The sequence below is a fragment of the Streptomyces sp. NPDC056296 genome (genome assembly GCF_042268605.1).
In the GTDB taxonomy this organism is placed as follows: Bacteria; Actinomycetota; Actinomycetes; order Streptomycetales; family Streptomycetaceae; genus Streptomyces.
In genome coordinates, this window is sequence record NZ_JBHJRX010000063.1 from 1 (window position 1) to 48,756 (window position 48,756).

General features: G+C 71.7%; 44 protein-coding genes and 1 pseudogene. 21 read left to right on the forward strand and 24 right to left on the reverse strand.

The annotated features are described in order from the left end of the window. The coding region (locus ACFCZF_RS34025; protein WP_280842533.1) for a biotin carboxylase N-terminal domain-containing protein at window positions 1-93 on the reverse strand (93 nt) is incomplete at its 3' end. 183 nt (window positions 94-276) lie between these two features. Next, window positions 277-1,026 (reverse strand): response regulator transcription factor, encoded by a 750-nt coding sequence (locus ACFCZF_RS34030; protein ID WP_376674919.1) that lies wholly within the window; start codon window positions 1,024-1,026, stop codon window positions 277-279. Between the two features lie 380 nt (window positions 1,027-1,406). Here ACFCZF_RS34030 and ACFCZF_RS34035 point away from each other — a divergent pair, with 380 nt between their 5' ends. Beyond that, on the forward strand, window positions 1,407-2,051 hold the full coding sequence (locus tag ACFCZF_RS34035) for a ScbR family autoregulator-binding transcription factor (RefSeq protein ID WP_376674920.1): 645 nt from the start codon (window positions 1,407-1,409) through the stop codon (window positions 2,049-2,051). Window positions 2,052-2,154: 103 nt separating this feature from the next. Here the strand turns inward: ACFCZF_RS34035 and ACFCZF_RS34040 are convergent, their stop codons facing one another. Then, entirely contained in the window at window positions 2,155-3,384 is a 1,230-nt protein-coding gene (locus ACFCZF_RS34040) for a cytochrome P450 (protein WP_376674921.1), read from the reverse strand. Between the two features lie 107 nt (window positions 3,385-3,491). After that, window positions 3,492-4,172, reverse strand: coding sequence for a ScbR family autoregulator-binding transcription factor (locus ACFCZF_RS34045; protein ID WP_376674922.1), 681 nt, complete (start codon window positions 4,170-4,172; stop codon window positions 3,492-3,494). A 408-nt stretch (window positions 4,173-4,580) separates the two neighbouring features. Between ACFCZF_RS34045 and ACFCZF_RS34050 the strand changes: the two genes are divergently transcribed. The 3 genes from ACFCZF_RS34050 (at window position 4,581) to ACFCZF_RS34060 (ending at window position 9,218) form a co-directional block, all read left to right on the forward strand. Then, window positions 4,581-6,524 carry an acyl-CoA dehydrogenase gene (locus ACFCZF_RS34050; RefSeq protein ID WP_376674923.1) on the forward strand — a complete coding sequence of 648 codons (1,944 nt, stop codon included), beginning with the start codon at window positions 4,581-4,583 and terminating at the stop codon, window positions 6,522-6,524. 122 nt (window positions 6,525-6,646) lie between these two features. Further along, window positions 6,647-7,876 (forward strand): trypsin-like serine peptidase, encoded by a 1,230-nt coding sequence (locus ACFCZF_RS34055; RefSeq protein ID WP_376674924.1) that lies wholly within the window; start codon window positions 6,647-6,649, stop codon window positions 7,874-7,876. Window positions 7,877-8,006: 130 nt separating this feature from the next. Further along, a complete protein-coding gene (locus ACFCZF_RS34060) occupies window positions 8,007-9,218 on the forward strand; it encodes a trypsin-like serine peptidase (protein ID WP_376674925.1) in 1,212 nt (403 codons plus the stop codon). Between the two features lie 82 nt (window positions 9,219-9,300). On the opposite strand, the gene hflX is transcribed toward ACFCZF_RS34060, so the two are convergent. From hflX to miaA, 6 genes are all read right to left on the reverse strand, one after another. After that, window positions 9,301-10,794 carry a GTPase HflX gene (gene hflX, locus ACFCZF_RS34065; protein WP_376674926.1) on the reverse strand — a complete coding sequence of 498 codons (1,494 nt, stop codon included), beginning with the start codon at window positions 10,792-10,794 and terminating at the stop codon, window positions 9,301-9,303. 146 nt (window positions 10,795-10,940) lie between these two features. Continuing rightward, window positions 10,941-12,467, reverse strand: a complete 1,527-nt coding sequence (locus ACFCZF_RS34070; RefSeq protein ID WP_376674927.1) for a M1 family metallopeptidase — start codon at window positions 12,465-12,467, stop codon at window positions 10,941-10,943. 440 nt (window positions 12,468-12,907) lie between these two features. Further along, the gene (locus ACFCZF_RS34075) at window positions 12,908-15,076 is read right to left on the reverse strand and encodes a RelA/SpoT family protein (RefSeq protein ID WP_376674928.1); all 2,169 of its coding nucleotides are present in this window, start codon (window positions 15,074-15,076) and stop codon (window positions 12,908-12,910) included. Window positions 15,077-15,307: 231 nt separating this feature from the next. Continuing rightward, the gene (gene dapF, locus ACFCZF_RS34080) at window positions 15,308-16,177 is read right to left on the reverse strand and encodes a diaminopimelate epimerase (RefSeq protein ID WP_376674929.1); all 870 of its coding nucleotides are present in this window, start codon (window positions 16,175-16,177) and stop codon (window positions 15,308-15,310) included. 120 nt (window positions 16,178-16,297) lie between these two features. Next, window positions 16,298-16,798, reverse strand: a complete 501-nt coding sequence (locus ACFCZF_RS34085; protein WP_376674953.1) for a hypothetical protein — start codon at window positions 16,796-16,798, stop codon at window positions 16,298-16,300. Between the two features lie 107 nt (window positions 16,799-16,905). Continuing rightward, a complete protein-coding gene (miaA, locus tag ACFCZF_RS34090) occupies window positions 16,906-17,844 on the reverse strand; it encodes a tRNA (adenosine(37)-N6)-dimethylallyltransferase MiaA (protein ID WP_376674930.1) in 939 nt (312 codons plus the stop codon). Window positions 17,845-18,147: 303 nt separating this feature from the next. On the opposite strand from miaA, the gene ACFCZF_RS34095 reads away from it, so the two are divergent. After that, complete coding sequence (locus ACFCZF_RS34095; RefSeq protein ID WP_376674931.1) at window positions 18,148-18,321, forward strand: hypothetical protein; 174 nt, start codon at window positions 18,148-18,150, stop codon at window positions 18,319-18,321. Window positions 18,322-18,345: 24 nt separating this feature from the next. After that, window positions 18,346-18,654, forward strand: coding sequence for an antitoxin (locus ACFCZF_RS34100; protein WP_376674932.1), 309 nt, complete (start codon window positions 18,346-18,348; stop codon window positions 18,652-18,654). Window positions 18,655-18,816: 162 nt separating this feature from the next. Here the strand turns inward: ACFCZF_RS34100 and ACFCZF_RS34105 are convergent, their stop codons facing one another. From ACFCZF_RS34105 to ACFCZF_RS34120, 4 genes are all read right to left on the reverse strand, one after another. Continuing rightward, complete coding sequence (locus ACFCZF_RS34105) at window positions 18,817-19,545, reverse strand: class III extradiol dioxygenase subunit B-like domain-containing protein (RefSeq protein WP_376674933.1); 729 nt, start codon at window positions 19,543-19,545, stop codon at window positions 18,817-18,819. Between the two features lie 49 nt (window positions 19,546-19,594). Then, window positions 19,595-21,112, reverse strand: coding sequence for a tRNA (N6-isopentenyl adenosine(37)-C2)-methylthiotransferase MiaB (gene miaB / locus ACFCZF_RS34110; protein ID WP_376674934.1), 1,518 nt, complete (start codon window positions 21,110-21,112; stop codon window positions 19,595-19,597). A 67-nt stretch (window positions 21,113-21,179) separates the two neighbouring features. After that, window positions 21,180-21,839 carry a response regulator gene (locus ACFCZF_RS34115; RefSeq protein WP_376674935.1) on the reverse strand — a complete coding sequence of 220 codons (660 nt, stop codon included), beginning with the start codon at window positions 21,837-21,839 and terminating at the stop codon, window positions 21,180-21,182. Then, a complete protein-coding gene (locus ACFCZF_RS34120) occupies window positions 21,839-22,921 on the reverse strand; it encodes a sensor histidine kinase (RefSeq protein ID WP_376674936.1) in 1,083 nt (360 codons plus the stop codon). Before ACFCZF_RS34120 ends, ACFCZF_RS34115 begins: the two co-directional genes overlap by 1 nt. A gap of 198 nt (window positions 22,922-23,119) precedes the next feature. Between ACFCZF_RS34120 and ACFCZF_RS34125 the strand changes: the two genes are divergently transcribed. Both ACFCZF_RS34125 and ACFCZF_RS34130 read left to right on the forward strand, forming a co-directional pair. Beyond that, a complete protein-coding gene (locus ACFCZF_RS34125) occupies window positions 23,120-23,605 on the forward strand; it encodes a cation:proton antiporter regulatory subunit (RefSeq protein WP_376674937.1) in 486 nt (161 codons plus the stop codon). A gap of 4 nt (window positions 23,606-23,609) precedes the next feature. Beyond that, window positions 23,610-24,842 carry a cation:proton antiporter gene (locus ACFCZF_RS34130; protein ID WP_375915754.1) on the forward strand — a complete coding sequence of 411 codons (1,233 nt, stop codon included), beginning with the start codon at window positions 23,610-23,612 and terminating at the stop codon, window positions 24,840-24,842. Window positions 24,843-25,003: 161 nt separating this feature from the next. Here ACFCZF_RS34130 and ACFCZF_RS34135 read toward each other — a convergent pair whose 3' ends face one another. Then, entirely contained in the window at window positions 25,004-25,432 is a 429-nt protein-coding gene (locus tag ACFCZF_RS34135) for a MazG nucleotide pyrophosphohydrolase domain-containing protein (RefSeq protein WP_376674938.1), read from the reverse strand. A gap of 108 nt (window positions 25,433-25,540) precedes the next feature. Here ACFCZF_RS34135 and ACFCZF_RS34140 point away from each other — a divergent pair, with 108 nt between their 5' ends. Next, entirely contained in the window at window positions 25,541-26,536 is a 996-nt protein-coding gene (locus tag ACFCZF_RS34140) for a TAXI family TRAP transporter solute-binding subunit (RefSeq protein ID WP_376674939.1), read from the forward strand. Here the strand turns inward: ACFCZF_RS34140 and ACFCZF_RS34145 are convergent. Together ACFCZF_RS34145 and ACFCZF_RS34150 are read right to left on the reverse strand one after the other, a co-directional pair. Beyond that, a complete protein-coding gene (locus tag ACFCZF_RS34145) occupies window positions 26,515-27,969 on the reverse strand; it encodes an ATP-binding protein (protein ID WP_376674940.1) in 1,455 nt (484 codons plus the stop codon). The two genes, ACFCZF_RS34140 and ACFCZF_RS34145, sit on opposite strands and share 22 nt — an antisense overlap. A gap of 9 nt (window positions 27,970-27,978) precedes the next feature. Next, complete coding sequence (locus ACFCZF_RS34150) at window positions 27,979-28,665, reverse strand: response regulator transcription factor (RefSeq protein ID WP_376674941.1); 687 nt, start codon at window positions 28,663-28,665, stop codon at window positions 27,979-27,981. A gap of 288 nt (window positions 28,666-28,953) precedes the next feature. Here ACFCZF_RS34150 and ACFCZF_RS34155 point away from each other — a divergent pair, with 288 nt between their 5' ends. The 8 genes from ACFCZF_RS34155 (at window position 28,954) to ACFCZF_RS34190 (ending at window position 35,329) form a co-directional block, all read left to right on the forward strand. Then, window positions 28,954-29,730 (forward strand): amino acid ABC transporter ATP-binding protein, encoded by a 777-nt coding sequence (locus ACFCZF_RS34155; RefSeq protein ID WP_310870878.1) that lies wholly within the window; start codon window positions 28,954-28,956, stop codon window positions 29,728-29,730. Window positions 29,731-29,821: 91 nt separating this feature from the next. Continuing rightward, window positions 29,822-30,658 carry a glutamate ABC transporter substrate-binding protein gene (locus ACFCZF_RS34160; protein WP_375915770.1) on the forward strand — a complete coding sequence of 279 codons (837 nt, stop codon included), beginning with the start codon at window positions 29,822-29,824 and terminating at the stop codon, window positions 30,656-30,658. 84 nt (window positions 30,659-30,742) lie between these two features. Beyond that, window positions 30,743-31,408 carry an amino acid ABC transporter permease gene (locus tag ACFCZF_RS34165; RefSeq protein WP_375915772.1) on the forward strand — a complete coding sequence of 222 codons (666 nt, stop codon included), beginning with the start codon at window positions 30,743-30,745 and terminating at the stop codon, window positions 31,406-31,408. Next, on the forward strand, window positions 31,405-32,301 hold the full coding sequence (locus ACFCZF_RS34170) for an amino acid ABC transporter permease (RefSeq protein WP_376674942.1): 897 nt from the start codon (window positions 31,405-31,407) through the stop codon (window positions 32,299-32,301). The genes ACFCZF_RS34165 and ACFCZF_RS34170 overlap by 4 nt, the downstream gene beginning before the upstream one ends. Before the next feature lie 176 nt (window positions 32,302-32,477). Further along, a complete protein-coding gene (locus ACFCZF_RS34175; protein ID WP_376674943.1) occupies window positions 32,478-34,112 on the forward strand; it encodes an FAD-dependent monooxygenase in 1,635 nt (544 codons plus the stop codon). A gap of 160 nt (window positions 34,113-34,272) precedes the next feature. Further along, window positions 34,273-34,320, forward strand: a complete 48-nt coding sequence (locus ACFCZF_RS34180; protein ID WP_375915856.1) for a hypothetical protein — start codon at window positions 34,273-34,275, stop codon at window positions 34,318-34,320. Between the two features lie 77 nt (window positions 34,321-34,397). Continuing rightward, window positions 34,398-34,940, forward strand: a complete 543-nt coding sequence (locus ACFCZF_RS34185) for a cysteine dioxygenase (RefSeq protein ID WP_376674944.1) — start codon at window positions 34,398-34,400, stop codon at window positions 34,938-34,940. Continuing rightward, on the forward strand, window positions 34,937-35,329 hold the full coding sequence (locus ACFCZF_RS34190) for a rhodanese-like domain-containing protein (RefSeq protein ID WP_376674945.1): 393 nt from the start codon (window positions 34,937-34,939) through the stop codon (window positions 35,327-35,329). The genes ACFCZF_RS34185 and ACFCZF_RS34190 overlap by 4 nt, the downstream gene beginning before the upstream one ends. A 140-nt stretch (window positions 35,330-35,469) precedes the next feature. Here the strand turns inward: ACFCZF_RS34190 and recX are convergent, their stop codons facing one another. Next, window positions 35,470-36,354 (reverse strand): recombination regulator RecX, encoded by an 885-nt coding sequence (recX, locus tag ACFCZF_RS34195; RefSeq protein WP_376674946.1) that lies wholly within the window; start codon window positions 36,352-36,354, stop codon window positions 35,470-35,472. A gap of 2 nt (window positions 36,355-36,356) precedes the next feature. Then, on the reverse strand, window positions 36,357-37,484 hold the full coding sequence (recA, locus tag ACFCZF_RS34200) for a recombinase RecA (protein WP_375915790.1): 1,128 nt from the start codon (window positions 37,482-37,484) through the stop codon (window positions 36,357-36,359). Between the two features lie 279 nt (window positions 37,485-37,763). On the opposite strand from recA, the gene ACFCZF_RS34205 reads away from it, so the two are divergent. Beyond that, window positions 37,764-37,964 (forward strand): type II toxin-antitoxin system VapB family antitoxin, encoded by a 201-nt coding sequence (locus ACFCZF_RS34205; RefSeq protein ID WP_055419896.1) that lies wholly within the window; start codon window positions 37,764-37,766, stop codon window positions 37,962-37,964. Between the two features lie 219 nt (window positions 37,965-38,183). Here ACFCZF_RS34205 and ACFCZF_RS34210 read toward each other — a convergent pair whose 3' ends face one another. Both ACFCZF_RS34210 and ACFCZF_RS34215 read right to left on the reverse strand, forming a co-directional pair. Next, window positions 38,184-39,455 (reverse strand): AI-2E family transporter, encoded by a 1,272-nt coding sequence (locus ACFCZF_RS34210; protein WP_376674947.1) that lies wholly within the window; start codon window positions 39,453-39,455, stop codon window positions 38,184-38,186. Window positions 39,456-39,515: 60 nt separating this feature from the next. Further along, window positions 39,516-39,710, reverse strand: coding sequence for a DUF3046 domain-containing protein (locus ACFCZF_RS34215; RefSeq protein ID WP_007445009.1), 195 nt, complete (start codon window positions 39,708-39,710; stop codon window positions 39,516-39,518). 80 nt (window positions 39,711-39,790) lie between these two features. Here ACFCZF_RS34215 and ACFCZF_RS34220 point away from each other — a divergent pair, with 80 nt between their 5' ends. After that, window positions 39,791-40,744, forward strand: coding sequence for a hypothetical protein (locus ACFCZF_RS34220; protein ID WP_376674948.1), 954 nt, complete (start codon window positions 39,791-39,793; stop codon window positions 40,742-40,744). 42 nt (window positions 40,745-40,786) lie between these two features. On the opposite strand, the gene ACFCZF_RS34225 is transcribed toward ACFCZF_RS34220, so the two are convergent. Genes ACFCZF_RS34225 through ACFCZF_RS34235 form a run of 3 tightly spaced genes read right to left on the reverse strand, consistent with a single transcriptional unit; the run spans window position 40,787 to window position 42,701 of the window. Next, entirely contained in the window at window positions 40,787-41,095 is a 309-nt protein-coding gene (locus tag ACFCZF_RS34225) for an AzlD domain-containing protein (RefSeq protein ID WP_376674949.1), read from the reverse strand. Further along, window positions 41,092-41,838: an AzlC family ABC transporter permease gene (locus ACFCZF_RS34230; RefSeq protein WP_376674950.1), complete on the reverse strand. Its 747-nt coding sequence runs from the start codon at window positions 41,836-41,838 to the stop codon at window positions 41,092-41,094. Before ACFCZF_RS34230 ends, ACFCZF_RS34225 begins: the two co-directional genes overlap by 4 nt. Next, a complete protein-coding gene (locus tag ACFCZF_RS34235; RefSeq protein WP_376674951.1) occupies window positions 41,835-42,701 on the reverse strand; it encodes an AraC family transcriptional regulator in 867 nt (288 codons plus the stop codon). Before ACFCZF_RS34235 ends, ACFCZF_RS34230 begins: the two co-directional genes overlap by 4 nt. Window positions 42,702-42,797: 96 nt before the next feature. Here ACFCZF_RS34235 and ACFCZF_RS34240 point away from each other — a divergent pair, with 96 nt between their 5' ends. Together ACFCZF_RS34240 and ACFCZF_RS34245 are read left to right on the forward strand one after the other, a co-directional pair. Continuing rightward, the gene (locus tag ACFCZF_RS34240) at window positions 42,798-47,774 is read left to right on the forward strand and encodes an ATP-dependent helicase (RefSeq protein ID WP_376674952.1); all 4,977 of its coding nucleotides are present in this window, start codon (window positions 42,798-42,800) and stop codon (window positions 47,772-47,774) included. A gap of 18 nt (window positions 47,775-47,792) precedes the next feature. Beyond that, a pseudogene (locus ACFCZF_RS34245) lies at window positions 47,793-48,614 on the forward strand (Fpg/Nei family DNA glycosylase); the annotation flags it as partial. Window positions 48,615-48,756: the final 142 nt, after the last annotated feature.

Genomic DNA, 48,756 nt, shown 5'->3' on the forward strand with positions numbered 1-48,756 from the left:
GTAGACGGCCACGCTCGCGATCCCCGCGTCCCGGCAGGCCCGGGCCACACGGACAGCGATTTCGCCACGATTGGCGATGAGCACCTTGCGCACGACGGCTCACCTTCCTGAGCGTACGGACAACTCCCGCCAGACTCGCGGGCCTTCGCTTCAGGGATCAAGCCGCTTCGCTACAAACCTTGGTGAGAAGTGCTTCCCCTCGGACGCAGCACGTTCGTCCTCCACCGGGACGCGGCCCGGTGGAGGACGAACGGCCGTAGCGACCCGGCCGGGTGTCTACGGGTGACCGAGGCGGAAACCCACGCCGCGTACCGTGATGATCCAGGTACTCGACCCCAGCTTCCCGCGCAGGCTGCTGACGTGGGTGTCGATGGTGCGGCCCGGACGCGACCAGCTGTCCTCCCAGACCTGTGTCATCAACTGCCGGCGGGAGACGACCTTTCCCGGCTGGGCGGCGAGCAGGTGCAGCAGGTCGAACTCCTTGCGGGTCATGCCCACGCTGCGCCCGTCCAGCCAGACCTCACGGACCCGCGCGTCGATGCGCAGCGGACCGTGCATGAGGACCTGCTCCAGGGGCTGCTGGGGTCGCACCCTGCGCATCACCGCCTCGATCCGGGCCAGCAGTTCACGAAACCCGTAGGGCTTCGCCATGTAGTCGTCCGCACCCGCCTGGAGCCCGAGGACCCGGTCCAGTTCACTGTCGCGTGCGGTGACGGCGATGATCGGCGTCTCGCTCGTGGCCCGCAGGCTGCGGCACACTTCGAGACCGTCCAGGTCGGGCAGATCGAGGTCGAGCAGGATGAGGTCCGAACTCTGGTGCGTCCGCAGCGCTTCGGCGCCGGTGGGCACGCTCTCGGCCGTGTAGCCGTGCCGGCGCAGTCCCTGCACCAGGGAGTCGGCGGCCCGTGCCTCGTTCTCCACGACGAGCAGCCGCAGGGCACCCTGCCGTGGCGGCGCAGACGCGTCGACGAGGGGCGACCCGGATATGGGTGGAGCCGTGTGGGGGGCTCCGTGGCGTCGTGTCATACGTGGTTCCAGGAGGTCTGTGCTCTGGCGGTTCATCTGTAACTCCCCACGTCCGCGCGATAGGCGCGTTACAAGTAGACCGTTCGCCGGGACATTACAAACCGCGAGCCCGGTTTGTCAATCTTTCCTGGCCCGCCGGGCGGCGACCCAGTGGCGCGTCAACCGACCTACCAAACACGGCTAAATCACCCACTACACGCACCAACCCCCGCACGCGATCGGCATCTCTGTCCGAAAATCGGTGACGCTGGACTGCATACAAAACCGCAAGGTTGGTTTTATACTGTGGGAGCGACACTCGCTCACCGGTTCACACCGCGCGCGTGCCGTTTCCCCTGCCGCCCCGCCACACCAGGCACACTCCGCAACGGAGCCAATCGGTGAAGAAACAGGAACGGGCCATCCGCACCCGTCACGCCCTGATCCGTTCCGCGGCCGAGCTGTTCGAGCAACGCGGATACGTGCAGGCACGCCTGGCGGAGATCAGCTCGGGAGCCGGTGTGAGTTCCGGCGCGCTCCACTTCCACTTCCCCAACAAGACCGCCGTGGCCGACGCCGTGGAGAGCGAGGCCGGCCGGATCCTTCGCCGGTCGGCGCGCAAGGCGTACGACGATCAGCCGAACGCGCTGCAGACCCTGGTCGACGTCTCGCACGTCCTGGCGCATCTGTTGCGTCAGGACGTGGTGGTGCGGGCCGGCTTCCGGCTCAACTGCGACAACACACTGCGCACCGGGCTCAGTCTCCGCCAGGAGTGGCAGAGCTGCGTGCAGCAGCTGCTGGCCCAGGCCGCCGACGAGGGCTCGCTCAGGCCCGGCCTGCCCCAGCGCGACCTGGTGATGGCCCTGGTCGCCGCGACCACCGGGTTCGAGATACTGAGCCGGGAGAATCACGAATGGCTGTCCCGCCGCTCACTCAGCCGTTACTGGCGGCTGCTGCTGCCCTCCGTCGCCGAGGCGCACGTGGCGGTCGACCCCGAGGGCACGGACTCCCTGATCGCCGATCCCGCGCCCGTGCTCATACGGTGACGGCCCTCCGGGGCAGGACCCATGGGATGCAACCCGAACACCGGAACTCCGCCGCCCCCGCCGGGCGGCGGAGCGGCGGAGTAGGCCGGCGGAGTACCGAGCGTCAGGCCGAGACGGGGCCGAGCAGGACGGGAAGCGCACCGTACCCATGGAGCATGAAGGTGGGTATGGGCCGGAGTTCGGCCGGCGCGCAGGCCAGTTCCATCTTCGGGTACCGCTCGAAGAGCTGGGCGAAGGCCACCCCCGCCTCGATCTCCGCGAGCGGGGCTCCCAGGCACCGGTGGGTGCCGTGGCCGAAGCCGAGGTGGTCGCGCTTGTCCCGCAGCAGATCGAAGCGGCCGGCGTCCGGCCCGTGCCGCTCCGCCTCGTGTCCGGCCCCGTGGAAGGCGACGATGATCGGGTCACCCCGCTTGATCAGCACACCGTCGAGGTCGATGTCCTCGACGGCGAATCTCATCGGGGCGAACGCCGGAGGCGTGTGCGTCCGCAGGGTCTCGGTGACCACGTCGCTCCAGTCGGCGCGGCCGGCCCGCACGTGTTCCAGCTGCTCGGGATGGGTCAGCAGCTCGGCGACCGCGTTGGTGATCAGCATCGCCGTGGTGTCCTGCCCCGCGGCGATCATCATGAAGAGCGTGCCGAGGAGTTCTTCCTCGGAGAGCCGGTCCTCCTGGTCCCTCGCCTGGATCAGTGACGTGGTCAGGTCGTCGCCCGGCCGCGTCCGCTTGTTCTTCACCAGCTCGGCGAGCAGGCCGTAGGCGCGCAGGCGCGCGGCCCCCATCTCCTCACCGGTGACGGTGCTGCAGAACACCGTGTGGAGTGCGGCGCTGAGCTCGTCCGTGGCCTGGCCTCGGGGCACGCCGTACAGCTCGCAGATGACCCGCAACGGCAGCAGGTCGGCGTATGCGGTCTTCAGGTCGACCGGTGCCCCGGTCGGGAGCTGCCCCATCTCGTCGAGCAGCTCGTCGGCGATCCGCTCCACCTTCGGACGCTGCGACTCGGACCGGCGCGCCGTGAACGCCCCGGCGATCAGCCGGCGCAGCCTGGTGTGGTCCTCCCCGTAGGAGAAGAGCATGTTCTCGTTGGCCACCCACGGATACAGCGGCCACTGCTCCGTAATCTCCCCGGAGATGAAGGCGGGCCAGTGCCGTCGGGCGTCTCTGGACACCCGGCGGTCCGTCAGCAGCCGTTCCACGTACTCCTGCCCGACGACCGCCCAGGCGATCACCCCTCCAGGCAGCTCCACCTGGACGGCGGGCCCCTGGGCCCGCAGCCGCGCCGCCTCCCCGACGAGGTCTTGCCCCGTCACGTCCAGCGCGTAAGGACAGGCTGTCATTCCCATTGGCACTCCCTGAGTTGGTCTTGCCCAACGCATTGACACTTGCCATGCGGAACGCCCCCCGCACCGGAGCGCCCGTCACCGCGCCCCGGGACATGCACCGGTCAGCCGACCGCCTCCGACCGCGCCTGCCGGCGCAGTCCCATCGCGTGCTCGTAGACACGGGCTCCGCGGTCCGCTCCCATGTCCAGTCGTACGAGCACGGCCGGGACCGCGACGCTCGACATCAGATGCCGTTCGATGTCGGCGACCCGGTCCATGAGATCGGCGTAGCCGGTCATGATCTTCGACAGGATCTGGGCCCCGGTGAATGCCGCGACGAACATCCGCGCGGTGTCCTCGACGTCGACCTGGGGCAGCAGTTCCCCGTTCGCCTTGGCCCGGGCCAGAACCGCCGCGTTGTACTCGATCCAGCCGGCCATCGGCGTCTGCCGGTTCAATCCGTCCCGCGGGACGCCCTGCTCCACGGTGAGCCGGATGCTGCCGCGGACCATCGCGTCACCGGTGCTCAGCATGTGGGCGAGGAGGAAGGTCGAGTCCAGACCCTGCTGGAGGACGAGTTCCTGCGGGGCCGGCTCGGGCACGGCGCCGACCTGGTCGGACAGCACCGCCTGCGCCAGTTCCTCCTTGGAGGAGAAGTGGAAGTACAGCGCGCCCTTGGTCACGTCGGCCCGGTGAAGGATCTCGGAGATCGTCGCCGCCTCGTAGCCGACGTCCGCGAACACCGAGGCGGCCGCCACCAGGATGGAGTGGCGCGTCCTGATCGCGCGTTCCTGCAGTGCCACGCTCCACACCTCCGCGTCAGCCCGGTACCTGCTCGAGCAAAAGAAACCGACAGGTTCGTATTCTGTCACTCGGCCGAGCCCAGGATCAAGTGCCGCACACTCACGGAGCACCGAAACCAGCTCAAGAGCGGCATAAAGGCCATACCTCCGAGTGACCAACCCGTTAACAAACCATAGCGCCGGTTTTTCGACGAGGAGGCCACCGTCGCTCAGCGGCTGGGCATATGCCCAGAACACCGAGCTGAAGCCCGCATTCCGTTAGTGCCGGCTCGACGGATCACACCCGCCGAAGCCCCTGAGAGAACGTCAATTTGCCAACTCTTGACTTGATAACAAAACCGGTAGGTCCGTATCTTCTGGCACTGCACGTCCAACCATCCGGATCTGCAACTCACGGGGGAGAGGGTCATGGCCCTTCTGACATCGAGGACCGAGCAGCACCCCGCCACGCAGGACCGCGCGACCACTCATCCGGATCAGTCCCTCGCGGACGATCTGCGCGCGTTCGAGAGCCTCGCGTTCGGCGACTTCGGGACGACCGGCACCACACCCACCAGCGAACTCACCCGTCTGCTCTTCGACCGCGAGGGCGAGCGGGAGCGGATACACCGCCCATGGCAGCGGCTGATGGCCGACAGCGCGTTCAGACACCGCCCGGGCCTGTCACCCGCCGAGCAGGCCGCCCGGTCCTACGACTGGCTGCGCATGGTCAACGACGCTGTTCCGACGCCCGAGGACCTCGCCGAGGACGCCGGTCGGCTGGCGAGTCTGCACGAGTGGGCGGCGATCGTGGACGGCGGCGGGGGCCTGTGCACGGTGGCGAGCATCCACTACAACCTGTTCCTCGGCAGCCTCCTGGACCACGAGGTCGACTCGCGTCGCGACCTGACCGAGTTCACGTCCATGCGGCGCATCGGTACGTTCCTGTGCACCGAAGTCGAGCACGGCAACGACAGTGCCGCGCTGGAGACCACCGCCGAACTCGATCCCGAGACGGGCGGTTTCATTCTGAACACGCCGCATCCCGGCGCCCAGAAGTTCATGCCCAACACCAGCACGACCGGTGGTCCCAAGACGGCGGTGGTCGCCGCCCGGCTCCTCGTCGGCGGACAGGACCAGGGCGTCTTCCTCTTCCTCACCCCGCTCAGCGACGACGAAGGCCTGCTGCCCGGCATACGGGTACGTCGGCTGCCCTTCCGTTCCGGCGCGCCCGTCGACCACTGCCTCACCCACTTCGACCGGGTGCGGCTGCCCCGGGAGGCACTGCTGGAGGCGGAGCACGGCCGGCTCGGCGGCGACGGCACGCTCAGCAGCACCCTCGGCAACCGCCGCAAACGATTCCTGCGCTCGATCGGGCGAGTCACGGTGGGGAAGCTGTGCATGAGCGGCGCGGCGGTCGGGGCGTCCCGGGCCGCCCTGGCCATCGCCGTCCGCTACGGCGAGCACCGCCACGTCAGCGGGCCCAGGGCGGGCGAGCGCATCGCCGTCAACGCGTACCGGACCCACCACAGCCGACTGCTCGGTGCGCTGTCCACGGCGTACGCCATGACCTTCCTGCACCGCTCGGTGCTCTCCCGGTGGAGCGGCCACACCGACGAGGAACGGGAGGACGTCGAGCGCCTGGTGGCCGTCGCCAAGGGCTGGATCACCTGGCAGGCCCGCGGCATCACGGTCGAGTGCCGCGAACGGTGCGGCGCGCAGGGCCTGTTCGCCGTCAACGGTCTGTCCGGCTTCCCCGACTACGTCGAGGGGACGGTGACCGCCGAGGGCGACAACCTCGTGATCTGGGCGAAGGCCGCCGCCGAACTGGTCTTCCACCACGAGGCCGAGAAGGATGCGTGGCCGGCCCCGGCCACCGGCGCCGAGGAACTCGTCGACCCGCACTTCCTGCGGCACCTCCTGGCCCGGTCCGAGGCCGTCTGGCAGACCCGTGCGCGCCTGGCGCTGCGGCGAGGTCCCGCCAAGGACCCGGTCGCCCGCTGGAACGCCACCTCGTCGGCGGCCCTGGAGATGGTCTCCGCCCACGCCAACCTGCGCGCGGCCGACGCCTTCCTCGACGCGGTCTTCCTGGCCCGCGATCCGCAGGCCCGCGAACTGCTGGAACGACTCTGCCTGCTGTTCCTGCTGCACCAGGTGAGCGAGCGCACCGGGGACCTGCTGGCGCACGGACACATGAGCACCGAGCAGGTCCGTGCCCTGCCCACCGTCCTCGACACGGTGACCGGCGGCCTCGCCCCGCACATGACGGCCCTGGTCGACGCCTTCGACCTGCCCGACGGGTTCCTGGACGCGGTGCCCATCGCCAACAGCGGCTGCGTCCCGCTCGCCGACTACGCCGGCCTCGGCGAGTAGGCGGCTTGCCAGGTCAGACGGCTTGTATCCGAACCGTTGCCGTTCCGTCGGAACTCCCCCACAGCGAACGAATAGTGTGTGGTGCCGTTCCAGGGCAGTTCACCATAGGGGGAATCACCAGCATGCGATCCATACGGCCGTCGTTCATCACGCGCGGGCACAGGCGCGGGCGGCGCGGAAACTCCCCCGTGCCGGTCGCCGTGGCGCTCGTCTCGGCACTCGCGCTCACCGCCACCGCCTGTGAGTCCGGCGACCCCGAGGCGAGCGGCGACGCCTCGGCCTCCGCGTCCGCCGCGGACGGGGGCAACGGCGAGATCCGGATCCCGGACCACATCAAGGACAAGCTCAAAGAACACGGGATCGACGTCGACGAGTGGAAGAACGGCGCCTGGAAGAACTGGAGCAAGGACGACTGGCTGCGCGAGGCGCAGGACTACGTCAACCCGATCATCGAGGACCTGTGGGACCCGGACCGCATGCGGGACGCCCAGGAGCCGGACCAGGAGGTCGACGACAGCGACCTCTCCGGTGACCAGGGCGTCACCGACCCGGAGCCGCAGCCGGTACAGGCGCAGGCGGTGCCGCCCAAGTACCACGACAGCGCCGCCACCGCGGGCAAGCTGCTCTTCGACTCCCCCAAGGGCTCGATGGTCTGCTCGGCGACGGTCGTGGAAGACCCGGCCAACCCGGGCAAGTCCAACCTGGTCTGGACGGCCGGCCACTGCGTGCACGCGGGCAAGAAGGGCGGCTGGTACCGCAACATCGCGTTCGTGCCCTCGTACAACGACGCCGGCAAGTCGACCGAGGAACTCCAGAACGCCACGAAGGAGGAGGTCGCTCCCTACGGCGTCTGGTGGGGCGACTGGGCGCAGACCTCGGACCAGTGGATCGAGCAGGGCGGCGCGACCGGCGGTGACGGCGCCTCGTACGACTACGCCGTCATCCATGTGACGCCGGAGAAGGGCAGCGACGGCAAGTCCCTGGAGGAGACGGTCGGCGACGCGCTTCCGGTGGACTTCGACGCGCCCGCGGTGCCCGAGGTGAAGAGCCTCAAGGCGATCGGCTACCCGGCCGCGGCGCCGTACGACGGCCAGAAGCTGTACCAGTGCGAGGACAAGCCCGGTCGGCTGTCGATCGCCGCCTCCGACCCGACGATGTACCGCATCGGCTGCACCATGACCGGCGGTTCGTCCGGTGGCGGCTGGGTCGCGGCCGGTTCCGACGGCAAGCCGGCGCTGGTGTCCAACACCTCGATCGGCCCGGTGACGGCCGGCTGGCTGGCCGGTCCGCGGCTGGGCGAGGAGGCCAAGGGTGTGTTCGACGCGGTGAGCGGCAAGTTCGCCGGCCGGTGACCGCGCGCTGAGGCACAGCGCCTCGACTCGGAGGACGGTGGGGTGCGTCGGGCCCGCCCGGCACCCCACCGCGCCTCCGGTGACATTCATACGTACCGCATTCATACGTTTCAACGGGGGTCGATCCACCATGCGTTCCGCACCAACGCCCGCCGCTCCACGGCACCGGCGGCGCACCGCGCTCGCCGCCACCGGTCTCGTCGCCGCCCTGGCGCTCACCGCGACCGCCTGTGGCGGTTCGGAGAAGGACGAGGCCGACGCCAAGCCCAGCGGCGGCACCTCGCAGGCCGCCGACGCCGGTGGTGACGGCAAGGTCGAGGTCCCGGCCGGCCTCGCGGACCGGCTCAAGGATCACGGCATCGACGTCGACCAGTGGAAGGACGGCGGCTGGAAGGACTGGGACAAGGACAAGTGGCTCACTGAGGCCAAGGACTTCGTCAACCCGGTGATCGAGGGCCTGTGGAAGCCGGACCGGATGCGGTCCGCGACGGAGGCCGACAAGACCGTCACGACCAAGGACACCGCCGCCGACCAGGGCGCCACCGACCCGGAGCCGGCGCCCGTCGAGGCCGTGGCCGAGAAGACGCCGTACCACGACAACGCGGCCCCGGTCGGCAAGGTCTTCTTCGACTCCCCCGAGGGCTCGATGGTCTGTTCCGGCACCGTCATCAAGGACGCCAACCACCCGGGCAAGTCCAACCTGGTGTGGACGGCGGGCCACTGCGTGCACGCCGGCGGCAGCGGCGGCTGGTACCGCAACATCGCCTTCGTGCCCTCGTACAACGACCTCGGCAAGTCCGAGACGGAGCTGGCGGGCGCGACGACCACCGAGATGGCCCCGTACGGCACCTGGTGGGCCGACTGGGCCTCGACCTCCAACCAGTGGATCCAGGGCGGTGCGGAGGACGGCGGCGACGGCGCCGCGTACGACTACTCCGTGCTGCACGTGAAGCCGGAACAGGGCAGCAAGTCCCTGGAGGAGACGGTCGGCGCCGCCTTGGAGGTGGACTTCTCCGCCCCCTCGGCGACGGAGGTCGCCAGCATGGGCGCCTGGGGTTACCCGGCCGCCGCCCCGTACAACGGCCTGAAGATGTTCAGGTGCGTCGACCGGCCCGGCCGACTGTCGCTGAGCCCGTCGCTGCCGACGATGTACCGCATCGGCTGCACCATGACCGGCGGTTCGTCCGGCGGCGGCTGGTTCCGGGTGGTGGACGGCGAGACCAAGCTGGTCTCGAACACCTCGATCGGCCCGCTGGAGAACACCTGGCTGGCGGGTCCGCAGCTGGGCCCGGAGGCCGAGGCGATGTACCAGAACATGAGCAAGACGTACGGCGGTCGGTGACACGCACCCGCACGCGCACGTGTCGAGGGCCCGCCCCCTGTCGGCAGGGGGCGGGCCCTCGTCGTCGCTGTGCGCCTGCGCGTCAGGCGAGCGGTGCCGGAACGTACGGCGTGAGCTCCGCCGCCAGTTCCTCGTGCACCCGCACCTTGAGCAGGGTGCCCTCCGGGGTGTGCTCCTCGGAGATCACCTCGCCCTCGTCATGGGCGCGGGCGACCAGCTTGCCGCGGGTGTACGGCACGAGCGCCTCGATCTCGACCGACGGGCGCGGCAGCTCGTTGTCGATCAGCGCGAGCAGCTCGTCGATGTTCCGGCCGGTGCGCGCCGAGACCGCGATGGACCGCTTCTCGACCCGCAGCAGCCGCTGGAGCACCAGCGGGTCGGCCATGTCGGCCTTGTTGATCACGACGATCTCGGGTACGCCGGTGGCGCCGACGTCCCTGATCACCTCGCGCACGGCGGCCAGCTGCTCCTCCGGAGCCGGGTGCGAACCGTCCACCACGTGCAGGATCAGGTCGGAGTCGCCGACCTCCTCCATCGTGGAGCGGAACGCCTCGACCAGGTGGTGCGGCAGGTGCCGGACGAAGCCGACGGTGTCCGCCAGGGTGTACAGCCGTCCGCTCGGCGTCTCCGCGCGGCGCACGGTCGGGTCCAGGGTGGCGAACAGCGCGTTCTCCACCAGCACGCCCGCGCCCGTGAGGCGGTTGAGCAGCGAGGACTTGCCCGCGTTGGTGTAGCCCGCGATGGCGACGGACGGCACCTTGTGGCGCTTGCGCTCCTGGCGCTTGATCTCGCGGCCGGTCTTCATGTCCGCGATCTCCCGGCGCATCTTCGCCATCTTCTCGCGGATCCGGCGCCGGTCCGTCTCGATCTTGGTCTCACCGGGACCACGGGTGGCGAGGCCGCCGCCCTTGCCGCCGCCCATCTGCCGGGACAGCGACTGACCCCAGCCGCGCAGCCGCGGCAGCATGTACTGCATCTGCGCGAGCGCGACCTGCGCCTTGCCCTCTCGGGACTTGGCGTGCTGGGCGAAGATGTCCAGGATCAGGGCCGTACGGTCGATGACCTTGACCTTGACGACGTCCTCGAGGTGGATCAGCTGCCCCGGGCTGAGCTCACCGTCGCAGATGACGGTGTCCGCACCCGTGTCGACGACGACGTCCCGCAGCTCCTCGGCCTTGCCGGAGCCGATGTAGGTGGCGGCGTCGGGCTTGTCGCGGCGCTGGACGACGCCGTCGAGCACGAGCGCGCCGGCGGTCTCCGCGAGGGCGGCCAGCTCCGCGAGGGAGTTCTCCGCGTCCTGCACGGTGCCCGAGGTCCACACGCCGACGAGGACGACCCGCTCCAGACGGAGCTGGCGGTACTCGACCTCGGTGACGTCCTCGAGCTCGGTGGACAGGCCCACCACCCGGCGCAGCGCCGCGCGGTCGGAGCGGTCGAACTGCTCGCCGTCCCACTTGGGGTCGATGTCGTGGCTCCAGGCGACGTCCTCTTCCATCAGGGCATCGGCCCGGAGGCCCTCGGGATAGGTCTGCTCGAGACGCTTGGTGTCCTGGGAGGGGGAAGAAGAGGAGGTCATTGGATCCTTACGTAGCTCGGAAACGATTGGCGCGGCATGGACACCGCGACACTTCGCACAACGCACGAGCCGCCGGGGAGATTCCCACGGCCCCTGCCGTGCCGTCCCGAAGATGGTCGCACGGCACGGGCCGTCTCGTCACCGGCTTATTCCCCGTGCGATTTCCCCGTGGCGGCCGCCGGCGCCTGGTCGGTCGCCGTCGGCTTCCAGTCCGGGTGGCCGGGCATGGGCGGGGTCTTCTCGCCGTACAGCCAGGCCTGGAAGAAGTCGCCCAGGTCGCGGCCGGAGATCTCGGAGGCGAGCCGGACGAAGTCGGCGGTCGTCGCCGTGCCGTCCCGGTGGCGGGTGACCCAGGCCCGTTCGACGCGCTCGAAGGCGGGGCGGCCGATCTCCTGGCGCAGGGCGTAGAGCACGAGGGCGGCACCGTCGTACACGTTGGAGCGGAAGATGCCGGTCTTGCTGCCGTTCTTCGGCGGCTTCGGCGCGGCCGGCGGTCCGCCCGCCGTGCGCCAGCGGTCGGAGGCGCCGTAGGCGGCCTTCATGCGCGCCGCCATGGGCTTGTCCGCGGTCTCCTCCGCGTACAGCGCCTCGTACCAGGTGGCGTGGCCCTCGTTGAGCCACAGGTCGGACCAGGTGCCCGGGCTGACACTGTTGCCGAACCACTGGTGGGCCAGCTCGTGCACCATGATCGACTCGACGTACCACGCGGGGTAGGCGGGCTCGGTGAACAGCTCCCGCTCGAAGAGGGAGAGCGTCTGGGTCTCGAGTTCGAAGCCGGTGGTGGCGTCGGCCATGAGCAGGCCGTACGTCTCGAAGGGGTAGCGCCCGACCTTGTCCTCCATCCAGGCGATTTGGCCGGGGGTCTTCTTCAGCCACGGTTCGAGCGCCGCGCGGTGCTGCGTCGGCACGACGTCCCGGACGGGCAGTCCGTGCGGGCCGGTGCGGTGCAGCACCGTGGAGCGGCCGATCGACACCTGGGCCAGCTCGGTGGCCATGGGGTGCTCGGTGCGGTACGTCCAGGTGGTCGCTCCGCCGGCCGGGTGCACGCCGGTCGGCAGGCCGTTCGCCACGGCCGTGAGCCCGTCGGGGGCGGTGACGCGGAAGGTGAAAAGTGCCTTGTCGGAGGGGTGGTCGTTGCAGGGGAACACCAGGTGGGCGACGTCGGCCTGGTTGGCCATGGCGAGGCCGTCGGCGGTGCGCACCCAGCCGCCCGGGCGGTCCTCGGGGTACACGGGGTCGCTGCTGTGCCGCACGGTGATCCGCGTCCACTCGCCCTCGTCGAGCGCGTCGTCGGGCGTGACGACGAGGTCCTCGCCGGCCGTGGCGAAGCCGGCGGGCTCGCCGTCGACCTCGACGGAGTCGACCTTGCCGTGGGCGAAGTCGAGGTTGACCCGGTCCAGGTCGGCCGTCGTCCGGGCGTCGATGGTGGTGACGGCCTTCAGCGGCTCGCTGTTGCTGCCGGAGTAGGTGAAGGACAGGTCGTAGGCCGCCACGTCGTAACCGGGGTTGCCCAGGTGCGGGAAGAGGCGGTCGCCGACGCCCAGGGGGGTCGGCGGGGCGCTCGCGGCGACCAGGCAGACGGAGACGGCCGAGGCGAGCAGCGCCGCGGCCCTGAACCGGCGGCGGGACCACGCGCGGGGCCGCGGAGTCGGGGTGTGAGGGGTGTGCAGCATCCCCCACGGCTATCAGCGCGCGCGTACGCCGCGGCGACGGCGCGCGCCCGGAACACCCGAACGGGTACGTCCCGGCGGCCGACGCCCCGCCCGGGTACGACCGGGCGCGGGTAGGACCGGGCGCGGGTGGGACGGGGCGCGGGTACGACCGGGCGCGGGTACGACCCGCCCGGGTACCACCGGGCCCGGGTACCACCGGAGCCAGGTACGCCCTGCCCGAGTACGACCCGCCCGCACACGACCGGCCCGGACGCGACCAGCCCGGATACCACCGGCCCCGGGTACCACCGGCCCCGGGTACGACCCGCTCGGGTACGCCCCGCCCGCACACGACCGGGCCCGGGTACGCCCCGCCCGAGTACGACCCGCCCGCACACGACCGGAGCCGGGTGCGCCCCGCCCGAGTACGACCCGCCGGACAGGACCCGTCCGGGTGCGGCTCAGACCCCCGTGGTCTGCGGCTGCGCTCTGCTCACGTCGTACACCCCGGCCACGTCGCGCATCGCGCGCATGAGGGCGGGCAGCCGGGCGGCGTCCGGGAGCAGGACGGTGTAGGTGTGGCGGACCCGCTGCCGGTCGGGGGGTTCCACGGTCGCGGAGACGATCTCGGCGCCTTCGACCGCCATGGCCTCGGTGAGGTCGGCCAGGAGGTGCGGGCGGCCGAACGATTCGGCGAGCAGGGTGACCCGGCACTGTGTGCTCTCCCCCCAGCCCACACCGACCTCCGCGCGCCCCGCGCTCTTCATGCGCGCCACCACCGCGCACTCCGCGCGGTGCACGGTCACCACTCCCCCGCGCACCGAGAAGCCGGTGATCTCGTCGGGCGGTACGGGGGTGCAGCAGCCGGCCAGCCGCACGGTCGCGCCCGGCGGGTCGACGAGGACGTCGGCGGAGGCGGGACGGGTGCTCGGTCCGTCGGACGTCGGGCGCGAGACGGGTGCGTCACCGGCGGCGGGACCGCGGGACGTCTCCTCCGCTTCGGCGGGCGGCTGCGCGGGGTGAGCCGCGAGCCGGCGCTGGATGGCGATCCGCGCGGCAGGAGTGTGGGCGTGCTCCAGCCACTCCCTGGAGGGCTCGGAGGCGGGGTCCTGGCCCATCAGGAGCTGCACGGTGTCGCCGTCCCGCAGCACCGTGCTCATGGTCGCCAGGCGGCCGTTGACCCGCGCGCCCATGGTCGCGTGCGCGTCCTCGCCGTACTGGGCGTACGCGGCGTCCACGCAGGTCGCGCCGTCGGGCAGGCCGAGGGTGCCGCCGTCGGGGCGGAAGACGGTGATCTCGCGGTCCTGGGCGAGGTCCGCGCGGAGGGTGGACCAGAAGGTGTCGGGGTCGGGGGCGCCCCGCTGCCAGTCGAGCAGCCGGGAGAGCCAGCCGGGCCGGGTCGGGTCGGCGCGCTCGCCGTCGCCCGCGGTCTGCTCCTCCGACGGCGGCGCGTAGGGGTTGCCGAGCGCGACGACACCCGCCTCGGCGACCTTGTGCATCTGGTGGGTGCGGATGAGGACCTCGACGACCTGGCCGTCCTGCGCGCGGGCCACCGCCGTGTGCAGCGACTGGTACAGGTTGAACTTGGGTACGGCGATGAAGTCCTTGAACTCCGAGACCACCGGCGTCATACAGGTGTGCAGTTCGCCGAGGACGGCGTAGCAGTCGGCGTCCTCCTGCACGAGCACCAGGAGGCGGCCGAAGTCGGCGCCGCGCAGCGGGTCGCGTTTGCGGGAGACGCGGTGCAGGGAGACGAAGTGCCGGGGCCGGATGAGGACTTCGGCGGTGATGTCGGCCTCGCGCAGCACCTTGCGCACCTCGTCGGCGACCGCGGCGAGCGGGTCGTCCGCGCGAGCGGCGTTCTCGTCGACCAACTCCCGCGTGTGCTCGTACTCCTCGGGATGCATGACCGCGAAGACGAGATCCTCCAGCTCGGACTTGAGCGCCTGTACGCCGAGCCGTTCGGCGAGCGGGATGAGCACGTCCCGGGTCACTTTGGCGATGCGCTCCTGTTTCTCCTTGCGCATGACGCCGAGGGTGCGCATGTTGTGCAGCCGGTCGGCGAGTTTGATCGACATCACGCGGACGTCGTTGCCGGTGGCGAGGAGCATCTTGCGGAAGGTCTCGGGCTCGGCGGCGGCGCCGTAGTCGACCTTCTCCAGCTTGGTGACGCCGTCGACGAGGTAGCGGACCTCGGCGCCGAACTGCTCGCCGACCTGGTCGAGGGTCACCTCGGTGTCCTCGACGGTGTCGTGGAGGAGGGAGGCGGTCAGCGTGGTGGTCTCCGCGCCGAGCTCGGCGAGGATCAGGGTCACGGCGAGGGGGTGGGTGATGTACGGCTCGCCACTCTTGCGCGTCTGGCCGCGGTGCGAGGACTCGGCCAGCACGTAGGCGCGGCGCAGCGGGTCGAGGTCGGCGTCGGGGTGGTGGGCGCGGTGGGCCTCGACGACGTGGCCGATGGCGTCGGGCAGCCGGCCGCGGGTGGCGGAGCCGAGCAGTGCGGCGCGGCCCAGGCGGCGCAGGTCGATCCGGGGGCGGGCCTTCCTGCGGGTCGCCGCCGGCGCGACGGCGCCGTTGACCGCGGGCGTCACAGGGCCTGGGCTCGCTGGATTCACGGCCTCCGCATTCATGGGCACCTCCGGCTGCACGGACCGGCGGACGGGGTATCCCAGGGCGGACACGGCTCAGGGGATGGTGTTGGTCCCCCGTCCGGGCCGGTGCTTGATGCTATCGAGCCCATCACGTGCGGCTGACCGCCTCTCGCCGAGCGTGAAACGGATCACCCATTCGAGCGATGGTCCGAGGGTTTACGTTTTCGCACTGAGTGTCATGGACCGGGCTGTGGTTCACCGGGTCGTGGTTCAGGCGAGTACCCCTTCCAGCCATGCGGAGTCGAATTCTCCCGCGGCGACGATCACGGCGGGGCCCGTCATCTCGATCTCGCCGTCGGGGCGCTCGGTGATCACCAGGGTGCCGCCGGGCACGTCGACCGTGTACGTCGCCGGGGTGCCGGTGACCGCCGGGTCGGCGCCGTCCCTGCGGGCGGTGGCGACGGCGACGGCGCACGCGCCCGTGCCGCAGGAACGGGTCTCACCGGAGCCGCGCTCGTGCACGCGCATCGCGACGTGACGGGGGCCGCGGTCGACCACGAACTCGACGTTGACGCCGTCCGGGTAGGCCGTGGCGGGCTCGTGGGGCGGCGGGGAGTACAGGTCGCCCGCGTGGGCGAGGTCGGCGACGAAGGCGACCGCGTGCGGGTTGCCCATGTTCACGTTCCGCGCGGGCCAGCTGCGCCCGTCGACGCTCACCACGACGTCGCCCCCGGGGAGCAGCGCGCGGCCCATGCCCACGGTCACGTCGCCGTTCTTCGCGAGGTGAACGCGCTTCACGCCCCCGCGCGTGGCGATGGTGAGATCGCCCTCGGCGGCGTGCCCGGCGCGCTGGAGATAGCGCGCGAAGACCCGCACGCCGTTGCCGCACATCTCCGCGACCGATCCGTCGCCGTTGCGGTAGTCCATGAACCACTCCGCCTCGGCCGCCATGTCCTTGGCCTCGGGATGCGCCGCGGACCGCACCACGTGCAGCAGTCCGTCGCCGCCGATGCCCGCGCGGCGGTCGCACAGAGCGGCGACGGCCGCTGGGGGCAGGTCGATGGCGTTCTCCGGGTCCGGGACGATCACGAAGTCGTTCTCGGTCCCGTGACCCTTGAGGAAGGCGATCCGCGTGCTCATTCCTCGATCGTACGGCGTCGGTACGACAGGACGACGAGGCGTGGACGAGGGACGGACGTGCTCGGACGCGGGCACCCGCACACGGGACACGCGCGCGGGCCCCGCGCCAGTGGGCTCGTGTCAGCCCCGCAGGCGGGCCACCCGCCACACCGCGAGGACGACGACGGCCGCGACCGCCAGGGCGTACACGACGATCATCCGCCAGTCGGCACGGCGACCCGATCCGCGCTGCGGCAGACCCGGCCAGGTGTAGCCGACCCGGCGGGCGGCCATCATGCCCCAGCCGGCCGCGCAGGAGCAGATCAGCAGCCCGAGCATCGCGATCACGGCACCGCTGTCGCCGAAGTCGAAGGCGAGCGGGAAGGCGAACATCAGGGAGCCGACCGCGGCCAGGCACACGATGGGCGCGAGCTGCCAGATGCGCAGCCGTCGCTGCGGACGCAGCTCGACCTCGACCTCGTCCCCGTACATCTCGTCGGGCTCGGGGCCGTCGGCCGCCACGCCCTCCGGCGTCTCGTCGGGGCCGTCGGGGCTCAGACCGGCTCCGTCCGGCTCCGGTCCGCCGTGGTCGGCGGTGCCGTGCTCGGTGCTCGGTGCGGTGTCGCGAGGGCCGGCCTCCATCGCCACGCGCCCTCCCAACTAGGACTCACTCGGTCGATCGAAGCTCGATGATGGCACGCCGCCGAAGGCCCGGATGACGGCCGGGGCGTCCCGATGCCATCACGTGATCAGGCTGTAACCGGTCGTTCGACCAACGACAGGGCGAGCTGCGGAAGTTCCGTGCGATCCGCCACAGCCCCACTCAACCAGTGCACCCGCGGATCGCGCCTGAACCACGAATCCTGACGGCGCGCGAAGCGTTTGGTGGCACGGACGGTCTCGGCCCGAGCGTCGTCCAGCGTGCACTCGCCGGCGAGCGCCGCGAGCACCTGCTGGTAGCCGAGCGCGCGCGACGCCGTACGCCCCTCGCACAACCCCTGCGCCTCGAGTGCGCGCACCTCCTCGACCAGACCGGCCTCCCACATCCGGTCGACGCGGTGGGCGATGCGCTCGTCCAGCTCGGGGCGCGCCACGTCGACGCCGATCTGCACGGTGTCGTAGACGGAATCGTGGCCGGGGAGGTTGGCGGTGAAGGGCCTGCCGGTGATCTCGATCACCTCCAGGGCGCGCACGATCCGGCGCCCGTTACTGGGCAGGATGGCCCGCCCGGCCTCCGGGTCGGCGGCGGCCAGACGGGCGTGCAGCGATCCCGAGCCCCGCAGTGCGAGCTCCTCCTCCAGCCGGGCCCTGACCTCGGGGTCGGTGCCGGGGAACTCCAGGTTGTCGACGGCCCCTCGGACGTAGAGGCCGGAGCCGCCGACGAGGATCGGCCAGCGCCCCTCGGCGAGCAGCGCGTCGATCCGCTCCCGCGCGAGCCGCTGGTACTCGGCGACGGACGCGGTGACCGTCACGTCCCAGATGTCGAGCAGGTGGTGCGGAATGCCACCGCGTTCCTCGGGCGTCAGCTTGGCGGTGCCGATGTCCATCCCACGGTAGAGCTGCATGGAGTCGGCGTTGACGACCTCACCGCCGAGCCGCTGGGCCAGGAAGACGCCCAGATCGGACTTTCCGGCCGCGGTGGGTCCGACTACGGCGATGACGCGGGGGGCGGGGGATGCGCTGCTCACCGCACCAGTCTCGCAAACCTCTGGCCCGGCCCTCGAACGAGTTACGTGACGGTGCGGGGCCGGGATCGTTGCCCGTTGCGAGGTTCCCGCGCCCCGGACCACCGGGGCCACGGCCCCGGCCACGCAAACGGACGCACCGGATGCCGCGGGATTTCGCCCGCACGAGTAACGTATGGAGTTGATATGGGCGTTTTTGCACGGCTTTTTCGGAGGTCGAAGACCACGGAGGAAGCACCGGCCGCCGCGACGTCGGCCGATACCCCGGAGTCCGAGCGTGCGGCGGAGGCGAACGCGGCAGAGACCGTGGAATCGACCGAAGCCGGGCCCCGGAACACGGCACAGCCCGCGGAGGCCGACGAGGCCGCCGAGGTCAACGAGTCCGCCGAGTCCGCCGACTCGGAGAGCGTCGGCATCCCCAAGCAGCAGTCCGCCGGGGAGGCCGTCGACAACGAGGCCGACAAGGGCGCCCGCACCTGACTGCCCCGTGAGGGAAGGCGAACCATGGGTCTGCTGGACAACTTGAAGGCCAAACTGGAACCGGCGAAGGGCAAGGTCTCCGACCTCGCGCAGCAGCACGGGGACAAGATCGATCGCGGTCTCGACAAGGTGGCGAAGACCGTCGACGAGAGGACCAAGGGCAAGTACAGCGACCGGATCCAGACGGGCACCGGCAAGGCCAAGGGCGCCATGGACCGCCTCGCCCACAAGGACGCCGACGGCATGGACGGAGACGGAAACACACCGGGCACGCCCCCGGGCGGTACCGCCCGGGGCGGTACCCCGCCGGCCGGGCCGCCTCCGGCTTCCTGACCCGCGACCCGCGCCCCCGGCACGCGGGCGGGTCACCGGCACATCGGCGGACGGTCACGAGCGGATCAGCTCCGGGCCGTCCGCCGGCTTGTGCGTGGCGGGTGTCCCGCGCCCGCCGCCGCCCGCCGGCTCGTGCGTCACGGACCTCCCGCGGCCGTCCTCTTACGACCAGGTGGCCGCGACGTACCCCACCCCGTACGGCGCGTCCTCGTACAGCAGCGCGCCGGCGAGAGCCGAGTCCTCGGCCGCGCCCGCGAGGACCTGCCAGGGCGCCCGGCCGGACACCTTCAGCTCGCGGGCCAGCGCGACGTCCAGCGCCGCGAGGGCGGCCACGTCCGCCGCTCCCAGCGCGCGCCCCACCGCCGCGTCGAAGGGCGCCGCCCGCTCGTCGAGGTACCCGGGCGCCTTGAGCGTGCGACACGCGCTGGCGTCGCCCAGTACCAGCAGCGCGATCCGCCCGGCCCGTGCGGCGACGTCCCGGCCCAGCGCCGCGCAGCGATCCGCGGGGAGGGCCTTCCCCACACCGATGCCCTCGACGGGGGCGTCGGCCCACCCGGTCCGTCCGAGCAGCCAGGCGCCCACGGCGAGCCCGTACGGCAGCTCGCGGCCGGCCCCCTCCGGCTCCGGCTCCGTACGGTGGTGCGGGCCCAGGCGCACGTCCAGATCCACGCCGAATCCGCGGAACGAGCCCCGTGTGCCCTGCGGATAGACCTCGGGTCCGGTGCCGTCGGCGGGCCCGACCACCACGAGCCGGTCGGGCCGGGCCGCGGCGAGCACACCCAACGCGTCCGTGCAGGCGGCACGCGCGGCGTCCAGCTCGGGTGCGGCGCCCGCGGCCACCTCCGGCACGAGGAGCGGCGGGCAGGGACAGACGGCGGCTGCGACAAGCATGATCGGCAGCGTATCTCCGGACCGCCGTCCGCAGCCGCACGCCCTGCGGTCAGTCGCAGCCGCAGCCGCTCGCCACGGCGGGCTGGGGCTCGGGAACGCCGATCTTCGGCAGGCCCAGCATCACGCCCACGGGCTTGGTCTGCTCGGCCGCGTTGCGCTTCTCCCAGGCGTCGCCCGCGCGCGTGCGGCGCACACCGAGCACCTCGCCCTCCGCGAGGAGGTGGTGCGGAGCGGCGTAGGTGATCTCGACCGTCACCACGTCGCCCGGGCGGACCTCCTGGTCGGGCTTGGTGAAGTGCACCAGGCGGTTGTCGGGGGCGCGGCCGGAGAGGCGGTGGGTGGCGCCGTCCTTGCGGCCCTCGCCCTCGGCGACCATCAGCTCCAGGGTGCGGCCGACCTGCTTCTTGTTCTCCTCCCAGGAGATCTCCTCCTGGAGGGCGACGAGACGCTCGTAGCGCTCCTGGACGACCGCCTTGGGGATCTGGTCGTCCATCTCGGCGGCCGGGGTGCCGGGCCGCTTGGAGTACTGGAAGGTGAAGGCCTGGGCGAACCGCGCCTCGCGCACCACGTGCAGGGTCTGCTCGAAGTCCTCCTCGGTCTCGCCGGGGAAGCCCACGATGATGTCGGTGGTGATCGCCGCGTGCGGGATGGCGGCCCGCACCTTCTCGATGATGCCCAGGTAGCGGTCCTGGCGGTAGGAGCGGCGCATGGCCTTCAGGACGGGGTCGGAACCGGACTGGAGCGGCATGTGCAGCTGCGGCATCGCGTTCGGCGTCTCGGCCATGGCGGCGATCACGTCGTCGGTGAAGTCGCGCGGGTGCGGGGAGGTGAAGCGGACGCGCTCCAGTCCTTTGATGTTGCCGCAGGCACGCAGCAGCTTGCTGAAGGCCTCGCGGTCGCCGATGTCGGAGCCGTAGGCGTTGACGTTCTGCCCGAGGAGGGTGATCTCGGAGACCCCCTCGGCGACCAGGGCCTCGACCTCGGCGAGGATGTCGCCGGGACGCCGGTCCTTCTCCTTGCCGCGCAGCGCCGGGACGATGCAGAACGTGCAGGTGTTGTTGCAGCCGACGGAGATGGAGACCCAGGCCGCGTAGGCGCTCTCGCGCCGGGTCGGCAGCGTGGACGGGAACGCCTCCAGGGACTCGGCGATCTCGACCTGCGCCTCCTCCTGCACGCGGGCGCGCTCCAGCAGCACCGGCAGCTTGCCGATGTTGTGCGTGCCGAAGACGACGTCCACCCAGGGCGCCCGCTTCACGATGGTGTCGCGGTCCTTCTGCGCCAGGCAGCCGCCGACCGCGATCTGCATTCCGGGCCGGCTCACCTTCCTCGGGGCGAGGCGGCCGAGGTTGCCGTACAGCTTGTTGTCGGCGTTCTCCCGCACGGCGCAGGTGTTGAAGACGACGACGTCCGCGTCGCCGTCGGCACTCTCGGGGGCGCGGACGTAGCCCGCGTCCTCCAGCAGCCCGGACAATCGCTCGGAGTCGTGGACGTTCATCTGGCACCCGTAGGTGCGTACTTCATAGGTGCGCGTGCCGCCCACTGACTGGCTCCGGTCGATGCTGCTCATGGCAATAAGGGTAGGCGCTCGGCGGCGATGGCCCGGGCCGCCTGTGGACAACCGGGGTCGTCGCAGGTCAGGGCTCGATGAGGCCCGCGCGGATCGCGTACCGGGTGAGCTCCAGGCGGTCGCGGACGCCCAGCTTCTGGAGCAGGTTGGCACGGTGGCGTTCGACGGTCTTGGCGCTGATGAACAGCAGCTCGCCGATCTCCTTGGAGGTATGGCCCTCGGCGACGAGCTTGAGGATCTCCTCCTCGCGTTCGGTGATGGGCCGCTCGGGCAGGCCACCGCCTCTGTGCAGGCGGTCCAGGTAGGAGCGGACCAGGGCCCGTTCGGCGCCCGGGTAGATGAACGGCTCGTCGCGTACGGCGGCCCTGCACGCCTCGACCAGGTCGCGGTCGGCGACGGACTTGAGGACGTAGCCGCAGGCACCGGCCTTGAGGGCCTCGAAGAAGTACTGCTCGTTGTCGTACATGGTCAGGATGAGGATGCGCAGCTCGGGCAGGCGGCGGGAGAGTTCGCGGGCCGCCTGGAGGCCGGTCATGCGGGGCATGGCGACGTCCAGGACCGCCAGGTCGACCTCGGTGGCCCGGGCCGCCGCGACCGCCTCGGCCCCGTCACCGGCCTCGGCGACGACGGTCAGGTCCGGTTCGCCGTCCAGGATGAGGCGTACTCCGCGGCGTACGAGGGTGTGGTCGTCGGCGAGCAGGACGCGGATCGGGGGCCGGGCGGGCATCAGGGGCGGTCTCCGGTTCGGTCTTGGGCTCGGTCCCCGGTCGCGTCCATGGCCTGGTTCACGGATCGGTCCCCGACCACGTCCACGGCCTGCTTCACGGATCGGTCCCCGGCCGCGTCCACGACCCGGTCTCCGGATCGGTCCCCCGGTGGGGCCGGGACGCGAAGGCGTACGTCGGTGCCCCGTACGGGGGCGGGCGCGAAGTGGATCTCGGCTCCTATCAGCAGGGCCCGTTCGCGCATGCCGCGGATGCCGGCGCCCTCGGAGGCCGCGCCGAGACCGGTGCCGTTGTCGCGTACGAGCAGTTCGACGCCGTCGGGCAGCGGGCGGAGGCTGAGCTCCGCGCGGTCCGCGGCGGCATGGCGGGCGGTGTTGGTCAGACCCTCCTGGGCGACCCGGTAGATCACGAGTTCCGCCTCCGGGGCGAGCGGGGGCAGGTCGCCGGGGATGTGGTGGTGGACGGTCAGCCCGTGGTGCGTGAACTCGGCGGCGAGTGAGCGCAGGGCGCTGGCGAGGCCGAGCTCCTCCAGGACACCGGGGCGCAGGCGACGGGCGATGCGGCGGATCTCGTCGAGGCCGGACCGGGTGGCCTCCTGCGCGAGGGACACTTCCTCGCGCAGTTCGCCGGGCACCCGGTCGGCGACGCGCTTGAGCTGCAGGAGGACGGCCGTGAGGGTCTGGCCGACCTCGTCGTGGAGCTCGCGGGCGATGCGGTGGCGTTCGCGTTCCTGGGCGTGCAGCGCGCGGCCGGCGCCGGCGGCGCGTTCGGCCTGGAGCCGGTCCAGCATCGTGTTGTACGTCGCGATCAACTGTGCCGCCTCGGCCGGTCCGGCGACCGTCGGGCGGGCCCCTGGCACCAGCAGGTCGGCGGTGGCCATGGCCCGGCCGAGCCGGTGCAGCGGGGTGAGTCCTATGTGCAGGACGACCGCGTTGCCGGCCAGCAGCGCCGCGAGGCCCGCCAGCAGGACCAGCGCTTCCCCGGGCAGGACGGGCGTCGACACGGTGACCGGTCCCAGCAGCAGTGCTGTGGCGACGACCAGACCCGCGGCGTTGAGCGAGAAGATCCGCCAGAACAGCGACACGGTCCTCTTCCCGCTCCTCCCGGCCTCAGCGCACGACACCGCCGCAACCACCCTCGCCGCCCGCGACCGGCCGCGTATATCCGTCACGACACCCATATCGCCACCGTACGTGCGGATGACAGCATGGCGAGGCCGCGAGCACGTCACGCATGTGCGGAAAGTGCGGCAAGGGACGCAAGACGAATGAGGGGAAAGCTCGTGTCAGCTCCACGCCTGAGGGCGACGCCGCTGCCGGGTATCGGGGTCCAGTACGACCTGGTGACTCGCGAACACCGGCACCTGTCGGTGGTGGCACACCGCGACGGCACCCGGACGGTGAACATGTACCGGGCCGACGACCCCGATTCCTGCGCCCACTCGCTCCGGCTGGCCGGCGCGGAGGCGGGCGCGCTGATCGACGCGCTGATGCCCTCCCATCACAGCCCGAGCCTGCTCTACACCACTGACCTCGGGCTGGTCGCGGAGCGGATCGAGGTGGCCGCGACGTCCCGGTGGAACGGCCGCCTGCTCGGCGAGACGTGCATGCGGACCGAGACCGGCGCGTCCATCGTCGCGGTGCTGCGGCGGGCCGAGGCCATTCCGTCGCCGGCGCCGGACTTCCGGCTGGTGGGTGGTGACACTGTGATCGTCATCGGCACCCGCGAGGGCGTCGACGCGGCCGCGGCGATACTCGGGCAGGAGTGAGCCGGTGCACTCCGCGGTTCTGCTGATCGAGTTCGGTTCCATCATTCTGGGGCTCGGGCTGCTCGGCCGGTTCGCCGGTCGATACCGCCTCTCCCCGATCCCGCTGTACCTGCTGGCCGGGCTGGCGTTCGGTGAGGGCGGCCTGCTGCCGCTGGGGGCGAGCGAGGAGTTCGTCGCCGCCGGCGCCGAGATCGGCGTCATCCTCCTGCTGCTGATGCTGGGCCTGGAATACACGGCCAGCGACCTGGTGACCAACCTGAAGTCCCACTATCCGGCCGGCCTCGTCGACTGCGCCCTCAACGCCGTGCCGGGTGCGGTGGCCGCACTGCTGCTGGGCTGGAGTCCGGTGGCGGCCGTCGTCCTGGCCGGGGTGACGTGGATCTCGTCGTCCGGTGTGATCGCCAAGGTGCTCGGAGACCTCGGCCGCGTCGGCAACCGCGAGACCCCGGTGATCCTGAGCGTGCTGGTCCTGGAGGACCTGGCGATGGCGGTGTACCTGCCGATCGTCACCGCTCTGGTGGCCGGTGCCGGGCTGATGACCGGGAGCATCACGCTGGCGGTCGCGCTGGCCGCGGCGGGCGCGGTGCTCTTCGTGGCGCTGCGTTACGGCCGGGTGATCTCGCGGTTCGTCTCCAGCGACGACCCGGAGAAGCTGCTGCTCGTGGTGCTGGGCCTGACGATCCTGGTGGCGGGCGTCGCGCAGCAGCTCCAGGTGTCGGCCGCCGTCGGCGCGTTCCTCGTGGGCATCGCGCTGTCCGGAGAGGTCGCGGAGGGCGCGCACACGCTGCTGAGCCCGCTGCGGGACCTGTTCGCCGCGGTCTTCTTCGTCTTCTTCGGGCTGCACACCGATCCGGCCAGCATTCCGCCGGTCCTGCTGCCCGCTCTCGCACTGGCTCTGCTCACCGCCGTGACGAAGATCGCCACCGGGTACTGGGCCGCGCGGCGGTCCGGGATCTCCGTCAAGGGCCGCTGGCGCGCGGGCGGTGCGCTGGTGGCGCGCGGCGAGTTCTCGATCGTCATCGCGGGCCTCGCGGTGTCGGCCGGTGTCGAACCGTCCCTGGGCCCGCTGGCCACGGCCTACGTCCTCATCCTGGTCGTCCTCGGCCCCCTCACCGCCCGCTTCACCGAGCCGCTGGCGTCCCGTCTGTTCCGTCGCCGGGACAATCCCGACCGCCCCGGCGGCGTTCCCGAGGGGACGCCGCAGACGGCGGGGGCGGAGGCGTCGGTGGGCGACTGACGCCGCGACGGCCCCGCGACGACCTCGGTACGCCCCGGCACGCCCCGAGTACGACCCCGGCACGCAAGTGCCGGGGTCGTCGTGTCGTACGTCGGCGGCAGCGGCAGCGGCAGCGGTAGCGGCAAGTAACGCTGAAGGCCGCCGCGCGCCCCGCAGCCCCGTCAGGCGCCCGGCGTCTCCGACGCCTCCGCCGTCCGCGGCGTCCACCCCTGTCGGCGCAGTACGCCCGGCACGTCCGGAGTCTCGTAGTGGTCGCCCTTGAGGACCTTGCCGTCGGCTCTGCGGCTGACCCGGCCGTCGGGGCCCAGCTTGGTCATGTTGGAGCGGTGGATCTCCGCGATCACTTCGTCGAGGTCGATGCCGTGGACGAGCGCCGTGCCGTAGGCGACGTAGACCACGTCCGCCAGTTCGTGCGCGAGCCGGTCGAGCGGGCCCGTCACCGACACCTCGGCGACCTCGGCGGCCTCCTCGGCGAGCAACTCACCTCTGTGGGCGGCCAGGTCCGGGGAGACCTCGGTCGGCGTGCTGCGGGCGTCCAGCCCGAAGACGAGGTGGAAGGCGCGGACCAGGTCGGCGGGCGAGGAGCTCATGCCGACGACTGTAGCGAGCGCCACTGACAGTCGGCCCCGCGCTCCCGCACGGTCGCCGTGTGAGCTCCGCCCTGGTCAGCCGGGTTTCGGGCTGGCAGGATCGCGCACATGTCCTCGCTGCTCTCCCGTATCGGCGGACGCCGCGCCGTCCAGGGCACGGTCGCCGGTGCCGTCGCCCTCGGGCTGCTGCTGTGGTGGCTGCTGCCACTGGGCGAGGAACCGCCGGGCGGGGCGATCACGTTCAGCACGGGCACACGCGCGGGCGTCTATCAGAAGTACGGCGAACTGCTCCGCGCCGAGCTGCGCAAGGACATGCCGGACCTGAAGGTGCGGCTGATGACCAGCGCGGGCTCGCAGGAGAACGTCGAGCGGGTGGCGTCCGGGGAGGCCGACTTCACGATCGCCGCGGCCGACGCCGTGGAAACGTACAAGATCGCCGGCCGCCCCGGCGCCGAGGCGCTGCGCGGTGTCACCCGCCTCTACGACGACTACGTGCAGCTCGTGGTGCCGAGTGACTCGGACATCCAGTCCGTCGCCGACCTGCGCGGCAAGCGGGTGGCCATCGGGCTGCCGAACTCCGGCGTACGGCTGATCGCCACCCGGCTGCTGAAGGCCGTGGGCATCGACCCGGAGAAGGACATCACGCCCCGCGCGGACGGGATCGACACCGGCCCGGGACGGCTGGGCGACGAGCTCGACGCGTTCTTCTGGTCGGGCGGCGTGCCGACGGACGGGCTCAAGCAGATCGCGGAGACCTCCGCCTTCCGGTTCGTGCCGATCGGCGAGGACCTCGTCACCAAGCTGCACGAGTCAGGCGGCGCGACCCGCTACTACCGGACCACCAACATGCCGGAGTCGGCGTACCCCACCGTGCAGAACGGCGCCGTGGTGCCCACGATGGCGGTGTCCAACCTGCTGGTGACCCGCGCGGACATGGATCCGCGGCTCACCGAGTGGCTGACCCGGACGGTACTCGACAGCCGCGACGGCATCGGGGCGACCGTGCACTCCGCGCAGCTGGTGGACCTGCGCACCGCGATCTACACCGACCCACTGGAGCTGCACGAGGGTGCCCGGCGCTACTACCGGTCGGTGAAGCCGTAGGGCCGCTCCGGCTCCTCGGGGGCGCCCGCCCCCGGTCCGGACCTCGGCACCGTGACCGTCACCTCGAGGCCGTGCGGCTCGTGGTGGCCGAAGTGGATCGAGCCGTCGCCCGCCGCGAGCAGCGCCTGGCAGATGGACAGGCCGAGGCCGGAGCCCTTGACGTTCTGATGCCGGCCGCTGCGCCAGAAACGGTCGCCCACGCGCGCGAGCTCCTCGTCGGTCAGCCCGGGACCGTTGTCGGTGACGACGACGGTGGTGGCGTCCCCGACGGAGGCGACCGTGACCCGGACGGTCTCGTCGGCCGGCGTGAACTTCACCGCGTTGTCGATGACCGCGTCCAGGGCGCTGGACAGCGTCACCGGGTCGGCCCAGCCCGTTGTCGGCGGGCAGTCCCCCACCAGCCGCACACCCTTGGCCCCGGCCGTCGGTGACCAGGCCGCCACCCGCTCGGCGGCCAGCGCGCCGATGTCGGTGACCATCAGGTCCGCCTGGCTGTGCTCGGCCAGCGCCAGGTCGAGCAGGTCGTCCAGGACCCGGGCCAGGCGCTTGCCCTCGGTCTGGACGGAGGCGATCTCCTCGTTGTCCTCGGGCAGTTCCAGGGCGAGCAGCTCGATACGCAGCAGCAGCGCCGCGAGGGGGTTGCGCAGTTGGTGCGAGGCGTCGGCGACGAAGGCGCGCTGCTGCTCCAGCACGTCCTCCACGTGGTCCGCCATCTCGTTGAACGACCCGGCAAGGCGTCTGAGCTCCGGCGGTCCCCCGGCCGGCGCGACCCGGGACTTGAGCCGCCCGGTGGCGATGTCGTGGGTCGTGGCGTCCAGCACGCGTACCGGCCTGAGCACCCAGCCGGTCAGCCGGAGCGCGGCGCCGACGGCGAGCAGCATGGCGGCGATCTCACCGGCGCCGATGACCAGCCAGCCGCGCAGGGTGCGCGACCGCATCGAGTCGGTGGGCGAGTCGGTGACCACGACCGCGACCACGTCCCCGTCCCGGATGACCGGCGAGGCGACCACGAGCCGGCCGTCCTCCCAGGGCCACACCTGCTGCGGGTCGTGGCTGCGGCGGCTGAGCAGTGCCTCGTCGAAGGAGTCGCGCACCTCGCCGGTCTGGGGGAGGAACCAGGTCGTCGGCGCGTTGGCCATCGGGATGTGGTTGCGGTAGAAGACGCCGGCCTTGATGCCGTAGACCTCGTAGTAGCTGGTGAGCTCGGTCTGCAGGGTCTCCAGGCGCTCGTCCGTGGTCGTCCGGCGCGATCCGCCCGGCACGTCCTCGGTGACGAACTGGGCGAGCGCGGCGAAGCGTGCCGTGTCGTCTATGCGGTCGATGACGACCTTCTGCTGCTCCGCGCGGGCGACGCTGACGCCGAGCGGAACGCCGAGCGCGAGCAGTACGGCCGCCATCAGGACGATGAGCAGCGGGAGCAGGCGTGTGCTCACCCGGCCCCGCTATCCGGTGGGGGCGACGAGGCGGTAGCCGACGCCGCGGACGGTCTCGATGAGCGCCGGCATGCGCAGCTTGGCGCGCAGCGAGGCGACGTGCACCTCCAGCGTGCGCCCGGTCCCCTCCCAGCTGGTGCGCCAGACCTCGCTGATGATCTGCTCCCGGCGGAAGACCACTCCGGGGCGCTGTGCGAGCAGGGCTAGGAGGTCGAACTCCTTGCGGGTGAGTTGGACAACCGAACCGTCCACGGTGACCTGGCGTGTCGGCAGCTCGATACGCACCGGTCCGAGGCGCACCACGGTCTCGGTGCTCCCGGTGGTGTCCTCGTGGGCGGTGCGCCGGCTGACGGCGTGGATCCGGGCGAGCAGCTCTCCGGTGTCGTACGGCTTGACGACGTAGTCGTCGGCGCCGAGGTTGAGGCCGTGGATGCGGGAGCGCACGTCGGAGCGGGCGGTGACCATGATGACCGGGGTGCTGGTGCGCTTGCGGATCTTGCCGCAGACCTCGTAGCCGTCCTGGTCGGGCAGTCCCAGGTCGAGCAGGACGACGCCGAAGCAGTCGAACTCGGGGACGAGCGCCTGGAGGGCCTCCTCGCCGCTGCGCGCGTGGGTGACGTCGAAGCCGTGCCGTGCCAGGATCGCGGACAGAGCGGCGGCCACGTGGTTGTCGTCCTCGACGAGCAGCAGTCTCATCCGGGCTCCCTTCGGTTCATCGGCCGTACGCTCGGCATGGGTAGAAAGACACGTGCACGCGCGCGGGCACCTTGTGCAGTGACGCCGATGGAGGGGGACGGCGTCAAGAGGCTTCCGGTTGCGGCCGCTCGAAGTTATCCGGCCGATATGCGCCCTGCTCACAAGTGCTACGACTCGTATCCGATTGCTACCGGATCGTGATGCTCAGATTCCCCTCAGATGTAGAGACGCAGGTCGATAGGCGTTACTACTGTCCTCCGAAACCGAGGAGGACGGAGCCCGAGAGCGATGACCGAAGTATCGGTGGCCAAGGAAGATGTGGCCGCGACCGGCGAACTGGTCGTCCTGAAGAGTGTCAACAAGCACTTCGGCGCGTTGCACGTGCTCCAGGACATCGACCTGACGATCACCCGCGGCGAGGTTGTCGTGGTCATCGGGCCCTCCGGGTCCGGTAAGTCCACCCTGTGCCGCACCATCAACCGCCTGGAGACCATCGACTCAGGATCGATCGCGATCGACGGCAAGCCCCTGCCCGCGGAGGGCAAGGAGCTCGCCAGGCTGCGCGCCGACGTCGGCATGGTTTTCCAGTCCTTCAATCTCTTCGCGCACAAGACCGTGCTCGAGAACGTCACCCTGGGCCAGGTCAAGGTCCGCAAGGTCGACGCCAAGAAGGCCGAGGAGAAGGCCCGCGCCCTGCTCGACCGCGTCGGCGTGAGCGCCCAGGCGGACAAGTACCCCGCGCAGCTCTCCGGCGGTCAGCAGCAGCGCGTCGCCATCGCGCGGGCGCTGGCCATGGACCCGAAGGTCATGCTCTTCGACGAGCCGACGTCGGCTCTCGACCCCGAGATGATCAACGAGGTGCTGGAGGTCATGAAGCAGCTCGCCCGTGACGGAATGACCATGGTCGTGGTCACGCACGAGATGGGCTTCGCCCGGTCGGCGGCCAACCGCGTGGTGTTCATGGCGGACGGCCGCATCGTCGAAGAGGCCACGCCGGACCAGTTCTTCAGCAACCCGCGCAGCGACCGCGCCAAGGACTTCCTGTCGAAGATCCTGCACCACTGACACGGTGCGGGTCCGACGTCCGTGTCGCCCGCGCTCCAGCCGGCTCGCCTCTCGCATCTGATCGTCTGATCACAGTCAAAGGATGTTCACCATGAAGCTCCGCAAGGTCACCGCCGCCTCGGCCACCGTGTTCGCCCTCGCTCTGACCGCCACCGCGTGCGGCTCCGACGACGGAGACAGCGGCTCCTCGGGTGGCGACGACAAGAAGATCACCATCGGCATCAAGTTCGACCAGCCGGGCCTCGGCCAGAAGACCCCCGACGGCTACGAGGGCTTCGACGTGGACGTCGCCACGTACGTCGCCAAGAAGCTCGGCTACACCGAGGACCAGATCGAGTGGAAGGAGTCGAAGAGCGCCGACCGCGAGACCATGCTGCAGCGCGGTGACGTCGACTTCATCGCGGCCACGTACTCGATCACCCCGAAGCGCGAGGAGAAGGTCGACTTCGCCGGGCCGTACCTGCTCGCCCACCAGGACGTGCTGCTGCGCGCCGACGACGACTCCATCAAGAAGCCGGAGGACCTCAACGGCAAGAAGCTCTGCTCGGTCACCGGCTCGACCTCGGCGCAGAACGTCAACGACAAGCTGGGCCTCAAGGCCGAGCTCCAGAAGTACCCGACGTACTCCGCCTGTCTGAACGGTCTGCAGACCGGCGCCATCGACGCGCTCACCACGGACGACTCGATCCTCGCCGGTTACGCCGCCCAGGAGCAGTTCAAGGGCAAGTTCAAGCTCGGCGGCTTCAAGATGACCAACGAGAACTACGGCATCGGCGTCAAGAAGGGCAGCGACCTCAAGGCCAAGATCAACGATGCCCTTGAGGCCATGGTCTCCGACGGTGCCTGGGAGACGGCCGTGAAGGACAACTTCGGCCCGGCCAACTACAAGAACGAGCCCGCGCCGAAGATCGGCGACGTCAAGAGCTGAAGCCGGGCCTGACAGGGTGCGCCGCCCTCCGGAAGGGGCGGCGCACCGGGGCGGGCATCCCTACACGCGGAAGCGCGGGAGATCGTGTTCGACTTTCTTCAGGATTACGACCTGATGGGAGCCTTCTGGACGACAGTGCAGCTCGCTGTGCTCTCGGCCGTCGGCTCCCTGATCTGGGGCACCATACTGGCCGCCATGCGCGTCGGCCCGGTGCCGTTGATGCGCGGCCTCGGGACCGCGTACGTGAACATCGTGCGGAACATTCCGCTGACCGTCATCATCCTGTTCGCGTCCCTCGGCCTGAACCAGACCCTGGGAGTCAAGCTCGGCGGCAGCGACTTCGAGACGATCAACTTCCGGCTCGCCGTCCTGGGTCTGATCCTCTACACCTCGGCCTTCGTGTGCGAGGCGCTGCGCTCCGGCATCAACACGGTGCCCGTCGGCCAGGCGGAGGCAGCCCGGGCGATTGGGCTCAGCTTCGGCCAGGTGCTTCGTCTCGTAGTCCTGCCGCAGGCGTTCCGTTCCACGGTCGGTCCCCTGGCGAACGTACTGATCGCGCTCATCAAGAACACCACGGTGGCCGCGGCCATCGGTGTCGCCGAAGCGGCGGCACTGATGAAGGACATGATCGAGAACGAGGCACAGCTGCTGCTGATCTCCGCGGTCATCGCGTTCGGCTTCGTGGTTCTGACGCTGCCGACCGGCCTGATTCTCGGCTGGGTGGGCAAGAAGGTGGCGGTGAAGCGATGAGCTCCGTTCTCTACGACGCGCAGGGTCCGCGCGCCAAGCGGCGCAACGTCCTGTTCACGGCCGTCTTCCTGGTCGCCCTCGTGGCCCTGCTGTGGTGGGTCTACCAGGCCCTCGACGAGAAGGGCCAGCTCGACTGGGCGAAGTGGAAGATGTTCTTCACCAGCGGCGAGCCCTGGTCGACGTACATCTGGCCGGGTCTGCAGAACACCCTGAAGGCAGCGGCCCTCGCGATGGTCATCGCCCTGCCGCTCGGTGCCGTGCTGGGCATCGCCCGGCTGTCGGACCACGCGTGGGTGCGGATCCCGGTCGGGATCGTGGTGGAGTTCTTCCGCTCCATCCCCGTACTGGTTCTGATGATCTTCGGCCTCGCCCTGTTCGCCGAGTACACCAACGTCAGCTCGGACGACCGTCCGCTGTACGCGGTTGTCACGGGTCTGGTCCTGTACAACGCCGCCGTCCTCGCGGAGATCGTACGGGCCGGCATCCTGGCGCTGCCCAAGAGCCAGTCGGAAGGCGCGATGGCGATCGGGCTACGCAAGGGCCAGTCCATGCGGCTGATCCTGCTGCCACAGGCGGTCACCGCGATGCTTCCGGCCATCGTCAGCCAGCTCGTCGTGATTCTTAAGGACACCGCTCTCGGCGGCGCGGTCCTGACCTTCCCCGAGCTGCTCGCCTCCGCCAACACGATGAGTGCCTACTACGGCGCCAACATCATCGCGAGCTTCACCGTCATCGCCGTCCTCTTCATCGCGCTCAACTTCTCCCTCACGAGCTTCGCGAGCTGGCTGGAACGCCGACTGCGGCGGGCCAAGAAGTCGAGCGGCGCGGTGCTCAAGGCGGACGACGCCGGAGTGGCGGGGACGTCTGCGACTGGCGGCGGCGGGGCTGCCTGACGCCCAGTCACCTCATATGACCATCAACGGAGGCAGTGGCATGATCGCCACTGCCTCCGTCACTTGACGCAAGCAGCGGCAATAGGTTGCATACGTTCTGTGACCGTGCACCCTGCTCCAACGTCCTGTTCACCCACGTCCCCCGGGACACCGTCACGGGCAGGGGGCGTCGCGCCGTGGACCCGGTGATCATCACCGGAGCGGGGCCCGTCGGGCTCACGCTCGCCCTGGCGCTGGCGCGGCAGGAGGTGCCCTGTGTCGTGCTCGATGAAGGGCCGGGCAAGGACGAACCGCGTCCCGCGCGCACCGTCGTCCTGGGCGAGGACGCCGTCGCCCTCGTCGAGCGGCTGACCGGCACACCGCTGACGGGGCTGGGCTTCCGTTGGGCCGGATGGCGGTCGATGCGGCGCAAGCAGGTGACGCGCGAGGTCGCGTTCGGCGACACCGACCCGGCGCCGCTGCACATCGCCCAGCACGAACTGACCGACGTCCTGCGCACGGCACTCGCCCACGAGTCGCTCGTCAAGGTCGCGGTGGACAGCCGCCTGGACGGCATCGAGCAGGAGACCTCGGGCGTCACGGCTCACACCCGCGGCCCCGGCGGCACCTGGTGGCGCGGCAGTTACCTGGTCGGCTGCGACGGTCCCCGCTCGACCGTCCGCAAGCTCCAGGACATCCGCTTCCCGGGCCGTACGGCGGTGGAACGATACGCCGTCGCCGCACTGCGCACGGAACTCCCCTGGACCGACGAGGCGTTGCTCCACCGGATGCCCCCATGGCGTACGTCCGGTCCGTCGGCCGGCGAAATCGTCGGCCGGCCCCTGCCGGACGGCGTGTGGCGCCTGGACTGGCTGCTGCCTCCCGGCAAGGATCTGGTCACGCCCGAACTGCTGGTCAACCGGGTCCGCGAGACCCTCACCGGCTGGGCCGGCGGGTCGCCCCCGTCCTACGAACTCCTCGACACCGGAGTCCACACGGTCCACCACCGGCTGGCCCGCCGCTGGCGGGTGGGCCGCGTACTCCTCGCCGGGGACGCGGCCCACCTGCTGGGCGCGCTGGGCACACAGGGGCTCGATGAAGGGCTGCTGGACGCCGACAACCTCGCCTGGAAACTGGCCCTGGCCTGGCATCACGGACCGCGTGAGGCGCTGCTCGACAGCTACCAGGAGGAGCGGCGCGCGGCGATCGCCGCGCGGCTGCGCGCCGCCGACCAGGTCCTGCCGCTGCTGCGCGGTGGCGGAGGTCTGCGTTCCTACGTCCCCGGCTCGACCCGCGGCAACGACGCGCTGCTCGCGGACGGCCACCTGCGGCGCGGGGCGCTGGGCGCGCCGGGCTCGTACGCCGACTCGCCGCTCGCGCCCGCGGACCTCGCCGGGGAGGTGTCCGTCGGCACACCGTTCGGGGGGCCCGTCACCGATGTGCGGGTCACGGCGGAGGACGGCACGTTCGTACGGCTGCGCGACCGGCTCGGGCGCGGGGCACTGCTGGTTGTGCTGATCGCGCCGGGTACCGGTGTGTGGGACCGCAAGCACTGGGTGACCGCCGGCATCATGCCCAGGCTGGCGGCTGCGGTGACGGCGCTACCGCATCACGCCGAGCTGCTGGTCGCCGAGAGCTACCCGGGTGCCGCGGCCCACACGGTGCTGCTGGTGCGGCCCGACGGCCACCTCGTCACGGCGCTGAACGGGGTGCGCCCGGCCGATCTGTACGCGGCGGCAGAGACGGCTGTGGGCGGGGCGACGACCACGGCCACAGAGCCCACAGCGGAAGAGGCGGGGGCGGGGGCGGAGGCCGCGGCCGGGTCCCGCTGACGGCCGTCCGGGGGGGGCGCGCCGGCGGCTCGTCGTCGTCGGCCGTCGGCCGTCGGCCGGGCGCTGTCCATATGGTGACTGTGAGTTGACCGGCCCACACCGGCGTGGTCTACTCCGGTTCGTGACCGACACCTGTGTACGCCTGTGGCGGAGGGTCCACATGGACCTCATCCGCTATGCGGGCTGCGTGTGTCACCCGTCCTGCTGAATTCGCATCACTTCTTCGCGCGCGCCGCTCCTGCGTGCCGCCGCGTGCTCCCTCGCGAAACTTCCAGGACGGTACCCGTGTCTGTCTCCTCCCCTGCCTCTGTCTCTCTTGCCTCCGCGGCCACGGCCGCTCCCACTCAGGCCGAACTCCTCGACTTCGTACGCCGTACGGCCGCCGACGCCGAACTGATCGCCTCCCTCCCGCTCGACCCGGAGGGCCGTACCTGGGTCCGGTTGGCCGGACCGGGCGGCAGCGAGGCCTGGCTGATCGGCTGGCCGCCCGGTACGGGCACCGGCTGGCACGATCACGCCGAGTCCGTGGGCGCGTTCATGACCGCCGCGGGTGAGCTCACGGAGAACGCGCTCGCCGCCCGTCTGCCCACCGACGGCTGGAAGACCCTGGAACTCACCGAAGGGGTGGACCGGAAACGCCGACTGCCGACGGGCAAGGGACGCGCGTTCGGCCGGCACCATGTGCACGAGGTGCTCAACGAGTCGCCCGACCGGCACGCGGTCTCCGTGCACGCCTACTACCCGCCGCTGCCGCAGATCCGCCGCTACAGCCGCAACGGGCAGACCCTGCGCCTGGAGCAGGTCGAGCGCCCGGAGGACTGGCAGTGAGCGAGCCGACGGGAATCGACGCCCTGCTGGAGCGTGTGCGCAGCGGTTACCGTCGGATCGCGCCGCGCGCGGCGTACGACGCCGCCGGGGCCGGCACGGCGCTGCTGGTCGACATCCGTTACGCCGCCCTGCGCGAGCGGGACGGTGTGATCCCCGGCGCGCTGGTGATCGAGCGCAACGAACTGGAGTGGCGTCTGGATCCGCAGGGCAGCCACCGTCTCCCCGAGGCCACGAGCCATGACCTGCGCGTCGTCGTGGTGTGCAACGAGGGCTACGCCTCCAGCCTGGCGGCGGAGTCCCTGCACCGCCTGGGCCTGCACCGGGCCACCGATCTGATCGGCGGATTCCAGGCGTGGCGGGCGGCGGGACTGCCGGTGGCCGTTTCGTAGCCCGCGCACCCGTGACAGAGGGTCGGCAAGACCGGAGGGATCGGGCACGACCAGCAGGTCGGCTTCGCCGGTCCGTGCGCCCTCCGGCACTTCGGCCAGACCCGGCGCGACCCGGATCAGAACCCCTGTATTGACCCGGGTCAGAACCCCTCGTCGCCGAGGAACTCCGTGTCCTCGCCCTCCTCCTCCAGCGCCTGGCGGACCACCCGCAGGGCCATGCCCTCGGGGTAGCCCTTGCGGGCCAGCATGCCCGCGAGGCGGCGCAGCCTCTTGTCGCGGTCGAGGCCGCGAGTGGCGCGCAGCTTGCGGGCGACCAGCTCGCGCGCGGTCTCCTCCTCCTGCTCGGAGTCCAGCTGCGAGACCGCCTCGTCGATGAGCGTGGCGTCGACGCCCTTGGTCCGCAGCTCCCTGGCGAGGGCGCGCCGGGCCAGCCCGCGGCCGTGGTGCCGGGACTCCACCCAGGCTTCCGCGAAGGCGCTGTCGTTGATCAGGCCGACCTCCTCGAACCTGGACAGCACCTCCTCGGCGGCCTCGTCGGGGATCTCCCGCTTACGCAGGGCGTCGGCGAGTTGCTTGCGGGTGCGCGGGGTCCCGGTGAGCAGGCGCAGGCAGATCGCCCGTGCCTGCTCGACCGGGTCCCGCGGAGGCTCCCCCTTCTCGGCCCTCGACGAGGAAGTGGCACCTCCGTCCTCGGCGGGCGACTCCGCACGCTCGCGACGCCGCCCGCGCCCGCTGCCCGCCCCACGGCCCCGTCGGGCTCTGCCACGCGCGCCGCCGTCACCGCGGCGTGCCCCGCCGTCACCGGGAGAACCGGCGTCGTACGGGCCCTCGGCGCCGTACGGCGCGAAGGGGTCGGCCGTGCCGTCGGTGACGGCGGACGGGTCCGTCTCGTACGGGACCGCAGCCGCCCCGTACGCGCCGTCGTCCATGCCGACGGAGCCGTCGTCACCCGGTCTCCCCCGCTCGCGCTCCCGCGAGGCGTTGTCCGGGTAGGCGTACTCGGCCCAGTCGGTTCGTCGTGTCACGGTCAGCTCTTGGCTGCCGCGGCCTTGGACTTGGTGGCCTTGGCGGTCGCGGGGGCGGGCACCGCCGGTGCCGCGTCGGCCGGGGCGGCGGAGGCGGCTGCGTCCGCGCCCGGCTCGGTGGCCGGCTCCTCGGGACGTACGCCGACGCCCAGCTTCTCCTTGATCTTCTTCTCGATCTCGTTGGCCAGGTCGGGGTTGTCCTTCAGGAAGTTGCGCGCGTTCTCCTTGCCCTGGCCGAGCTGGTCGCCCTCGTACGTGTACCAGGCGCCGGCCTTGCGGACGAAGCCGTGCTCCACGCCCATGTCGATCAGGCCGCCCTCGCGGCTGATGCCCTGGCCGTAGAGGATGTCGAACTCGGCCTGCTTGAAGGGCGGCGCGACCTTGTTCTTGACGACCTTGACGCGGGTGCGGTTACCGACCGCGTCGGTGCCGTCCTTCAGCGTCTCGATGCGTCGGATGTCGAGTCGCACCGAGGCGTAGAACTTCAGCGCCCGGCCACCGGTCGTGGTTTCCGGAGAGCCGAACATCACGCCGATCTTCTCGCGGAGCTGGTTGATGAAGATCGCGGTGGTCTTGGACTGGTTGAGCGCGCTGGTGATCTTCCGCAGGGCCTGGCTCATCAGGCGGGCCTGCAGACCGACGTGGCTGTCGCCCATCTCGCCCTCGATCTCCGCGCGCGGCACGAGCGCCGCGACCGAGTCGATGACGATGAGGTCGAGGGCGCCGGAGCGGACCAGCATGTCCACGATCTCCAGGGCCTGCTCACCGTTGTCCGGCTGGGACAGGATCAGGTTGTCGATGTCGACGCCGAGCTTCTGCGCGTACTCGGGGTCGAGGGCGTGCTCCGCGTCCACGAACGCGACCTGGCCGCCGGCCTTCTGTGCGTTCGCCACCGCGTGCAGGGTCAGGGTCGTCTTGCCCGAGGACTCGGGGCCGTAGACCTCGATGACGCGGCCGCGCGGCAGGCCGCCGACGCCGAGGGCCACGTCGAGCGCGGTCGACCCGGTCGGGATGACCTCGATGGGCTCCTTCGATCGGTCGCCCATGCGCATGACCGCGCCCTTGCCGAACTGCCGTTCAATCTGTGCGAGCGCGGCGTCCAGGGCCTTCTCGCGGTCGGTTCCTGCCATGGGTTCCACCCGGTTTGCTTGATTCGATCGCTTCACGTCAAAGACGCTAATGCCTGCCACTGACAATCCACCCTGATGCGGGTCCGGCCTGTGGATAACTCGGGCACTTCTCCGCCCAAACCCAGTCGAATCACCCGTCACGAGCCTCGCCAGAGCCTCCATAAGAATGGATGTTCGATTTTGGTGTCAAGCGCACCACGCGGCACCTCCGAGCGTACGTCTGCCGGGCCGGCGGCCGGGTGGCTAGAGTGCGGATGCGACGTGGAGGAGGGGGACATCATGGCCAAGGTCAGCATCAGTCTCGACGCCGAACTGGTGGTGGAAGCGATGGTCCTGGCCGGCATCGGCTCGCCCCAGGACGCCGTCGAGGCGGTGGTGCGGGACTACATCGCCCGCGGCCACCGCACGGAGACCCGCACCGAGTTCAAGGACCGGAACCTGCGGGAGGTCGACGCCAAGCCGCAGGAACCGCAGGGCTGATCCCAGCACCCGCCGCCGTCCGGCGCGGGCAGGCCAGGTCAGGCTTGCCCCGTGCGGAACGTCAGGGCCGTCGGCGCCGCCCGCCTGGCCACACCTGCCCAGGTCCCGGGCACCGTACCGTCCGACCGCTCGCATCGTTCCGCCGTCGGCCCACCGGGCCCGCCGGCATGACGCCGGCGGTGCGCTCCGTGGGCCGCTCTCACGTACTGGGCGGCCTCATCAGGACGAGCCGCCGCCCCCGGCGCCCTCCGCCCCGGGGTGTCCCGGCTCCGGTCGCCGAGCCCACAGTTTCCGCAGACGCGTCGAGCCGCCAGGCCCCGACCGGCGGCTTCGGCGTCCGTGGACGCGCGGATCGTCCGTGACGTCGTAGCGCTTGACGTACGCGCCGAGGAACGCCTGCAGTGTGGCGATCGCCGGGATGGCGATCAGCGCGCCGACGGCGCCGAGCAGGGCGGCGCCCGCGACGACCGAGCCGAAGGCGACCGCCGGGTGGATGTCCACGGTCTTGGACGTCAGCTTGGGCTGCAGGACGTAGTTCTCGAACTGCTGGTAGATCACCACGAAGATCAGTACCCACAGCGCGTACCAGGGGTTGACCGTGAAGGCGATCAGCATGGGCAGGGCGCCCGCGAGATAGGTGCCGATGGTGGGGATGAACTGCGACACCAGGCCCACCCACACGGCGAGCGCGGGAGCGTAGGGCACCTCCAGGATCTCCAGCAGGATGTAGTGCGCTATGCCGGAGACCAGCGCCATCAGACCGCGCGAGTACAGGTAACCGCCGGTCTTGTCCACGGCGATCTCCCACGCGCGCAGGACCTCGGCCTGCCGGGCGGGCGGCAGGACGGAGCAGAGCGCGCGCCGCAGCCGGGGGCCGTCGGCGGCGAAGTAGAACGAGAACAGCAGGACCGTCAGCATCTGGAAGAGGCCACCGAGGACCTGGGCCGACACGTCCAGGACGCCGGTGGCGCTGTTCTGGACGTAGTTGCGCAGCCAGTCGGAGCGGAGCAGGCCCTCCTGGATGTCCACCCGTCTCAGCTCGGTGTGGAAGTGACCGTTGACCCAGTTGATGACGGAGTCGAGGTAGTCCGGGAAGTCCTCGACCATCTTGACGATCTGGCCCGCGAGCATCGAGCCGAGCAGCGTGACGAACCCCGCGGCGGCGATCAGCACGGCGATGAAGACGAGGAAGGTGGCCAGCCCGCGGCGCAAGCCGCGTCCGGCCATCCAGCTCACCGCGGGTTCGATGGCCAGGGCCAGGAAGAAGGCGATGAGGACGTTGATCAACAGGCCGGTGAGCTGGTGGAAGGCCCAGCTGCCCAGCTGGAAGACGGCGATGAGCGCGAGGGCCAGCACCATGGCGCGCGGGAGCCAGCGCGGCATGCGGGCGCCCGGCCCGGCGGGGCCGCCGGGCGGGGGACCGGTGGGCGGCGTCGTACCGGTCGGGGATGCTTGCCGGTTCGCCTGCCCGGTCTCGTCAGTGGGTGCCACGGACCAAGTCTCGCCCACGCAACCGACAGCGGAGTCCCGTCCGGTGATCTTCGTGACCGGTCAACGCTGTTCCCGCGGCACGTTCATGACGGTGCAGACCACCCGCCACACGTCCTTGGCGTCCCATCCGGCGTCCAGCGCCTCGTGCACCGTGCGCCCGCCCAGCTCCGCCATCACGTGATCGCGCGCGAAGGTGTCGGCGTAGCCCGGACCGAAGTGATCCGTCATCCGCTCCCAGAAGACCGTCAACCGCATGACTCCAGTATCCCGCCCCTGAGAGTGGGCCCCACGCCGGGACCACGTGCCGGGAACGCTTTGCGTCATACGGTCTGACCATGGCCGAAATTGGAGCTTCCCCACTCCCCCCGACGCCCCAGACCCGTACGGCGTGCTCCCCGCTCGCGCGCGCGGAGCATTTCGTCTGGCTCACCGCGCGCGTACTGGAGCAGCGCCTCTTCGCGTACCACTTCCGCGGCGGCGACGCCGGCCCGGTGGAGACCGCGCTGGACGCCTACCGCAACGAGGACGGCGGGTACGGCCACGCGCTGGAACCCGATCTGCGCGGCCCCGTCAGCCGGCCGCCGCACACCGCGCACGCCCTGCGCGTCCTGGACGCCGTCGGGCGCTGCGGCGGACAGCGCGTGGAGCGGATGTGCCGCTATCTGACCTCCGTGTCCACTGCGGACGGCGCCCTGCCGACGATCCATCCCAGCCAACACGGGTATCCGACCGCGCCCTTCGTACCGGTCCTGGACGACCCACCCGGCGAACTCCTCGCCACCGGTCCGGTGGTCGGGCTGCTGCACCGCAACGAGGTCTGGCACGCCTGGCTGTTCCGGGCCACGGACTTCTGCTGGCAGGCGGTCGAGTCGCTGGAGACCTCGCACCCGTACGAGGTCGAGGCCGCCGTGGTCTTCCTGGACGCCGCTCCCGACCGTCCGCGCGCGGAGGCGGCGGCCGACCGGTTGGGCCGCCTGGTGCGCGAGCAGCGCCTGGCGGTGCTGAACCCGGACGACCCCGACGCGTACCCGGTCTCCCCCGGCTACGCCCCGCACGAGCACCACTTCCCCCACGACTACGCGCGGCACCCGCACTCCCTCGCGCGCGCGTGGTTCACGGACGACGAGATGGCCCGGTCCCTGCGCGCTCTCTCGGCCGAGCAGGAGGAGGACGGCGGCTGGCCCGTGCGTCGGCGCCGGTGGGCACCCGCCCCCGCCTTGGAGGCGCGCCCCGGGGTGACGATCGAGGCCCTGCGCACACTCCGCGCGTACGGCCACCCGGTCGGCTGACCCGACTGACCCGGCTCGACCGGCTCACCCGACTGTCCCGGCTCACCCGCCCATGGCACGTACGCCCGCGGTCACCACCACTGCCGCAGCGACGACGAGCAGGAAGGGCGCGCGCAGCACCAGTGCCACGGCGGCTGCGGCGACTCCCGCCGCCCGCGCGTCCAGCACGAGCACCTGCCCGTCGGCGAAGGTCTGCTGGGCGGTGAGCGCGGCGAGGAGGGCGACGGGCAGCAGGGCGGCGAGCCGCCGGACGAGGGGCCGCTCCAGGGCGCCCGCGGGCACCAGCAGCCCGAGGAGTTTGACGGCGTAGCAGCCGACGGCGGTCACGCCGATCGCGATCCAGACGCTCAACGCTCTCCCTCCCGCGCGGAGTCCTCTACAGCGCCGCTTCCGCGACGACCCCGCGCCCACAGGACGGCCGGTGCCGCCAGGGCGGCCACCAGGACGGGCACACCGGCGGGCAGCACGGGCAGCAGGCCGAGTCCCAGGAGGACGGCCAAGGCGGCGACCGCGCGCTCGGTGGCGGTCTTCAGCATCGGCGCGAGCAACGCCAGGAAGACCGCGGGGCCGGCGGCGTCGAGCCCCCAGGCGTCGGTGTCCCCGATCGCCTCCGCGCCCAGCGCGCCGAGCAGCGTGGTGAGGTTCCACAGCAGGTACAGGGTGAGTCCGGTGACGGTGAACCCGATCCGGACGCTGCGCCGCGTGGGCTGTGCGAGGGCCACGGCCGTCGTCTCGTCGATGACCCACTGCGCGGCGAACGGGCGCACCGCGCGCGGAAGGGCCAGCAACTGCGACAGCCGCAGCCCGTAGAAGGCGTTGCGCACGCCCAGGAAGAAGGCCCCCGCCGCGGCGGTGAGCGGGTTGCCGCCGGCCGCGAGCGCCCCCACGAGCGCGAACTGGGACGCTCCGGTGAACACCAGGAGGCTGAGCGCGCATGTCTGCATCAGTGTCAGTCCGCTGCCGGCCGAGGTCACCCCGAAGGCGAACCCGGACAGTCCGACGGCGACTCCGACCCCGAGGGCGTCCCGTACGACGGCGGCGTCCGGCTTGTCTTCGACGACGCCCGTGTCGGGAACAGCTGTCTGTTCTGTCACGCCTCGGACGGTAGGAGAAGCCGCCGCCGCGCGTCTTGTACGTTCTTGCGCTCCCGCTGGTAGGCGCCGGGCGGCACGCCCACGATCCGCGCGAAGTGCCGGTTCAGGTGCGGCTGGTCGGTGAACCCCACGGCGACGGCGGCCTCGGACGGCCTCGTGCCGGCGTCCAGCAGCCGCCGGGCCCGGCGCACCCGGGCGTCCGTCAGCCAGGTGTGGGGCGGCATTCCGTAGGCGTCCCGGAAGGCGCGCAGCAGCGCGAACGGACTGCTCCCGAGCTCCCCGGCGAGCCTTTCCAGACTCGGCGGGTCGGCCATCTGCTCCTCCAGCACGCCACGCGCGCGTGCCGCGATGCCGGCCCCTGCCGTCCGTACCGCCCGGCGCGGCAGCGGCCCGCCGTTCAGCCGCAGCAACCGGGTCACGGCCACCCGCAGCAGGGTGTCGGCGGCGAGCGCGTTCCCCTCGTCGGCGGCCCGCAGCACGCGGTGCACCAGCTCGACGGCGTACGGATCGTCGAGCACCGGCCGGACGAACCCAGGCGTCCCGCGCAGCGTGGTCGTCTCCGCCGCGATCCCGGCCACGAGTTCGGGCGCCGGGTAGACAGCCCCGTAGCGCCATCCCTCCGGCACTCCGGCCCGCCCCGTGTGCGGGGTGTCGGGGTTGACCAGGGCGAGTGCTCCCGCCCCGGCGTACTGATCGCTTCCGCCGTGGTGGAAGACCTCCACTCCGTCGGCGATGGCGGCGATGACGAAGTGCTCGTGGGTGTGGCGTACGAAGGTCTTCCGTATGTACTGGGCCCGCAGCAGATCGACGTCGGGCAGCTCCGCGTACCGCCAGTGCCGTGCCCGCTCGTCCGATGCCGCCATGCCCCCATTCTCCGTCACGGCTTCCAGGTGCCGGCGTCACGCCCGGCATCCGTCCAGCTCAGGCCGATTGTCAGTGCTCGGGTGCACGATGGATCCATGGTCAGCTCCGCACACCGAGCCCTGGACGGCTTCTCCCCCGCGACCCGCGGTTGGTTCACGGGGGCCTTCTCCGCGCCCACCGGCGCCCAGGCGGGCGCGTGGCAGGCCATCTCCGAGGGCTCGGACGTGCTGGTGGTCGCCCCGACCGGCTCCGGCAAGACGCTGGCCGCCTTCCTCGCCGCCCTGGACCAGCTGGCCTCGGCACCCCCGCCCGCCGACCCCAAGAAGCGCTGCCGAGTCCTGTACGTCTCCCCGCTCAAGGCCCTGGCCGTCGACGTCGAGCGCAACCTCCGCAGCCCCCTGACCGGCATCCGCCAGGAATCCGTACGCCTCGGCCTGCCCGAACCCGAGGTCAAGGTCGGCATCCGCTCCGGCGACACCCCGCCCGCCGAGCGCCGTGCCCTGTCCACCCGCCCGCCGGACATCCTGATCACCACCCCGGAGTCCCTGTTCCTGATGCTGACGTCGGCCACGCGCGACGCGCTGACCGGCATCGAGACGGTGATCCTGGACGAGGTGCACGCGGTCGCCGGCACCAAGCGCGGCGCCCATCTCGCGCTCACCCTGGAGCGGCTGGACGAGCTGCTGCCGAAGCCGGCCCGTCGCATCGGCCTGTCGGCGACGGTCCGTCCGGTGGACGAGGTCGCCCGGTTCCTCGCACCGCGCGGCAAGGTGGAGATCGTCCAGCCGGACTCGGGCAAGGAGTTCGACCTGTCCGTCGTCGTCCCGGTCGAGGACCTGGGCGAGCTGGGCGGTTCCCCGGTCGCGGACGGCAATGAAGGCGCGGAGCGTCCGTCGATCTGGCCGCACGTGGAGGAGCGGATCACCGACCTCGTCCAGTCGCACCGCTCCACGATCGTCTTCGCCAACTCCCGGCGCCTGGCCGAGCGCCTGTGCAACAGGCTCAACGAGATCGCGTACGAACGGGCGACCGGTGAGCCCCTGGACGAGCACCACTCCCCCGCCGAACTCATGGGCGGCTCGGGAGCCGCCCAGGGCGCCCCCGCGGTGATCGCCCGCGCCCACCACGGCTCGGTCTCCAAGGAGCAGCGCGCCCTCGTCGAGGAGGACCTCAAGGCGGGCCGCCTGCCCGCCGTGGTGGCCACCTCCAGTCTGGAGCTGGGTATCGACATGGGCGCCGTCGACCTGGTCGTCCAGGTCGAGTCACCGCCCTCCGTCGCCTCCGGTCTCCAGCGCGTCGGCCGCGCGGGGCACCAGGTCGGCGCGGTCTCCACGGGCGTGGTCTTCCCCAAGTACCGCGGCGATCTGGTCCAGGCGGCCGTGGTCACCGAGCGGATGCGCAGCGGCGCCATCGAGGCCCTCAGGGTCCCCGCCAACCCGCTGGACGTCCTGGCCCAGCAGATCGTCGCGATGACCGCGCTGGACACCTGGCAGGTCGACGACCTGCTCGCCACCGTCCGCCGCGCCGCCCCGTTCGCCTCGCTCCCGGAGTCGGCCTTCACGGCCGTCCTGGACATGCTCGCGGGCCGCTATCCGTCCGACGCCTTCGCCGAGCTGCGCCCACGCGTGGTGTGGGACCGGGTCGCCGGGACGGTCACCGGCCGTCCGGGCGCGCAGCGCCTCGCCGTCACCTCGGGCGGCACGATCCCCGATCGCGGCCTCTTCGGGGTCTTCCTCGCCGGGGCCGACCCGAAGAAGGGTGGCGGCCGGGTCGGCGAGCTGGACGAGGAGATGGTCTACGAATCCCGCGTCGGGGACGTCTTCACGCTCGGCACCAGTTCCTGGCGCATCGAGGACATCACGCGCGACAGGGTCCTGGTCTCCCCCGCCCCGGGCGTGCCGGGCAGGCTGCCCTTCTGGAAGGGCGACCAGCTGGGCCGCCCCCTCGAACTGGGCCGCGCGCTGGGCGCGTTCCTGCGCGAGGTCGGTTCCCTCCCCAAGGAGGACGCCCGGCTCCGCCTGGTCACCGCGGGACTGGACGCCTGGGCCGCGGACAACGTGCTGGCGTACCTCGACGAGCAGCGCGAGGCCTGCGGCCACGTCCCCGACGACCGCACCATCGTCGTCGAGCGCTTCCGCGACGAGCTGGGCGACTGGCGGGTCGTGGTCCACTCGCCCTTCGGCGCCCAGGTCCACGCCCCCTGGGCGCTCGCGCTCGGCGCCCGCCTGTCCGAGCGGTACGGCATGGACGCCCAGGCCATGCACGCCGACGACGGCATCGTGCTGCGCCTGCCGGACGCCGACCTGATGGGCCTGGACCTGCTCGACCAGGAACCGTCGAAGCCAGGGCTGGAGTACGACGCCGAGCAGGCGCCCGTGGGCGCGGCCGACGTCGTCTTCGACAAGGGCGAGGTCGACCGGGTCGTCACCGACCAGGTGGGCGGCTCGGCACTGTTCGCGTCCCGCTTCCGCGAGTGCGCCGCCCGCGCGCTGCTGCTGCCGCGGCGCAGCCCCGGCAAGCGCACCCCGCTGTGGCAGCAGCGCCAGCGCGCCGCGCAGCTGCTCGAGGTGGCGAGCGAGTACGGCTCGTTCCCGATCGTCCTGGAGGCGGTCCGCGAGTGCCTCCAGGACGTCTTCGACGTGCCCGGGCTGGCCGAGCTGATGGGCGACCTGGAGTCCCGCAAGGTGCGCCTGGTCGAGGTCACCACCCCCGAGCCGTCCCCCTTCGCCCGCTCCCTGCTCTTCGGATACGTCGCCCAGTTCCTCTACGAGGGCGACTCGCCGCTCGCCGAGCGCCGTGCCGCCGCCCTTTCCCTGGACTCCCGGCTGCTGGCCGAGCTGCTCGGCCAGGCGGAACTGCGCGAGCTGCTCGACGCGGAGGTGCTCACCGAGCTGGAGCGCGAGCTCCAGTGGCTCACCGAGGACCGCCGCGTCAAGGACCCGGAGGGCGTCGCGGACCTGCTGCGGCTGCTCGGTCCACTCACGGACGCCGAGCTGGCCGAGCGGGGCGCCGAGCCGCAGTGGGCCCAGGAGCTGGCCGCCGCCCGCCGCGCGATCAGGGTGCGCGTCGCCGGCGGCGACCACTGGGCGGCGATCGAGGACGCGGGCCGGCTGCGCGACGCGCTGGGCACGGCGTTGCCCGTGGGCGTGCCCGAGGCCTTCACCGAGCCGGTCAAGGACCCGCTCGGCGACCTCCTCGCCCGCCACGCCCGCACCCACGGCCCCTTCACGTCGGTCACCGCGGCGGCCCGCTTCGGCCTGGGCGTGGCGGTCACCGAGGGCGCACTGCAGCGGCTCGCCGCGGCGGGCCGGGTCGTGCAGGGCGAGTTCCATCCGGCCGGCATCGGCCAGGAGTGGTGCGACGCGACCGTCCTGCGCAGGCTGCGCCGCCGTTCCCTGGCCGCACTGCGGCACGAGCTGGAACCGGTGCCACCGGCCGCGCTCGGTCAGTTCCTCCCCCAGTGGCAGCACATCGGCAAGGGGCACGCGCTGCGCGGCCTCGACGGACTGGTCCGCGCCGTCGAGCAGTTGCAGGGCGCCTCCGTGCCCGCCTCCGCCCTGGAGAAGCTCGTCCTGCCCTCCCGGGTGGCGAACTACAACCCGGCCATGCTGGACGAGCTCACGGCCGCCGGTGAGGTGGTGTGGGCGGGAGCGGGTTCGCTCCCTGGGAAGGACGGCTGGGTCTCCCTCTATCTGGCGGACGCGGCCCCGCTGCTCCTGCCGCCCCCGCATCCCTTGGAGACGACCGCCCTTCACGAGTCCGTCCTGAACACCCTCTCGGGCGGGTACGGCCTGTTCTTCCGGCAGATCGCCGATCAGGTCCGCGCCACCACCCACCCGGACGCCACCGATCCGCAGCTGGCCGACGCCCTGTGGGACCTGGCCTGGTCCGGACGCCTGACGAACGACACACTCGCCCCCCTGCGCTCTCTGCTGGGCTCCGGCCGCACCGCGGGCTCCACGGCCCACCGCGCCAAGCGCGCGATGCCACGCGGGCGCTATGGCTCGCTGACGGCCGCCGCCCGCCCCGCGTCCCGCACCGGCCCGCCGACCGTCGCGGGCCGCTGGTCCCTGCTCCCGGTCCGCGAGGCCGACGCCACGGTGCGCGCCCACGCCCTGGCCCGCACGCTCCTGGACCGGCACGGCGTGGTGACCCGCGGCGCCGTCGCCGCCGAGGGCGTCGAAGGCGGCTTCTCCGCCGTGTACCGCATTCTTGCCGCGTTCGAGGAGAGCGGGCAGGCCCGGCGCGGCTATGTCGTGGAGGGGCTGGGCGCGGCGCAGTTCGCCATGGAGGGTGCCGTGGACCGGTTGCGCGCGGTCTCGAACGCCCGGGAGCGTGGCGAGGGTCCGCCCGGGCGGCCGGACTTCACCGGAGGCGGCCTCGAGACCCACGTCTCACCCGACGGCTCCGACAGTCCGGGTGCCCCGGTCTTCGGCGGCTCTCCCTACGACGACTTCCCGTCCGACGGTTACGGGGACATCGACGCCCCGGACCGACCCGGCGACGCCTTCGCGGCCCCTCCGCGGCTTCCGTCCTCCCGGGGTGACTACGTCTCCCCCCGCGACTACGCCGAACCGGGCGCCGGCGGTCCGCGCGGAGGCGGCGCGCACGGAGGCTTCGGTGGCCCGCGCGGTTCGTACGACACCGGGTTTCCGGGCCGTCGCGGCCGCCCCTCCGCCGGTCCGCGGGCCGTCGTGCTGGCCGCCGCCGATCCGGCCAACGCCTACGGCGCGGCCCTCGGCTGGCCCGAAGCGCCGGCCGGTGCCACGCACAAGCCGGGACGCAAGGCGGGCTCCCTGGTGGTACTCGTCGAGGGCGAACCGGCCCTCTACATGGAGCGCGGCGGCAAGACGCTCCTGCTCTGGCCCTCCGCCCCGGACAGTCCGCCCACGGACGACCCCCGTCTGCGAGCGGCCGCGGAGGCGCTCGCCTCGGCCGCTCGCGCCGGTTCCCTCGGCACGGTCACGGTGGAGCGGGTGAACGGCGCGGCGGCCCTGACGTCCCCCTTCGGCCCGCTCCTGGAGGAAGCCGGGTTCATCGCCACGCCGCGCGGCCTGCGCATCAGAGCCTGAGCCTGTCACCCTTGTCCCATGCCCGAAGGAGACACGGTCTGGCAGGCCGCACGACGGCTGCACGAGGCCCTCGCGGGCAAGGTGCTGACCCGCAGCGACTTCCGCGTGCCCCGGTACGCCACGGCCGATCTCACCGGCCGTACGGTCCTGGACGTCACCCCGCGCGGCAAGCACCTGCTCACCCGGGTCGAGGGCGGCCTGACGGTGCACTCGCACCTGCGGATGGACGGCTCCTGGAAGGTGTTCGCGGCCGGTCAGCGCTGGAGCGGCGGCCCGGCGCACCAGATCAGGGTGATCCTCGGCACGGCCGACCGCACGGCCGTCGGCTATCGCCTGCCGGTGCTGGAGCTCCTCCGCACCGCCGACGAAGAGCGCGCCGTCGGTCATCTCGGCCCGGACCTGCTGGGCCCGGACTGGGACCCCGAGCGGGCCCTGGCCAACCTGCGCGCGGACCCCGCCCGCCCGCTCGGCGAGGCCCTGCTCGACCAGCGCAATCTCGCCGGTGTCGGCAACGTCTACAAGTGCGAGCTCTGCTTCCTGCTCGGCGTCACTCCCTGGCTCCCCGTCGGGGACCTGCCCGCCGCACACGCCGTGAAGTTGCCCGAGCTCGCGAAGAAGCTCCTGGAGGCCAACCGGGTCCGCCCGGTCCGTCGTACGACGGGTCTGCGCGGCCATGACCGCGGCCATGACCTGTTCGTGTACGGCCGTGCGCCCCGCCCCTGCCTGCGCTGCGGCACGTCCGTCCGCGTGGCGGACCAGGGCGACGGCTCCCGGGAGCGCCCCACGTACTGGTGCCCGACCTGCCAGCCCGGCCCTGCGCCGCGCCCACGCGGGCGTACCGAGGCCGGGGCGCGGGGGGGGGGGGGGGGGCGGCGGGGAGGCAACCCCACCCCGGGCGGCGGGGCGTGCCGTCCGCGGTGGAAGACGGTCACCTCCCAGCCGCGTCCGAGCGCCGCCTCCACCACGGCCCGCCCCACGAACT

Bases quoted from the DNA above. Each gene is read 5' to 3' on its own strand.
- ACFCZF_RS34060 (WP_376674925.1), top strand. From the start codon at position 8,007: ATGCGTTCCGCACCAACGCCCGCCGCTCCACGGCACCGGCGGCGCACC.
- ACFCZF_RS34155 (WP_310870878.1), top strand. From the start codon at position 28,954: ATGACCGAAGTATCGGTGGCCAAGGAAGATGTGGCCGCGACCGGCGAA.
- ACFCZF_RS34030 (WP_376674919.1), bottom strand. From the start codon at position 1,026: ATGACACGACGCCACGGAGCCCCCCACACGGCTCCACCCATATCCGGG.
- ACFCZF_RS34240 (WP_376674952.1), top strand. From the start codon at position 42,798: ATGGTCAGCTCCGCACACCGAGCCCTGGACGGCTTCTCCCCCGCGACC.
- ACFCZF_RS34205 (WP_055419896.1), top strand. From the start codon at position 37,764: ATGGCCAAGGTCAGCATCAGTCTCGACGCCGAACTGGTGGTGGAAGCG.
- ACFCZF_RS34075 (WP_376674928.1), bottom strand. From the start codon at position 15,076: ATGAATGCGGAGGCCGTGAATCCAGCGAGCCCAGGCCCTGTGACGCCC.
- hflX (WP_376674926.1), bottom strand. From the start codon at position 10,794: ATGACCTCCTCTTCTTCCCCCTCCCAGGACACCAAGCGTCTCGAGCAG.
- ACFCZF_RS34160 (WP_375915770.1), top strand. From the start codon at position 29,822: ATGAAGCTCCGCAAGGTCACCGCCGCCTCGGCCACCGTGTTCGCCCTC.
- recA (WP_375915790.1), bottom strand. From the start codon at position 37,484: ATGGCAGGAACCGACCGCGAGAAGGCCCTGGACGCCGCGCTCGCACAG.
- ACFCZF_RS34170 (WP_376674942.1), top strand. From the start codon at position 31,405: ATGAGCTCCGTTCTCTACGACGCGCAGGGTCCGCGCGCCAAGCGGCGC.
- ACFCZF_RS34235 (WP_376674951.1), bottom strand. From the start codon at position 42,701: ATGGCGGCATCGGACGAGCGGGCACGGCACTGGCGGTACGCGGAGCTG.
- ACFCZF_RS34085 (WP_376674953.1), bottom strand. From the start codon at position 16,798: ATGGAGGCCGGCCCTCGCGACACCGCACCGAGCACCGAGCACGGCACC.
- dapF (WP_376674929.1), bottom strand. From the start codon at position 16,177: ATGAGCACGCGGATCGCCTTCCTCAAGGGTCACGGGACCGAGAACGAC.
- ACFCZF_RS34215 (WP_007445009.1), bottom strand. From the start codon at position 39,710: ATGCGGTTGACGGTCTTCTGGGAGCGGATGACGGATCACTTCGGTCCG.
- ACFCZF_RS34150 (WP_376674941.1), bottom strand. From the start codon at position 28,665: ATGAGACTGCTGCTCGTCGAGGACGACAACCACGTGGCCGCCGCTCTG.
- ACFCZF_RS34115 (WP_376674935.1), bottom strand. From the start codon at position 21,839: ATGCCCGCCCGGCCCCCGATCCGCGTCCTGCTCGCCGACGACCACACC.
- ACFCZF_RS34050 (WP_376674923.1), top strand. From the start codon at position 4,581: ATGGCCCTTCTGACATCGAGGACCGAGCAGCACCCCGCCACGCAGGAC.
- miaB (WP_376674934.1), bottom strand. From the start codon at position 21,112: ATGAGCAGCATCGACCGGAGCCAGTCAGTGGGCGGCACGCGCACCTAT.
- ACFCZF_RS34220 (WP_376674948.1), top strand. From the start codon at position 39,791: ATGGCCGAAATTGGAGCTTCCCCACTCCCCCCGACGCCCCAGACCCGT.
- ACFCZF_RS34105 (WP_376674933.1), bottom strand. From the start codon at position 19,545: ATGCTTGTCGCAGCCGCCGTCTGTCCCTGCCCGCCGCTCCTCGTGCCG.
- ACFCZF_RS34135 (WP_376674938.1), bottom strand. From the start codon at position 25,432: ATGAGCTCCTCGCCCGCCGACCTGGTCCGCGCCTTCCACCTCGTCTTC.
- ACFCZF_RS34040 (WP_376674921.1), bottom strand. From the start codon at position 3,384: ATGACAGCCTGTCCTTACGCGCTGGACGTGACGGGGCAAGACCTCGTC.
- ACFCZF_RS34070 (WP_376674927.1), bottom strand. From the start codon at position 12,467: ATGCTGCACACCCCTCACACCCCGACTCCGCGGCCCCGCGCGTGGTCC.
- ACFCZF_RS34140 (WP_376674939.1), top strand. From the start codon at position 25,541: ATGTCCTCGCTGCTCTCCCGTATCGGCGGACGCCGCGCCGTCCAGGGC.
- ACFCZF_RS34100 (WP_376674932.1), top strand. From the start codon at position 18,346: ATGGGTCTGCTGGACAACTTGAAGGCCAAACTGGAACCGGCGAAGGGC.
- ACFCZF_RS34055 (WP_376674924.1), top strand. From the start codon at position 6,647: ATGCGATCCATACGGCCGTCGTTCATCACGCGCGGGCACAGGCGCGGG.